Below are 56,592 nucleotides of genomic sequence, written 5' to 3' on the forward strand. Positions count from 1 at the left end.
CCGCGATGGCCGAGCCGATCGCGAACCCGGCGATCGTGCCGAGCATCGAGGAGGCGAGGACGCCGCCGAAGCCCATGCCTCCGCCGCCGGAGAAGCGCCGCTCCATGAATCCGGGCTGGCGCAGCTCGCTCCTCGTGGCGGACTGGGCGAGCGTGCGGGGATCGTCGTCCTTCGGCGCGTCGCCGACAGGGGCCCCCTCGCTGAGCTCTCGGAAGACCTGCTGGCGCTGCTCCGGGGTCAGCTGCTCGAAGGCCTCGCGGTGCACCTGCTCGATCGCCTCGGGCGGCGCGGTGCGGAGGAGGTAGCGGTAGCGCTCGATGGCACGCTCATCGTCGGTGCGCGGAGACGTCGCCGGAGGGGAGCCGTACTCGGGCCTGCGGTCCGCGGCCTGCGGCGGCGCGTACGTCGAGCGGCGTGCGCTCTCGGGCTGCTCGTCGCGGCCCAGCAGTCGGTCCAGGAATCCCATGATCTCCTCCTCGGCGCCCGACGGACGCACACCGCCACCGTAGGCCCCTCGTCGCTCCGAGTGCTGAGCGTTCTCTCAGAGGCTGCTCGGAGCGGGGGCCTCGGTCACTTCTGCTTCGGGATGACCACCCACATCACGAGGTAGGCGATGATCTGCGGCCCCGGGAGGAGGCACGAGAGCACGAACAGGAGACGCACCACGAAGGGGCTCCAGCCGAATCGGCGGGCGAGACCGGCACAGACGCCGGCGATGATCCTGCCCCGACGGGGGCGCACGAGAGTAGCCATGACTCCACTCTGGCGCAGGGCGCCTGAGCGGGGCATCCGGGAAACCCCCTAGTCCTGCACGGGAGTCCCGTCGAGCTCCTCGGGCCGGAACGCTCCGACCGAGCGGGCGAAGGCGGCCGCGCGCTCGGCGTCGGCCTCCGGCCAGACCACGTGGAAGCGCTCGAAGACCACGTCGCCGAGGCCGCCCGGTGAGACGCGGGCGAAGTAGCGGCGGTGGCCGTCGAGCCAGGAGGCGCGCGTGCGGTCCCCCTCGCCCTCGGCCCAGGCGAACGCGTCGTCGACGGAGTCGAGCGGACCGGTCCGCACCTCGTCCGTCACGAGGACGACACGCGCCGCTCCCGCGCCGTCGCAGACGATCCAGTGGTCGCCCGCGACGGGCGCCCCCTCCTCGGCGAGGGACGCCGTGGCCGTCTTCACTCCGCGCCGCACGAGGCCCAGCAGCTCGTCCGCCATCGCCGTGCTGTCGCCGAACGACTCGACCGGCGGGAGCGCTTCGTCGACTCCCGGATGCGTGGAGCGGTACTCCGCCCAGAGGAGCGCCGCCGAGGCGGCGTCGGCGTCGGGGAGGGCCGTGCGCTCCGGCGCGACGGGCACGAGCGCCACGATGTTCGCCCCGGCCAGGGAGGCGGGATCGTCGGGGTGGTTGTCGGGCGTGGTGATTGTGTCGAAGGGCCAGTGCTGCTGGAGCCAGCGGCGCGCGTAGGCGTCGAGCTCCTCCTCGAGCCGCGAGCCCCGGACGGCGGGGACGACCCACCAGGAGGCCTCGGCGGAGTCGCCGCCGCCGGGCCGGACGCTCAGAGCGCCCAGCGCCTCGGTGCGGTCCGGGCCGACGAGCAGGAACGCGTGCGCTCTGCCCGCATGCGACTCCTCCTCGAGGCGCAGGAGACCGCGCACGTCGTCGCCGAGGGACGCCGACGGCAGGGCGGCCGGATCGTCCCCGCGGAGGAGAGCCGCGAGCCACGGTCGCTGCTCGCCGATCACCGCGTGCAGGAGGTCCGCGTCGCTCGAGACGAGAGGACGCAGGAGGGCGCCCGCCGGCAGCTCGAGCCGCGCGGGAAGGGGCGCGTCGCCGGTTCCACCGCTCATGACCGCACCTCCCCGCGCACCGGCTCAGCCGGCCGCGCGGTCCAGGACGAGCTCGCGGACGCGGGCGGCGTCGGCCTGCCCCTTCATGGCCTTCATCACGGCACCGATCACGGCACCGGCGGCCTGCACCTTGCCGTCGCGGATCTTCGCGAGCACGTCGGGCTGCGAGGCCAGTGCCGCGTCGATCGCCTCGATGAGCGCTCCGTCGTCCGAGACGACCGCGAGTCCACGGGCGTCGACGACCTCCTGCGGGGTGCCCTCTCCGGCGATGACGCCCTGGAGGACCTCGCGGGCGAGGCGGTCGGTCAGCGTGCCGCTCTCGATCAGACCGGCGAGCTCGGCGACCTGGGCCGGGGTGACCAGGGAGGCCGGATCCTCGCCCGCCGCGTTCGCGAGGCGCGCGATCTCCCCGGTCCACCACTTGCGGGCCGCCTGCGGAGCGGCTCCCTCGGAGACGGTCTCGGTGATCTCGACCAGCAGGCCGCTGTTGGCGACGTCCTGGAACTCGAGGTCGGTGAAGCCCCACTCCTGCTTGAGGCGGCGACGGCGGTCGGCGGGCTTCTCGGGGAGCGCGGCGCGCAGCTCCTCGATCAGCTCGGGGCTCGGCACGACCGGGAGCAGGTCGGGCTCCGGGAAGTAGCGGTAGTCGTCGGCGTCGCTCTTGGGCCGGCCCGCGGAGGTGCGGCCGGTGTCCTCGTGCCAGTGGCGCGTCTCCTGCGTGATCGTGCCGCCCGCGGCGAGGATCGCCGCCTGGCGCTGGATCTCGTAGCGGACGGCGCGCTCGACCGAGCGGAGCGAGTTGACGTTCTTGGTCTCGGTGCGGGTTCCGAGCTTCTCCTGGCCGATCGGGCGGAGCGAGACGTTCGCGTCGCAGCGCAGGTTGCCGCGCTCCATCTTGGCGTCCGAGATGCCGAGCGCCAGCACGATGTCGCGGATCGTCGCGACGTAGGCCTTCGCGTACTCGGGCGCGCTCTTCCCCGCGCCGTAGATGGGCTTCGTGACGATCTCCACGAGCGGGACCCCCGCGCGGTTGTAGTCCACGAGCGAGTACTCGGCGCCCTGGATGCGGCCGGTGGCGCCGCCGACGTGCGTGAGCTTGCCGGCGTCCTCCTCCATGTGCGCGCGCTCGATCGGGATCTGCACGAGCGAGCCGTCGGCCAGCTCGATCTCGACCGAGCCCTCGAAGGCGATCGGCTCGTCGAACTGCGAGATCTGGTAGTTCTTCGCCAGGTCCGGATAGAAGTAGTTCTTGCGCGCGAAGCGGCTGGACGGGGCGATCGAGCAGCCCAGGGCGAGGCCGAGGCTGATCGAGTAGCGGACGGCCTGCTCGTTCACGACCGGCAGCGAGCCCGGGAGGCCGAGGTCGACCGGGGTCACGTTCGTGTTGGGCTCGGACCCGAACTCGTTCGGCGCGTCCGAGAACATCTTGGTCTTCGTGTTGAGCTCGACGTGCACCTCGAAGCCGAGCACCGGCTCGAAGGTCTCGAAGACCTCGTCGTAGTCCATCAGCTCGGGAGCGGACGTGTGCGCGGAGGCCATCAGACGGCACCTTCCTCGGTCGCGGAGAGCACGGAGTGGGTCAGGTCGGGGGCCTGCGCGAGGAGCGGGCGGCCCCACTTCTCCTCGAGCAGAGCCTCGAGCGCGGCGCCCACGGTGTAGAGGCGCACGTCCTCCCGGGCGGGAGCGAGGAACTGGATGCCGACGGGCAGCCCGTCCTCGTCGGCGAGGCCGGCGGGGACGGAGATGCCGGGGATGCCGGCCAGGTTCGCCGGGATGGTCGCGACGTCGCCGCGGTACATCGCCAGCGGGTCGTCGAGCTTCTCGCCGAGGCGGTAGGCGGTCGTCGGTGCCGTCGGCGAGGCGATCACGTCGACGTCCGCGAAGGCCGCGTCGAAGTCCCGCTGCACCAGGGTCCGGACCTTCTGCGCGCTGCCGTAGTAGGCGTCGTAGTAGCCGGCCGAGAGGGCGTAGGTGCCGAGGATGATCCGGCGCTTGACCTCGGGGCCGAAGCCCTGCTCGCGGGTCGCGGACATGACCTGCTCGACCGTGCCGCCGCCCTCCGGCGTGACCCGGAGGCCGAACCGGACCGAGTCGAACTTGGCGAGGTTGCTGGAGGCCTCCGCGGGGAGGATCAGGTAGTAGGCGGCGACCGCGTGCTCGACGCTCGGGAGGCTCACCTCGACGACCTCGGCTCCGGCGCCCTGAAGGATCTCGAGCGCCTCGTGGAAGCGCGCCAGCACGCCGGGCTGGAAGCCCTCGCCGCCGTCGAGCTCCTTGACCACGCCGATCCGGAGGCCCGTCACGTCGGCGCGGCGCACCGCGTCGGCGAAGGAGGGCCAGGAGTCGCGCAGCGACGTCGAGTCGCGCGGGTCGTGGCCCGCGATGACGTCGTGCAGCAGCGCGGAGTCGAGGACCGTCCGGGAGACGGGGCCGATCTGGTCGAGGCTCGAGGCGAGCGCGATCGCTCCGTAGCGGGACACGCCGCCGTAGGTCGGCTTCACGCCGACGGTGCCGGTCACGTGCGCGGGCTGGCGGATCGATCCCCCGGTGTCCGAGCCGAGGGCCAGGGGCACCTCGTAGCTCGCGACGGCCGCGGCGGATCCGCCGCCGGAGCCGCCGGGGATGCGGTCGAGGTCCCACGGGTTGTGGGTGGGGCCGTAGGCGCTGCGCTCGGTGGTCGAGCCCATCGCGAACTCGTCCATGTTGGTCTTGCCGATCGGGACCAGCCCGGCCTCGCGCACCTTGCGCATGACGGTCGCGTCGTAGGGCGGGCGCCATCCCTCGAGGATGCGGGAGCCGCTCGTGGTCGGCATGTCGTTCGTGACGATGACGTCCTTGACCGCGAGAGGCACTCCGGCGAGGGGGTGCAGCGACTCGCCGTCGGCCCGCCGGCGGTCGATCGCCTCGGCGGACGCGACCGCGCCCTCGCGCGCGACGTGGAGGAAGGCGTGGACCGCTCCGTCGACCGCGTCGATGCGCTCGAGGTGGGCGCGGGTGGCCTCGACCGAGGAGACCGAGCCGTCGGCCAGCTTCCCGGAGAGGGCGGACGCGCTGAGGCGGACGAGCTCGTCGCCGTGCGCGCTCACTGCTCCTCCCCCAGGATCGCGGAGACCTGGAAGCGGCTGCCGTCGTGCTCGGGCGCGCCGGAGAGCGCCTGCTCGAGCGTGAGGGTCTCGCCGACCACGTCGGGCCGGAAGACGTTCTCGAGCGGGATCGGGTGGCTGGTCGCCGGCACCTCGGGCGTGGCGACGGCCTGGACCGCGCGCACGGAGTCGACGATCTGGCCGAGCTCCCTGGTGAGGCTCCCGATCTCGTCGGAAGTGAGGTCGATCCTGGCCAGCTGGGCCAGATGGGCGACCGTGTCGGCCGTGATCTCGGACATGCGTCTCCGTCTGGTGGTTCGGGGGGATTTCCGGCCGTCAGTCTACTCGGCGCGCCCGCACCGCCTCCGCCCGCGCCGCCCGCCCGTCAGGAGCCGCTGAAGAGGCTGGAGCCGTGCTTCAGGAGTGCGTTGTACGCCCCCTCGTAGGTGGTCGGCAGGTCCTCGCCGGGCTCGCCGTACCGGGCCAGCAGCAGGCCCATCAGGCCGACGGCGGGCGGGCTCAGCGGCTTGTCGCGGTTCACGTGCGCCGGATGCGCGGGCGCCGCCTCGGGGTTCGGCGGCAGGTACTGCGGCACCGTGGTCGGCCAGTCGCCGATCTGCCGCGGCTCGTCGAGGGTCAGCACCCCGAAGAGGTCGGGGGCGGAGGCGTCGCGAGCGGTCAGCGGCTCGAGGCCGTGCAGGGCGCTGAGGGTCCGGATCACGGCGCCGTGGTGCAGCTCGTCGTGCACGATCGTGCCGGCCCTCGTGTACGCCGAGACCGCGATCGCCGGCACGCGGCAGCCGAGCCGGTCGAAGGCGAAGCCCATCTCGCCCTCGCGGCCGTCGCCCGGCGGAGTCGCCGACGGCGGGGGGACGTGGTCGTAGAGGCCGCCGTGCTCGTCGAAGGTCGCCAGCAGCAGCGTGTTCACCGCGTTCGAGCCGGTCGTGCTCGCGCTCTCCCGGATCGCCGAGTACACCTGGTGCAGCAGCAGCTCGCCGGCGCGGACGTCGGACAGCGCGCTGTCGTAGACGGGCGTGCCGTCGACCTCGTCCTCGTGCAGGACCCCGGTCGGCGGGTGCATGTCGTTGTGGTCGAAGACGAGCCGCGGCTCGAGGAAGGCGTAGTCGGGCAGCTCGCCGTTCTCCACGTCGGCGTAGAAGCGGTCCATCGTCGAGAAGTGGGTCTTCCAGTACTTCTCGAGCACCGGCGCGTGCAGGAAGCCGGTGTAGGAGACCACCTGCAGCGCGTCGAAGTAGACGCGCCAGGTCCTCCCCGCCTCCTCGAGGCGGTTGAACACCGTCGGCGCGTCGGCCAGGTCGTCCGCGAGCCACTTCTCGTAGCCGCCGCCCTGCTTGTTGGTGACGAAGCCGTGCGAGGTCGACGCGTGCAGGAAGGACCTGTTGCAGAAGGTCTGGGAGGGGACGGCGCAGAACCACTGGTCGAAGACGGCGAACTCGCGGGCGAGGGTGGAGAAGACGGGCAGCATCTCCGGCGAGAAGCCGCCCATGATCGTCCGCACCTCCTCCGCCGTGGGCTCCTGCCCCTTCTTCATCACCCTCAGGTGCTGGACGTAGTCCTCGAGGAAGCCGCTCATCGTCGGGGCGGAGGCGTCGGCGGGCGCGTTGAAGGGCGCGGTCATGGCGCCGACGGTGCGGCCGGCGTTCTCGGGCGGATCCACCGTGCCGAAGAGCTGAGTGTTGACGTGCGGGTACTCCTCGCCCGGGTCCGGGTCGGGCTGGCGCATCACGGAGTCGGTGGCGCCCTCGTAGACGTGGGTGCCGACGGTCAGTCCCCCGGCGCTGGTGTTCGTCCGCTCGTCGGGGAGGAGGCCCTCGAAGCTCTCGCCCGCGGGCAGGTCGTCCGGTTCGTAGAGGCGGCCGAGGACGTTGTCGAAGGAGCGGTTCTCGAACATGATCACGACGACGTGGTCGAATCCCGGCTCCGTGCGGGCGGGCAGTCGCGGCTCCTCCTCGCGGCGGGGGCCGGAGGCGACGGCCGCGCCGATCGCGCCGCCGGCGAGGGCTCCGGCTCCGACTCCGGCGGCGGCGGTGCCGGCCAGGAAGCGGCGGCGCGAGCGGGAGCGGGGAGCTCCGTCGTCGTGCTCCGAGGGAGTCCGCTCGCTGGTCATCTCCGCCGCCTCTCCTGCGCCGCCTGCGCCTGCTCGGAGTGTAGCGACGCGCCCGGGACGGCGGCTCGAACGCGGGCGAGCAGTCCGGCCTCCGGCTCGGGGTCGACGTGCGCGCGGCGGGCCGCGTCGCGGAGGCGCCGCCCGACCGGCGCGGGCGGCGCGAAAGCCGGCGCCGTGCGGGGCCAGCGCGCGAGGGGGCGGTCGGGACCGCTGAGGAGTGCGGCCAGGTCTCGGACCTGCGGATCGACGAGCGCTCGGCGCACGCCCGCCCGGGCGCGGACGAGCTGCGCGGGAGTCTCCGGACCGAGCGGCACGCCGATCCGTGCACCCGAGGGGACGGCCGAGGCGAGCACGAGCGCCGGCACCGTGCCGGGCCGCCCTGTGCTCCCCCGCGCGGTGGCGAGGAGCAGCATCCGCCGCCCCGCCCGCTCCCCGTCGCGGACGGCGTCGAACACGACGTGCAGCAGCTGCTCCGCGAGGCGCGCATCAGCGGATCGATCGGTGCCGGCGGCTGCGGCGTCGGCGAAGTCGGCCGGATCGACGAGGGACCGCGGCTCGACCAGGACGAGCGGAGGCAGGGTGCCGGCTGCGGCCTCGGCGGCCAGCGCGTCGATGGGAAGGAGGCGCCCGCCGCGGGAGCCGGCGGCGCCCGGGTCGCGGTGGGGCCACTCCGGATCGGCGAGGAGCGTGGTCGAGACGCCCTGCCGCTCGTCGACCGCGAGAGCCCAGCCTGTGCCGGTCTCCCGGGCCGCGCGCAGGGCCGCCGGCAGCGGATCGCGGCCGTCGGCGCGCCAGTGGTCGACCCGCGCGAAGGCCGTGGCGAGGAGCGCGTGCACCGGCAGCATCTCGGGGGCGAAGCGCGCGCCCGGAGGATCGTCCGGGCCGGGCGCGGTCATCACGGCGTCCGTATCACCGGTGAACACCGGGCCGTCCGGATCGTCGAGCGCGCCGAGGACCTGGTCGCGGCTGCGGCCGGCGAAGGAGAGCACGACCAGGTGGTCGATCCGGCCCAGCGCCTCGGCGGTCCGGCGCTCGGCGGCGGTGGGCCGAGCCGCTGCGTCGAGCGCGAGCGACGCTGCGTCGGCGAGGGACCGGCGCAGGAACGCACGCCGCTCCCCGCCGCCCGCGTCAGGCATCGGGCCCGGTCGGCTCCTCCGTACTCGGGGCGGCCGCGTCCGGGACGGCGTCGGTCTCCGGCACGGCGTCGTCCTCCGGCGAGGCGTCGGAGCGCGATGCGTCGGCGACGTCCCCGTCCGGGCCGGCGGCGGCCTCCTCCGGAGCGTCGGCGGACGCCTCCTCCGGCAGCGCGATCGCGTCCGGTCCCTCCGTCACCAGGAGGTGGAACTCGGCCGCGGTGATGATCCGGAGCCCCAGGGCCTCGGCCTTGCCGAGCTTGCTGCCGGCGCCGGGACCGGCGGCGACGTAGTCGGTCTTCTTGGAGACGCTCGAGCCGGCCTTGCCGCCGGCCGCGAGGATGGCCTCCTGCGCCCCCTCGCGGGAGTACCCCTCCAGGCTGCCGGTCGCCACGACCGTGAGACCCGCGAGCACCCCGCCGGCGGAATCCGCGGCACCGGGCCCGGGGTGGCCGGGCGTGGCGAAGCGCACTCCGGCCGCGGCCCAGCGGTCGACGATCTCGACGTGCCAGTCGACCTCGAACCAGGCGATCAGGGCGTCGGCGATGATCCCGCCCACCCCGTCGACCGCGGCGAGCTCGTCGCGGCTCGCCCCGCGGATCGCGTCGAGCGAGCCGAAGTAGCCCGCCAGCGCGCGCGCGGCGACCGGGCCGACGTGCCGGATGCTGAGCGAGACCAGCAGGCGCCACAGCTCCTTGGTCTTCGCCCGCTCGATGTTCTCGATCAGCCGGAGGGCGTTGGTGGAGGGCACGGAGGCGGCGTCCCCCGCGAAGGCTCCCGCCTCCGGGTCGAAGGCGCCGTCCTTGGCGAGCTGCCGCTTGCGCTTGAAGGGCGTGACGACCTTCGGATCGCCCTTCGCGTCGAGCTTCTGCAGACCCGTCTCGGAGTCGCGGACGACGACCTCGATCGGGAAGAGATCGGCCACCGTGAGCTCGAACAGGCCGGCCTCGGTCCGCAGCGGCGGCTCGGCGGGCACCAGGGGCTGGGTCAGGGCGGCGGCGCTGACCTCGCCGAGCGCCTCGATGTCGAGCGCGCCGCGGCTGCCGATGTGCTCGACGCGCCCGCGGACCTGCGCGGGGCAGGACTCCGCGTTGGGGCAGCGCAGGTCGACGTCGCCCTCCTTGGCCGGAGCGAGCGTGGTGCCGCACTCGGGGCACTGCGTCGGCATCACGAACTCGCGCTCGGAGCCGTCGCGGAGCTCCACCACCGGGCCGAGCACCTCGGGGATGACGTCCCCGGCCTTCCGCAGCACGACCGTGTCGCCGATGAGCACGCCCTTGGCCTTGACCACGTCGGCGTTGTGCAGCGTGGCCTGGCGCACCTCGGACCCCGCGACCTTCACCTTGGTCATCTGGGCGAACGGCGTCGCGCGGCCGGTGCGCCCGACGCTCACGACGATGTCGAGGAGCTTCGTGTGGACCTCCTCGGGCGGGTACTTGTAGGCGATCGCCCAGCGCGGCGCCCGGCTGGTGGCGCCGAGCTCGTCGTGCAGCTCGAGCTCGTCCACCTTCACGACCACGCCGTCGATCTCGTGCTCGACCGAGTGCCGCTCGCGGCCGTAGCGGTCGACGAAGGCGAGCACCTCCTCCACCGAGGCCGAGACGCGGTTGTGGCCGCTGACCGGCAGTCCCCAGGAGGAGAGGAGCCCGTAGACCTCGGACTGGGTCGCGACCGGCGGGTCCGGCCAGGCGCCGATGCCGTGCACGTAGAGCGCGAGGGAGCCGACGCGCGCCTCGCCGGCGCGCAGGTCGAGACCCGACTTCTTGTCGAGCTGCTGGCGGAGGCCGCCGCTCGCCGCGTTCCGCGGGTTGGCGAAGGTCGGGAAGCGCCGCAGCGCGCTCGTGCGCGCCTTCTCCTCCTCGAAGACGCCGCGGGTGGCGGCCGGGCGGGTCGACCAGCGGGTCCGCGCCTCCTCGACCGCCTCGTCGCGCAGCGTCTCCTGGAGGGCGTTCAGCTCGGCGAAGGCGGCCACGGGGATGAAGACCTCGCCGCGGACCTCGACGAGTGCCGGGTGGCCCTCGCCGGAGAGGCGCTCGGGGATGCCCGAGACGCGGAGGGCGTTGACGGTGACGTCCTCGCCGGTGCGGCCGTCGCCGCGGGTCGCCGCCGTGACGAGGCGGCCGTTCTCGTAGTGGAGGGAGATCGCGAGCCCGTCGATCTTGAGCTCCGTGAGCCAGGCGACGGGGCGGTCGGCCGAGGCCACCGTCTTCTCGCACCACTCGCGCAGCTCCTCGGCCGAGAACACGTTGTCGAGGGAGAGCATCCGCTCGGCGTGGTCGATCGGGGCGAGGCCCGCTCCGACGACCCCGCCGACGGTCCGCGTCGGCGAGTCCTCGGCGGCGAGCTCGGGGTGCTCGGCCTCGAGCGCGGCGAGCTCGCGCACCAGGGCGTCGTACTCGGCGTCGGACAGCGGCGAGGAGTCGGCCGCGTAGTAGTCGTCGCTCGCCGACCGGATCCGCGCCCGCAGCTCCTCGACGCGGCCGGCGGGCTCGACGGCGCTCATCGGAGCACCGCGGCGTCGGCAGCGACCGTGCGGTCGATCGTGCACTGGCCCAGCACGCGGGTGCCGAGGTAGACGACGGCCGTCTGGCCGGGGGCGACGCCGTCGAGCGGCGAGTCCGGAGTGATCACGAGCTCCACCCTGCCATCGACGTGCGACACCACCGCGGAGGCGGGGACCGGGTCGGCGTGCGCGCGGATCTGGACGTCGCAGCGGAAGGGCGCGTCCGCGTCCTCGGGAGCGGCGCCCGCCCAGGTGAACCGCTCGCCGGCGATCTCGCCGATGCGCAGAGCCTCGCGCGGACCGACGACGACCTCGTTGCTCACCGGCCGCACCTCCAGGACGAAGCGGGGCCGTCCGTCGGGCGCGGGGACGCCGAGGTGCAGGCCCCGGCGCTGGCCCACCGTGTACCCGTGGGCGCCCTCGTGGGAGCCGACCACCGCGCCGTCCCGATCGACGACCGCTCCGGTCTCGGGGGCGACGCGCTCGGCGAGCCAGCCGCGGGTGTCGCCGTCGGGGATGAAGCAGATGTCGTAGCTGTCGGGCTTGCTCGCGACGCTGAGGCCCCGCTCGGCCGCCTCCGCGCGCACGATCGCCTTGGACGGCGTGGAGCCGAGCGGGAACATCGAGTGCCGCAGCTGCTGCTCCGTCAGCACGCCGAGGACGTAGGACTGGTCCTTCGCCTCGTCGCTCGCGCGGTGGAGCTCCGGGGAGCCGTCGGCGGCGGTGCGGAGGGAGGCGTAGTGGCCGGTGCAGACCGCGTCGAAGCCGAGGTCGAGAGCCTTCTCGAGCAGGGCGGCGAACTTGATCCGCTCGTTGCAGCGCATGCAGGGGTTCGGGGTGCGGCCCGCCGAGTACTCGGCGACGAAGTCGTCGACGACGTCCAGCTTGAACCGCTCGGAGAAGTCCCACACGTAGTACGGGATGCCGAGGACGTTCGCGGCGCGCTGCGCGTCCATCGAGTCCTCGATCGTGCAGCACCCCCGGCTGCCGGTGCGCAGCGTGCCGGGCATCCTGCTCAGGGCGAGGTGCACGCCCACCACGTCGTGCCCCGCCTCCACCGCGCGGGCCGCGGCCACCGCCGAGTCCACTCCACCGCTCATCGCCGCCAGAACCTTCACCGTGCGAGTCTACGTTTCCCGCGGGCGCGGCCGGCAGGGGTTCAGGCGGGCAGCACCGCGCGGCTCGAGAGTCCGGCTCGGGCGGCGCGGGCGTAGGCGGCGGGCAGCGCGGCCAGGAGGGCGTCGACGTCCGCGTCGGTCGAGGTGTGGCCGAGCGTCATCCGGAGCACCCCGCGGGCCTCCTCCTCGCTCCGGCCGAGCGCGAGGACCACGTGCGAGGGCTCCGGGATCCCCGCCGTGCAGGCGGACCCGGTCGAGACGGAGACGCCCGCGGTGTCGAGGAGGAAGAGGAGGGAGTCGCCCTGCGCACCGGGGAAGGCGAGGTGCGCGTTGTTGGCGACCCGGCGTCCGGAGTCGAGGGCGGGCCCGGTCAGGGTCGCCCCCGGCACGGCGGCGAGGACGCCCGCGACGAGCCGGTCGCGCAGGGCGGCAAGGCGCTGCGCCTCCGCCGACAGCTCGGCGTCCGCCTCGACCGCGGCGGCGGCGAAGGCCGCGGCGCCGGGCACGTCCTGGGTGCCGGAGCGGACGCCCCGCTGCTGTCCGCCTCCGTGCAGCACCGGGACCACGCGGGCGTCGCGGGCGAGCACGAGCGCACCGGTCGCGATCGGGCCGCCGACCTTGTGACCCGAGACGCTGACGGCGGCCAGTCCCGCGCCGCGCCCGGAGCCGGAGGCGCGGCGGATCTCGGCGATCCGCAGCGGCATGTGCCCGAGGGCGGCGACCGCGTCGACGTGGAGGGGGACGCCGGCGCGGGCGCACGCCGCCGCCAGCTCGGCGATCGGATTGATCGTCCCGATCTCGTTGTTGACCCAGAGCACCGTGACCAGGGCGACCGAGCCGGGGTCCTCCTCCAGCGCCGCGGCGAGCGCCTCCGGCCGCAGGGTGCCCTCGTCGTCGAGAGGCAGCCACTCGAGGACGGCGCCCTCGTGCTCGGCGAGCCAGGCGGCCGAGTCGAGCGTCGCGTGGTGCTCCCCCTCGGCGACCAGGACCCGGACGCGAGCCGGGTCCTCGCTCCGGCGCTGCCAGTAGAGGCCCTTGATCCCGAGGTTGACCGCCTCGGTGCCGCCGGCGGTGAGGATCACCTCGATCGGCTCGCAGCCGAGCACCCCGGCGAGCGCCGACCGGGCGTCCTCCAGCCGGCGGCGCGCCTCCTGGCCGGAGCCGTGGACGGAGGAGGGATTGCCGCCGTGGGCGGACGCCTCCGCGAACGCGGCGAGCGCCGAGGCGCGCAGCGGGGTGGTCGCGGCGTGGTCGAGGTAGATCACAGCAGCCCTTCGTCCCGCGTCGGGGGCACGGAGGGAGCCGGTGCCCGTCACTACTGTAAGTCGCATGACCTCTCACGATCCCCTGGCCCGGCTCGGCGTGACCGTGGACGATCAGGGCGGTGAGCTGCGGGTCTGGTCCGAGAGCGCGAGCGCCGTCGATCTGCTGCTGTACGACGAGAAGGACCCGACCTGGGTGACCCGCACGGTCCCGCTGGCGCGCGACGACGCCGCGGTCTGGTCCGCGCGCTCCGATCTGCTGGCCCCCGGCCGCCGCTACGCCCTGCGCGTCGACGGGCCGACGGGCCTCCGACACCGGTTCGACCCCCGCCGGGCCCTGCTGGAGCCGTACTCCCGCGGCCTGCACCGGGTGGCGGAGAACGAGTGGCGCTCCGTCGTCGTGGACGACGCGTTCGACTGGGGCTCCTCCTCCCGGCCCGGCACCCCGATGGACCGCACCGTGATCTACGAGGCGCACGTGAAGGGGCTGACCCGGCTGAACCCGGCGCTCCCCGTGGAGCTGCGCGGCACCTACGCCGGCCTGGCGCACGAGTCGACGGTCTCGGCGCTGCTCGAGCTGGGCGTGACGGCGGTCGAGCTGCTGCCCGTGCACGCGTTCGTGTCGGAGCAGCGCCTGCTGCGGCAGGGGCTGACCAACTACTGGGGCTACAACACTCTGAACTTCTTCGCCCCGCACGCCGCGTACGCCTCCTCCACCGCGCAGCGCGGCGGACCGACCGCGGTGCTCCGCGAGTTCAAGGGGATGGTGAAGCTCCTGCACGAGGCCGGCCTCGAGGTGATCCTGGACGTGGTCTACAACCACACCGCCGAGGAGGGGCCGGGCGGGCCGATGTCGAGCCTGCGCGGGATCGACGACGCAGGCTGGTACCGCCAGACGCCCGAGGGCCACTACGTGGATGTCACCGGCTGCGGGAACACGATCGACTTCGGCCGGCCCGCGGCGCAGCGCCTCGCGCTGGACTCGATGCGCTACTGGTCGGGCGAGGTCGGGATCGACGGCTTCCGGCTCGACCTGGCCGCGACCCTCGGCCGGGACGAGATCGCGCACTTCCGGAGCGACCACCCGCTGCTGCGGGCCGCGGTCGAGGATCCGGCGCTGGCCGGCGTGAAGATGATCGCCGAGCCCTGGGACGTGGGAATGGGCGGCTGGCAGACGGGGAACTTTCCGGCCGGGTGGTCGGAGTGGAACGACCGCTACCGCGACCGCGCCCGCAACTTCTGGCTCTCGGACATCGACTACGCCCGCCGCGCCGGCACGGCCCCCGTCGGCATCGGCGGCTTCGCGACCCGGCTCTCGGGCTCCTCCAACACCTTCTCGGCGGAGCGGGGCCCCCTCGCGTCGGTCAACTTCGTCACCGCGCACGACGGCTTCACGCTGGCGGACCTGGTCTCGTACAACGTCAAGCACAACATCGGCAACGGCGAGTCGAACCGCGACGGAGCCGACACCAACCGCTCCTTCAACCACGGCTTCGAGGGCCCCACCACCGACGAGCGGATCACGCTGGCGCGGCGCAAGGCGATGCGGAACCTCCTCGGCACCCTGCTGCTGTCGGCCGGCGTGCCGATGATCACGGCGGGCGACGAGACCGGGCGCAGCCAGCGCGGCAACAACAACGCCTACTGCCAGGACTCGGACCTGACCTGGGTGCGCTGGGAGGGCCTGGCCGACTGGCAGCTCGCGCTCCGCGCGCACACGCGCACCCTGCTGCGCCTGCGGCGTGAGCACCCGGCGCTGCGTCCCTCCCGCTACGGCAGCGGCGACGCGAGCGAGCCGGGCGCCACGACCATGACGTGGTTCGACGCCCACGGGCGCGGGATGAGCGAGCACGACTGGACCTCCGCCGCCAACCGGACGCTGCAGTACCTCGCCGCCTCGACGCCGGTCGAGGGCGAGCCGGACCGCGTCCTGCTGGTGGTGCACGGCGTCGAGCAGGACACCACGGTCGTGCTCGCCGACGGCGAGGGGGTCACCGGCTACACGCGCCTGTGGAACAGCGAGGAGCCGGAGCCGCTGGAGCACGGCGAGTCGTTCGAGCCGGGGCAGGTCATCCGCGTGGCCGGCACCTCGATGCAGCTCTTCGCCGCGCACGGGCCGGCGGCCGAGCAGGACGCCTGATGGCGCGGAGCGGGCCGGGGACCCCGGCGACCGTCGCGCTGACGGCGGCGGGCGTCCCCTTCACTCCCCGCCAGTACCGGCACGACCCGGCCACGACGCGCTACGGGCTCGAGGCGGCCGAGGCGCTCGGCGTCGAGCCGGAGCGCGTGTTCAAGACCCTGATGGTCGACGTGGACGGCGAGCTCGTGGTGGGCGTCGTGCCCGTCACCGGCTCCCTCGGGCTGAAGGAGCTCGCGGCCGCGGTCGGAGGCAGGCGGGCGGCGATGGCCGACCCCGTGCTGGCCCAGCGCCGGACCGGCTACGTGCTCGGCGGCATCTCGCCGCTCGGGCAGAGGACGCGGCATCGCACCGTGATCGACGAGACCGTCGAGCTCCACGACACGGTGCTCGTGTCGGGCGGGCGCCGGGGCTTCGACATCGAGCTCACCCCCGCCGACCTCGTCGCCGCGACGGCCGCCCTCCTCGCCGACATCGCGCGCTGACCCCGATCCCTCGCCGTCCTCCTCCGGGCGCCGTTTCGCTCGATGCACCGTCCTCCTCCCGCGAGACCCCGCCCCGGTCCGCGAGACGCCGAGGAAGGCGCACCGGAGCGGCATCTCGCGGAGAGGGACCGGGCGGGGTCAGCCGGCGGCGGCGGCCAGGCCCAGCTCGGCGGAGCGGGCCAGGAGGGGGTGCCGCGGCACGACGCGGACGGTGTAGCCGAAGGAGCCGCTGCGGTCGAGGGTGACCACTCCGGCGTAGGGCACGCGCCCGACCGCGTCGGCCGGCACCACGGCACCCGACTCCTCGACCACCTCGAGCTCGTGGTGGCGGACCTCGGTGAGCGAGCCGTCAGCGGACGTCGTCCCGTAGACGACCTCGACCGAGACGTCCGCCGGCGAGAGCTCGCCCAGGCGCACGCCCGCCCGCACGGCGAGCCGGTCCCCGCGCTGGGGCACCGCGTCGATCCCGCCGGACTCGACGGACGCGACCGCGACCCCGGGCCAGCCGGCGCGGACCCGCCGCTTCCAGGTCGCCAGCTCCTTGGCCGGCTCGAAGTGGTCGGCGGCGACGGCGCGCCCGGCCTCGGCGGCCGGCGAGTAGAGCGCCTCGACGTACTGGCGCACCATCCGCTCGGCGGAGAGCTCGGGCGAGAGGGTCGCGAGGGTGTGCCGGATCGACCGCACCCACCGCCGGGGCACGCCGTCGTGATCGCGCTCGTAGTAGCGCGGCACGACCTCGGTCTCGAGCAGCTCGTAGAGCGCCTCGGCCTCGAGCGTGTCGCGGGCCTCCGGGTCGAGCGCGCGGTCGGAGGAGGGGATCGCCCAGCCGTTCTCGCCGTCGAAGTACTCGTTCCACCAGCCGTCGAGGATCGAGAGGTTGAGCGAGCCGTTGAGCGCCGCCTTCATCCCCGAGGTGCCGCACGCCTCGAGCGGGCGCAGCGGGTTGTTGAGCCAGACGTCGGTGCCCGGGTAGAGCAGCTGCGCCATCGCGATGTCGTAGTCCGGCAGGAAGACGATCCTGCGGCGCACGTCCGGCTCCTGCGCGAAGCGGACGAGCCGCTGGATCAGGCGCTTCCCCTCCTCGTCGGCCGGGTGGGACTTGCCCGCGATGACGATCTGGATCGGGTGCTGCGGGTGGGTGAGCAGCGCGCGCAGACGCTCGGGGTCGTGGAGCATCAGGGTCAGCCGCTTGTAGGTCGGCACCCGCCGCGCGAAGCCGATGGTGAGCACGTCCGGGTCCAGCAGCTCGTCGAGCCAGGCCGGCGGGAGGCCGCCCGGGTTCTGCTCGCGCCAGGAGCGGGCGGCCCGGCGGCGGGCGTCCCGCACCAGCTGCTCCCGCATCGCCCGGCGCGCGGCCCACAGCTCGGTGTCGCCGAGCGCACCCGAGGCCCAGTCGGCCCGCGTCGTGTCGTCGGTGCCGAGCCGCTCCTCCGCGAGCCGCCGGAGGATCGGATCGGTCCAGGTGGCCGCGTGGACGCCGTTCGTCACCGAGCCGATCGGCACCTCCGCCGTCTCGAAGCCGGGCCAGAGGCTCGAGAACATCGATCGGCTGACCTCGCCGTGCAGCGTCGAGACGCCGTTGGAGCGCTGCGCGAGCCGCAGGCCCATGTACGCCATGTTGAACGCCGTCCCGGAGTCCCCCGGCTCGGCGCCCAGCGCGAGCACGTCCTCGACCTGCACGCCCGGGAGCAGCTCCGTGGAGAAGTACTCCTCGATCATCCCGCGGTCGAAGCGGTCGATGCCCGCCGGCACCGGAGTGTGCGTGGTGAAGACCGTGCTCGCCCGCACCACCTGGAGAGCCTGGTCGAAGTCCAGGCCCGCGCCGATCAGGCCGGAGATGCGCTCGAGCCCCTGGAAGCCGGCGTGCCCCTCGTTCGTGTGGAACACCTCCGGGAGGACGCCGCCCGAGACCTCGGCCCAGAGCTCGAGCGCGCGGACCCCGCCGATGCCCAGCAGCAGCTCCTGCAGCAGGCGGTGCTCGCCCCCGCCGCCGTAGAGGCGGTCGGTGACGGAGCGGAGCGAGTCCTCGTTCTCGGGGATGTCGGTGTCGAGCAGGAGGAGGGTCACCCGGCCGACCTCCGCGCGCCAGACCCGGGCGTAGAGCGCGCGTCCCTCGGGGAGCGCCAGCACGATGCGGGCGGGCGAGCCGTCGGCGAGACGGACGACGCGCAGCGGCAGCCCGTCGGGATCGAGCGAGGGGTAGGACTCGAGCTGCCAGCCGTCGGCGGAGAGCTTCTGCGAGAAGTAGCCCGACCGGTAGAAGAGGCCCACGCCGGTGAGCGGCACGCCCAGGTCCGAGGAGGCCTTCAGGTGGTCGCCGGCGAGGATGCCGAGTCCGCCGGAGTACTGGGGCAGCGCCGCCGCGATCCCGAACTCCGGCGAGAAGTAGGCGATCGAGCGCGGGGCGGACTCCGGCAGCGACTGGTACCACCGCGGCTCGGTGCGGTAGCGCTCCAGCTCGTCGCGGAGGCGCCACGCCTCGTCGACGAAGCCCTGGTCCCCCGCCAGCTCGGTGAGGCGCTCGGGGCTCACTGCTCCGAGCAGAGCGGTGGGGTCCGCTCCCCCGCGCCGCCACAGCTCCGGATCGACCCGCTCGAACAAGCGCCGGGCGGGCTCGTGCCAGGCCCAGCGGAGATTGCCCGCCAGATCGCCCAGAGCCGAGAGCTCGGGCGGGAGGACGGAGCGGACGATGAAGCGGCGGATCGCCTTCACGGCACCCCTCGACTCTCTGCGGACCCCGGAGCGCCCGGTCGCGGAGCACCGGGGCGGTCGCGCTCGGTCACCCTAGCGGACCCCGACCACCGCGGATCGGCGGGACGCGGACCCGCCGCCACCCTCCGGCACGCGCTCCCCGGGTCCGTTTGCACAGGCCCGAGCGCGGGCGCAACCGTCGTGTGCGAGCCGCCGCCGGTCGCTACTGTCGTGACGTGGCTCAGATACCTTTCGGCAAGGCTCAGAACGGCAAGGACGCACGGCGAGCGGGTCGCGGACGCGCACCCCAGGAGGCGTCGGCGCCTCCCGAGACGGCCGCTCCGGCGCCCGCCGCCGCCCCCGAGGCGACTCCTGCTCCCCCCGCGGCCGACAGTGCACCGGCCGCCCCGGTGACCGCGGACGCACCCCACGCGTCGCCGGCGACCGCGACGACCGGGAGCGGCTACCGCGTCCGGGCCGAGCGCCTGCCGATCATCGACCCGCAGCCGCGGCTCGAGGACGACCGCTGGCCCGCGAAGGCGTTCGTCGGCGAGGTCGTCCCCTTCGCTGCCACGGCCTTCCGCGAGGGGCACGACCTCATCGGCGTCGACCTCCTGCTGCGCTCGCCGTCCGGGGCCGAGTCGGAGCACCGCATGTCGCTCCTCGCGACCGGCACCGACCGCTACGGGCGCCTCGTGGCCCTCGACGAGGAGGGCGATTGGAGCTACCGCATCCGCGCCTACGCCGACGACTGGGCGACCTGGCTCCACACGGCCGAGGTCAAGATCCCGGCCGGCCTGGACATCGACGTCACCTTCGCCATCGGCGAGGGCCTGCTGCGCAGCGGCGCCGACGACTCCTCGCGGCCCGAGGGCGAGCGCAGCCTGCTCTCCGACACCGCCGCCCGCGTCGGCGACACCACGCTGAGCGCCGAGGAGCGCCTCGCCGCGGCGACCGATCCCGCCGTCCACGGCGCGCTCGACGCCCGCCCGGTGATGAGCCTCACCAGCGTCTCGGAGCCGCGCACCATCCACGTCGAGCGCACCCGCGCCGGCGTCGGCGCCTGGTACGAGTTCTTCCCCCGCTCCGAGGGCGCCGTGCGCCACGAGGACGGGACCGTGACCAGCGGATCCTTCCGCACCGCGATCGACCGCCTCCCCGCTGTGGCCGCGATGGGCTTCGACGTGCTCTACCTGCCGCCGATCCACCCCATCGGCCGCTCCTTCCGCAAGGGCCCGAACAACACGCTCGACGCCGGCGAGAACGACCCCGGCTCGCCGTGGGCGATCGGCTCGGCCGAGGGCGGCCACGACGCGATCCACCCGGACCTCGGCACCGAGGACGACTTCCGCGCCTTCCACGCCGCGGTCGAGGCCGCGGGCCTCGAGCTCGCCCTCGACTTCGCCCTGCAGGCCTCGCCCGACCATCCCTGGGTCACCAGCCACCCCGAGTGGTTCACGACGCTCCCCGACGGCTCGATCGCCTACGCCGAGAACCCGCCGAAGAAGTACCAGGACATCTACCCGATCAACTTCGACAACGACCCCGAGGGCATCCGTCAGGAGTCGCTGCGGGTCCTGCGGCACTGGATCGACCTGGGCGTGCGGATCTTCCGCGTCGACAACCCCCACACGAAGCCGCTCGACTTCTGGGAGTGGATCATCCACGAGGTCAACGCCGAGCACCCCGAGGTCGTCTTCCTCGCGGAGGCGTTCACCCGCCCCGCGATCATGCGCGCGCTCGGCAAGGTCGGCTTCCAGCAGTCGTACTCGTACTTCACCTGGCGCAACACCAAGGAGGAGCTCGGCGAGTTCTTCACGAGCATCTCCCACGAGACGGCCGACTACATGCGGCCGAACCTCTTCGTGAACACTCCGGACATCCTCACCGAGTACCTCCAGTACGGCGGCCGCTCGGCGTACAAGGTGCGGGCGGCCCTGGCCGCGACCGCGTCGCCGCTGTGGGGGGTCTACGCCGGCTACGAACTGGTCGAGAACGTCGCTCGCCCCGGCGCCGAGGAGAACATCGACAACGAGAAGTACGAGTACAAGACGCGCGACTGGGCCGGCGCCGAGGAGTCGGGCCGCTCGCTGGCGCCGTACATCACGCGTCTCAACGAGATCCGGCGCTCGCACCCCGCGCTCGGGCAGCTGCGGAACCTGCACGTGCACGGCAGCGACGACGACGCGATCCTCGTCTACTCCAAGCACCTGCAGGCCGCGTTCACGGGCACCGGGACCGACGACACGATCATCGTCGTCGTCAACACCGACCCGCACTCGGCCCGCGAGACCACGGTCCACCTCGACCTGCCCGCGATCGGGCTCGACTGGAGCGCGACCTTCGAGGTCGAGGACCTGATCACCGGCGCCGTCTGGACCTGGGGCAGCGACGACTACGTGCGGCTCGACTCGTTCGTCGAGCCCGTGCACATCCTGAGCGTGAAGGCGGACGAGCGATGAGCGGAACCACCCCCGAGGGCACGAGCCCGGCCGAGGAGGCGGGCCTCGGCGCGCACGCCGAGACGGTCCCCACGACGGGCACCAGCTCGGCGACCACCTCCGGCCACGGCGCGCACGTCGCCGACGCGGCGCCCGACGCTCGACAGCACCCCGGAGCGGACGGCGAGAACGCGCGCAGCTACGCGGTCGAGACGGTCCCGGAGGCGCCTCAGCCGGTCGCGGCCGACGACGCCGTGACCGTCGAGCCCGACGCCGACGACGCGGAGTCCGCTCCGGTCGGCAGCGGGGCCGAGGGCGACCTGCCCGACGACACGGACGCCGCCGATTCCGTCGCAGCCGACAGCGCCGCGCCCTTCGAGACGACCGCCGGCCCTGCCGAGACGACCGCGGACCCCGCCGAGACGACCGCGGACCCCGCGACCGCTTCGGGCCCCGTCGACGGCACCGCGGCGATCGCGCTGCCCGACATCCCGGAGTGGGTGCTGCAGCAGCTCGCCACCGGCAGCAACGCGCTCCCCCACGACGTCCTGGGCCAGCACCTCGTCGCGGCCCCCGGCGTCTCCGACCCGGTGACGGTCGTCCGCGTGCGCCGCCCGCTCGCCGAGAAGGTCGCCGTGGTGCTCGCCACCGGCGCCCGCGTCGAGCTGAGCCACCTCAGCGACGGGATCTGGCAGGGCTTCCACGTCCTCGGTCCGCAGGCGTACACGGTCGAGGCCCGCTACGGCGGCGGCGGCGAGTGGACCGCGGAGGACCCCTACCGGTTCTCGAAGACGGTCGGCGACTTCGACCTCTACCTCATCGGCGAGGGCCGCCACGAGCGTCTCTGGGAGGCGCTCGGTGCCCGCCACCGCGAGCACGAGGGGGTCTGGGGCACGAGCTTCGCCGTCTGGGCCCCGCACGCCCAGGCCGCTCGGGTCGTCGGCGACTTCAACGACTGGAACGGCGAGGGCCACTCCCTCCGCAACCTCGGGACGACCGGGGTCTGGGAGATCTTCGTCCCGGGCGTCGAGCCCGGAGCCTCCTACAAGTTCGACCTGCTCTCGCGCGACGGCCACTGGGTCCGCAAGGCCGACCCGATGGCCCGCGCCACGGAGGTGCCGCCTGCGACCGCCTCGAAGGTCCCCGTCTCGCACCACCAGTGGGGCGACTCCGGCTGGATGGAGAAGCGAGCCTCGGTCGATCCGCACACGCAGCCGCTCAGCGTCTACGAGATGCACCTCGGCTCCTGGCGTCCGGGACTGGGCTACCGCGACCTCGCGGACCCGCTGATCGAGTACGTCACCGAGCTCGGCTTCACGCACGTGGAGTTCATGCCGCTCGCCGAGCACCCGTTCGGCGGCTCCTGGGGCTACCAGGTCACCGGCTACTACGCCGCCTCGAGCCGCTTCGGCACGGCCGACGACCTCAAGTACCTGATCGACCGTCTGCACCAGGCCGGCATCGGCGTCATCGTCGACTGGGTGCCCGGGCACTTCCCCAAGGACGACTTCGCCCTCGCCCGCTTCGACGGCGAGCCGCTCTACGAGCACCCGGACTGGCGCCGCGGTGAGCAGATGGACTGGGGCACCTACGTCTTCGACTTCGGGCACACCCAGGTGCGCAACTTCCTCGTCGCGAACGCCCTGTTCTGGCTCGAGGAGTTCCACGTCGACGCCCTGCGAGTGGACGCCGTCGCCTCGATGCTCTACCTCGACTACTCCCGCAAGGAGGGCGAGTGGCTGCCGAACCAGTACGGCGGACGCGAGCACCTCGAGGCGATCACCTTCCTCCAGGAGGTCAACGCCACGGCCTACAAGCTGCACCCCGGCATCATGATGATCGCCGAGGAGTCGACGAGCTGGCCCGGCGTCACCCAGCCCACCAGCTCCGGCGGCCTCGGCTTCGGGCTCAAGTGGAACATGGGCTGGATGCACGACTCGCTCGACTACATGGCGAACGACCCGCTCTGGCGCCAGTACCACCTGGGCGAGATCACCTTCTCGTTCGTCTACGCCTTCAGCGAGAAGTTCGTCCTGCCGATCAGCCACGACGAGGTCGTGCACGGCAAGGGCTCGCTGATCCAGAAGATGCCGGGCGACCACTGGCAGCAGCTCGCGAACGTGCGCGCCTACCTCGCCTTCATGTGGGCCCACCCCGGTAAGCAGCTGCTCTTCATGGGCCAGGAGTTCGGCCAGTACTCCGAGTGGAGCGAGGAGCGGGGCCTGGACTGGTGGATCCTCGATCAGCCGAGCCACCGCGGTCTCTGGAGCCTCGTCGGTCAGCTGAACCGCGTGTACCGCGACTCGCCGTCGCTCTGGGAGCTCGACCACGAGCAGTCGGGCTTCGAGTGGATCGACGGCGGCGCGGCGGCGGCCAACGTCGTCTCGTTCCTGCGCAAGGACAGCGAGGGTCGCCCGATCGCCGTCATCGCCAACTTCTCGGGCTCGCCCGTGCACGGCTACCGCGTGAGCCTGCCCACGGCCGGCCGCTGGGAGGAGCTCGTCAACACGGACGCCGAGATCTACGGCGGCAGCGGAGTCGGGAACTTCGGAGCGGTCGAGGCTCGCGAGGAGCCGTGGGCCGGCCGCCCGGCTTCCGCCGAGCTGGTCCTGCCCCCGCTGGCCGTGCTCTACCTGCGACCCGCCGACTGATCGGTCCCCGCACGGAAGAGGCCGCCCGCCGCGACGATCGTCGCGAGCGGGCGGCCTCTCGGCGTTCCGGCCGGCGTCAGTAGAGCAGGCCGGTGAGCCGGGCCCGAGCCTTGTTGACGCGCGGGTCGGTCTGACCGACGATCTCGAAAAGCTCCAGGAGGCGCGCGCGGACGGCGGCCTTCCCGTCGGCGTCGAGGCGCGGGAACATCGAGAGCAGCCGGTCGAAGGCGTCCTCGACGTGGCCACCCGAGACGTCGAGGTCGGCGACGGCGAGCTGCGCGTCGAGGTTCGACGGCTCCGCCGCGGCGGTCGAGCGGATGTCGTCGAGCGTGCGGCCCTGGAGGCGGGCCAGCAGCCGCACCTGAGCGAGACCGGCGACCGCGAGGTCGTCGCGCGGGTTCTGCGCGATGGCGGTCTCGTACTCGGTGATCGCCGCGGCGTAGTCGCCCCGGTCGATCGCGTCGTAGGCCTCCTGGTGGTGCGGCGGCAGCGGCTCCGTCTCGGGCTCCGCGCCCTCGGCGGGAGCGGCTCCCTCCACCGGCACCGTGCCCGTCACACCGTTCTGAGCGGCGAGCTGGAGGACCTGCTCGAGCAGGTCGCGCAGCTGCTCCTCGGCGACGAGGCCGCTGAACAGGGGCACCGGGCGGCCGCCGATGATCGCGGCGACCGTCGGCACGGACTGCACCTGGAACGCCTGCGCCAGCTGCGGGCTCGACTCCACATCGACCCCGACGAGCACGAACGCGCCGGCGTACGAGACGACGACCTTCTCGAGCAGCGCGGTCATGCTCTGGCTCTGGTCCGACCAGGAGCCGCGCAGGTCGACGATCACCGGCACGCGCGACGAGAGCTGGACCACCTGGTCGAACTCGGCGTCGCCGGCGGTCAGCAGCAGCGGATTCGCGCCGGGCGCGCCTCCGGGAGCGGCGGGCGCGGCCGGGGCGCCGGCGGAGGCGGCGGGCGGGGTGCGGCGGTTCACCAGCGACGAGAGGTCGACGGCGCCGCGGAGGTTTCCGGGCAGGGGCGGGACGGTGCTCACGGCAGCTGCACCACCGAGACGAGTCCCTGGCTCCATCCGAGCATCACGATCTTCTCCTCCGATCCGACGGGCGGTACGTAGAACAGCAGTTGGTATCCGTAGGTGGTCTCGATGCCGGTCGTCGACTTGTCCGTGCCCAGCAGGGTCTGCGAGGCGCCGGAGGTCGAGACGGTCGAGCCCTCGGCAGTGGGGCGGACGGTCGACGTCTCGGCGATGCTCGCCGCGACGAGGGCCCCCGAGTCGTTCGTCGCGAGCGCGATCGTCGGCGACGTGCCGGCGGCGTTCGAGAACTCGATCGAAGCGGTGTCCGGCAGCGCCTCGCGGTCGGCGTTCTTCTTGTCGACGCCGACCTGCCCCCGGAGGGTGTCGCCGTCGGCCGCGAAGAGCTCGGCGTACTGGCTCGAGTCGCCGTTGGCGAGCACGTCCGCGTACGCGGAGCCGACGGTCTGCGGGGCGAGCTTCATCAGGCGCGAGTCGGGCGCCACGATCGACGTGCCGACGGTGACGGGCGCGACGTCGGGGATGCGCGCGTTGGCCTCGAGCGAGATGGCGTAGTCGACCTTGTAGTCGACGCGCGGGCTCGCCTGGCTCATCATCAGCGCGATCGGGGCCTGGGTGGAGTCCGTCGAGTTCTGCACGACGGCGGTCACCAGGCGCGGCCACGACTCCGTGTCCTGCGGGAGCACCAGGCTCACCGGGGAGGCCGGGATCGTCTGCGGCGGGTCGATCGTCCCGCCCTTGGCGACGACGTCGTAGTTGGTGGTGCGCTCGGTGAGCGCCTCGCCCTGGAAGCGCTCGGCGAGGATCCCGGCGTCCCGGGCGGCGTCGGCGCGCGACGCGACATCGGCGACCTCGGCGACGACGGCCTCCGCCTGCTGCGTGGTGACCACGGGGGTCGGCTCGGCCGAGACCGGCTCTGCCCCCGCGGTCGCCGTGGCGGACGCGGTCGGCGCCTCGCTCGCGCCCGCGGCGAGATCCGGCCAGTAGTCGGAGCTGCAGCCGGAGAGGAGGACCGTCGTCCCGAGGACGACGGGCAGCACCAGGGCGGCCCGGCGGCGCGAGGGCGCCGGCGACGCCGTGGAGGCCTGGATCCCGGCACGCGGCCGGGGGCGGCGGGCACCGCGGGGGATCCGACCCTGCGGTCCCTTCCGGCGCGGGCCGTGCTGGCGGCGCAGGTGGACGAAGGCCCAGATGTAGAGGACGAGGCCGAGGAGGAGGAACACGGCTCCTCCGAGCAGCAGCGGACCGGCGAGGGGCGTCGCGGTGTCCACGGGCCAGCTGACGCGCACGGAGTCGGCTGCCGGCGCGGTGCCGTCGCTCGCGATGAGGATGGAGACGTCCTCCGGCACGTCGAGCGCGAGGGTCACGCTGCCGCTCCCCTCGAACTCCTCGAGCCAGAGGTCGGAGCCGCGCGGATCGACGACCGCCGCGTCGGCGGTCTCGACGTCGGAGGAGAGCTGGACGCGCTCGCCCGTCTCCTCCGCGGAGGTGAGGGTGTCGTCGGCGCGCTCGTAGCCGATGGCGTCGTAGCTCGAGCCGCCCACCCAGCCCAGCACGTCGGAGGTCCGGGCGTAGGCGACGACGAGGTCGCCGCTGCCCTCGACCGTGATCGTCTGGCGTCCCGGGTTGGCGCCCAGGGTGCTGCCGTCGATCACCGCGTAGGGAGCGGAGGAGTCGAGCGCGGTCTCGGCGGTGAGGGACTCCGGAGGAGCCCAGACCGTCCGCTGACCGATGCCGAGCACGATCATCGCGGCAGCGATGACGGTGGCGATGATGGCGAAGACGAACCGCACGAAAGAACTCCTCCTGCGTTGCCGGATCGGGGTGACGGCCGGGGCCGGCTCGGGGTACGCAGCCGGACCGGGGCGCGACGGCAACAGACAAAGACAGTCCACGATAGCCGATGCCCTCGCTCCGATGCCCGGGAGAAGCCGAGAGTGCGGCCCGAGCGGCGCGCGGTGCGGGTGTCGCCCCGGCCGCGGCCTCCCTGCTGAATACACTTTCCCAGTGCCGCGAGCCCCACCGCGGTCCTGCTCTGAAGGAGACGACGTGGCGAACGACGAGGCCGAATTCACCCAGGTGTTCCGTGGCTACGACCGGGACGAGGTCGACAAGGCCGTCCAGGGCCTGCGCCGCGAGCTCATCCACTCGAACACCCAGGCGGCCGAGAGCGGCCGCGAGGTGAAGCGCCTCTCCTCCCGGATCGAGGGCCTCGAGAAGGAGCTGCAGCAGGTCGGCACTCCCACCTACGCCGGCCTGGGCGCCAAGCTCGAGCACACCCTGCGCGTGGCCGAGGAGCAGTCCGAGCGGATCATCGCCCAGGCCGAGAACGACGCCTCCGCCCTCCGCCGCTCCACCCGCGACGACGGCGACCGCATCCTCCAGGAGGCGCGCGACGAGGCCGAGCGCCTGGTGACCGAGGCGCGCCGCCGTGCGGACCGGACCCGCGACGAGTCCGAGGCGCAGGCCGCGGCGACGCTCGGCAAGGCCGCCGACGACCGCGACGTGATGACGCAGGACGCCGTCCGCGAGGCCGCCGCGATCCGCGGCACCGTGGCGACCGAGGCCGCCGAGACCCGCGCCACCGCGAAGCGCGAGGCCGCCGCGATCCGCTCCGAGGCCGAGCGCGAGGCCGCGGAGATGCGCGCCGTCGCCGCCCGCGAGATCGAGGTCGCCCGCGCCGAGGCCGCCCGCCTCGCCCAGGCCAACGAGCTCCTGCGGGCCGAGGTCGCCTCCGAGGTGGACCGGCTCCGGGCGGCCGTCGAGGCCGAGGTCGCCCAGGCGCGCGCGGCGGTCGAGGCCGAGGTGCTCTCGACCCGCGCCGCGCTCGACGCCGAGGTCGCCGCAGTCCGCGCCGAGGGCGCGCGCGAGATCGCCGACCAGCGCACCCGGCTCACCCAGGAGCGCGCCGAGGCCGTCGCCGTGCTCGACGCCGAGCTGGCGGGCCTGCGCGCCGCGTCCGCCGACGAGGCCGCTGCGCTCTCGCGCGAGGTCGAGCAGGCCCGGATCGACCTGGTGGTCGAGCTCGCCGCGCGCCGCGAGGAGGCCGACCGCGACGACCTGCTCCGCCACCAGGAGGCCGTCGCGCAGACCCAGCGCTACCTCGACGAGTCGAACCTGCAGCTCGCCGACGCCATCCGACGCGCGAACGACAAGCGCCTCGAGGCGGACGCCCTCCGCAGCGACGCCCTCGACGACACGACGCGACTGCGCCGGAAGGCCCAGGACGACTCCGACGCCCTCCTCGACGACGCGCGCGACCAGGCGCAGAAGCTCGTCGCGGACGCGGAGCGCCGCAGCCGCGAGCTGATGGACACCGCCGAGCGGCGCCTCGACGAGATCCGCACCGAGCGCGACGCGATCGCCGGCTACGTGTCGGGACTGCGCGGGCTCATCGGCCACGTCGACGGACTCGCGGACGACAGCGACGGCGACGGCTCCGACGGCAGCGGCCCTGACGGCAGCGGCTCCGACGGCGGCTCGTCCGGCCGCTAGGCGGTCGCTGGGCGGGCGGGCTCAGCCGAGCTCGCCCGCCCACTCCGTCGGCAGCGGGGACGAGGCGGGCGCGACCACGCGCACGATCTCGTCGAGGACGCGCCGGGTCTGCGCCTCGCCGACCCAGAGGTGCTTCCCGCCCTCCACAGCGACGAGGTCCAGCTGCGGCACGCTCGCGAAGCGCTCGGCGGCCGCCTCCGGCCGCAGGTAGTCGTCGAACTCCGGGACGAGCGCCACGAGCGGGCGGCCGTCCTCGCCCCAGGCGGCGACCTCCTCCGCGCTCGTGCGGTGCAGCGGCGGCGAGAGCAGGATCGCTCCCTCGACGGGGTGCTCCCTCCCCCACTTCAGCGCGAGCTCGGTGCCGAAGGACCAGCCGACCAGCCAGGGGTGCGGCAGTCCGCGGTCCGCGACGAGGGCCAGGGCTGCGGCGACGTCGGCGCGCTCCTCGATGCCGTGTCCGAACGCGCCCTCGCTCGTGCCGCGCGGCGACGCGGTGCCGCGGGTGTTGAAGCGGAGGACCGCCAGGTCGGCGAGCGCGGGCAGCCGGGCGGCGGCCTTCCGCAGGATGTGCGAGTCCATGAAGCCGCCGTGGGTGGGCAGCGGATGCAGGGTGACCAGGGTCGCGACCGGCTCGTGCTCCAGGGGCAGCGCGAGCTCCCCCACCAGGGTCAGGCCGTCGGAGGTGTGCAGCTCGACGTCCTCGCGGCGGGCGGGGAGGACGACGCCTCCGCGGATCTCGTGGGTCATCGTGCTCCTCGGATTCTCCAGCAGTGCGTGTGCCAGTGGCGGCGGCCGGCCAGGTCGGCCGCGTCGCCGAGCGCGCCGTCGGCCCGCCAGGTGACCAGATGCGGCTGGCCGATGTCGATGGTGAGCCCGCAGCCCGGGCAGAGGTAGTTCTTCACGGCCCGCGCTGCGGAGACGGGCTGGACGTTCCACTCCCGGCCGGCGTGCGACTCGGTGCGCCGGAAGCCGGCGAGCATCTGCGAGAGGTCGCGCTGCTCGTCGTCGTCGTCACGGCGGCCGCCCCGGGGTCTGTTGCTGCGCGGCATCTCCCCAGTCTAGGAGGCCGCCGCCGGGCCCCTCCCGTCAGTGGGAGCTGTCGTCCATCTCGAGCCGGGTCTCCTCGGCGTCGAGCATCAGCTGCGCCCGCCGCAGCGTCCGCGAGGAGTAGACCCCGCGCCCCCGGGCGTCCAGCAGTGCCTCCCGCTCGGCGAGCAGGACCGCTCGGCGCAGCCGCAGGTACTGCGCGTGCGGGCCGAGGGGCGCATCCTCCGCGCGGCCGACCTGTTCCCACGCCACCTGCGAGCGGGTCAGAGTGTCGCGGCGCACGCGCTCGAGGACGCGCTCGCCCGCCTCGCCGTCGGGCAGCTCCGCCACCGCCTCGGGGAGGGCCTGGATGCCCGTGGCCGCGACCTCGTCGAGCAGCGTCGCGAGCTCGCGGCGGTCGGTTTCTCCGTCGGTGCCCTGGATGCCGGTGAGCCGGATCAGCGCGGGGAGCGTCGCACCCTGCAGGAGCAGCGTCACGACGGCGACGGTGAAGGCGATCAGGATCAGCTGGGAGCGGTAGGGAGTCTCGTCCGGCAGCGACTGGGCCGCGGCGAGCGTGACCACGCCGCGCATCCCGGACCAGGACAGGACGACTCCGCCGCGCCAGCCGAACGCCTCGCTCGCGGTCGCGGCCAGGTCGGTCTCGCGCCGGAGGTAGAGCCGCTCCGCTCTCACCTGCCGCCGCCGGAAGCGCTCATCGCTGGTGGCGCTGTTGCGCAGTCGCATGAGGCCCACCGCCAGCCGCCGGTTGATCCGCTCCGCCCGCCGACCGGAGCTGCGCAGCCACAGGAGCAGCGGCCACACGAAGAGGGCCCGCAGCACGATCAGGATGACCACGGTGGCCAGACCCAGCAGCACCGCGGTGCCCACTCCGAACTCGCCCGGGTCCACGACCCCGGAGACGATCGCCTTGATCTCGGCGCCCATGAGCAGGAAGACGCCGTTCTCGAGCAGGAACTGCGCCGTCCGCCAGTTCACCCGCTCGCTGATCCGCGACTGCGGCGAGAGGAAGCGCGCGCTGTTGTGCCCCGTGTAGATCCCGGTGACCACGACGGCGAGCACCCCGGACGCGCCCAGCTCCTCGGCCGGGATGTAGGCCAGGAACGGCACGGCGAAGGACACGGCGGTGTCGAGCACCGGGTCCCGCAGCTTCGAGCGCACGAAGACGGTGAGCACGCCCATCACCAGTCCGAGGACGATCGCCATCAGGACGGAGTAGACGAAGAGGACCCCCACCTCGCCCACGTCGATCGCGTCGGTCGTGACGGAGGCGCCGACCACGGCCGCCGCAGCCGTCGCGGCGCGCAGCAGCACCAGCGCCGACGCGTCGTTCACGAGGCTCTCGCCCTCGAGCACCGTCACCAGGCGGGGCGGGAGTCCGAGCTTCTTGCCGATCGAGGTCGCGGCCACCGCGTCGGTCGGGCTCACGACGGCGCCCAGAGCGATCGCTGCGGGCAGGCTCAGATCGGGGAACACGAGGTAGAGGAAGCCGCCCACCACGAGGGCGGTCACGACGACCAGCAGCACCGAGAGCCCGAAGATCGAGCGCAGGTTCCGCCGGAAGTCGGTGAGGGGCACCTGGATCGCGGCCGAGTACAGCAGCGGCGGCAGCACGCCCGCGAGGATCAGCTCAGGCTCGACCTCGATGTCCGGGACCCCGGGGAGGTAGGACGCGCCGATACCGATGACGACCAGGAGCAGCGGTGCGGCGATCCCGAGGCGGCTCGAGAACCGCGCGACGGTGACGACCGTGATGATCCCGACGACCCCGAGCAGCGCGTAATCCACGGCACCAGGGTAGCGAGAGCCTCAGCCCGCCGGACGCGGTGCCGAGCGGAGGGGAACGATCAGTACCAGCCGACCGATTCGGAGTGGGCCCAGGCACCGCAGGGCGAGCCGTAGCGGCCGGAGATGTAGCCGAGGCCCCAGGTGATCTGGGTGCTCGCGTTGGTCGCCCAGTCGGAGCCGGCCGACGCCATCTTGCTGCCGGGGAGTGCCTGCGGGATGCCGTAGGCACCGCTGGACTTGTTCTCGGCGTAGACGTTCCAGCCGGACTCGCGGTTCCAGAGGAGGACGAGGCAGTCGTACTCGCTGTCGGCCCAGCCGCGCTGCACGATCATGTCGTACGCGATCGCCTTCGCGGATCCGGGATCCGGAGCGGCGGCGCGCTGGACGGGAGCGGCGGTCTCGGCCTCGGCGGAGCCCGACTCCTCCTCGTCGACGGTCGCGGAAGCGGTCTGAGTCTCGGTCGGAGTGGGCGTCGGGGTCGGAGTGGGCGTCGGCTTCGCCTCGGCGCCGAACGAGTCGCGCTGGACGGTCCGCTCGACGGCGTCCGCGACGACGAGCCGCTGCGCGGAGTCGCCGTTGAAGCGCGCCGGGGCCTGGTAGTAGGGGGAGGCGACCGCGCCGCTGGACGGATCGACGACGTTCACCATGGCGAACGCGATCGACGCCGTGAAGGCCAGCACCGTCACCGGGATCCGAGCCCAGGAGCGCCGCACCGGGGTCTGGTGCGGGACCGCCGGGCGACCGCTGGTGCGGTTCGCGGGCGTGTGGGCGACGGAGGTCTGAGGATGCTGAGCCACGATTACGAAAGCATAACGGACGATGACCTGATCGGCCAGCAGATCCGGCTCCGGTCAGCGGACCGCCAGCATCACATCGACGACCGTGTCGAGCAGCAGGTCGACCTGCGCCTCGGCGTACCCGCCGCGCTGCGGGGCGAAGGAGACGGTCCGCACGTCGTCCACGGTCAGCACCGATCCGTCGCGGAAGTACCCGGAGATCCGGTCGGCGAAGGCGTCGACCTGGCGGATGTTGTAGCCCGTCGTGAGAGCGCCGGCCCGGGTGAACCGCTCGCGGGGAGCGCGGGCCAGCCGGTTCACGATCTCCTGGGCGGTCGACCGCGCGTCCGCGAGCCACGCCTCCTCGCCCCGGGCCGCGATCGCGTACTGGCGCTCCCGCAGGGCGAAGGCGTCCTCGAGGCGCTCGAGCGCCGCATCGACGTGGGGCGCGGAGTAGCCGCCCTTGCGCAGGGTGAACGCGGTGTGGCGCAGGTCGGCGGCGCGGAGGTCCGCCGGTCCCCCGGAGAGCTGCGAGTAGGCCTCGCGCGCCGACGCGAGGAAGGAGTCGACCTCGGCCGTGTCGTAGCCGGGACGGGACTCGCGGGCTCGGGGGAAGGGAGCGGTCATCCCGACATCATGCCAAGCCGCGCGCCGGGAGCGGAATCGGCACGCCCCGGTGAGGCGTGCGCTCAGTGGGCGAAGAGGAAGTACAGCACGTAGGCTGCTGCGGCCGACGGCAGGATCGAGTCCAGCCGGTCGAGGACTCCTCCGTGGCCGGGCAGCCAGGAGCTCATGTCCTTGATGCCGATGTCGCGCTTGATCAGCGACTCGGCGAGGTCGCCGAGCGTCGCGGTGAGCAGCACCACGGCCCCGAACACCGCACCGACCCACCAGGGCTGGCCGAGCATCAGCAGGGCGAGCAGGACGCCGACGACGATCCCCGCGACGGCCGCACCGGCGAACCCCTCCCAGGTCTTCTTCGGGCTGATCCGCGGTGCCATCGGGTGCTTGCCCCAGGTGAGTCCGCTCACGTAGGCGCCGGTGTCGACGACGATCACGAGCACCAGGAACGCGAACGCCCAGAGCTGGCCGCCGGGCTCGGCGACGAGACGGATCGCGAAGGCGCCGAGGAAGGTCGTGTAGCCCTGGACGAACGCGCCGAGGCCGATGTCGAGGGCGAGGTCCCTCCGGCTGGAGGCGGTGCGCCGGAAGAGCTGCTCCCCCAGCCGCCAGAGGCCGACGAGGACGGATCCGCCGAGGACCGTGGCCCACGCGGCGCCGAGGCCGCCGTAGTAGGCGGCCGGCACGGCGACGACCGCCACGATCCCGGTCGGGATGCGCGGGATGTCGCGACCGGCGTGGCGCAGGGCGTTCGAGAGCTCCAGCGCCGCGAGCAGCACCACCACCCCCGCGAGCACCATGAAGAGCTCCTTGACCAGGAGGAGGCTGACGACCATCGCGCCGCCGCCGAGGAGTCCGATCGCGGTCGCCGACACGAGGTTCCGGCCCGAGCGCGCGGTGAGACGGTCGTTCGTCGCCTCGAGCTGGGCGCGGGTCGCCTCGAGCTGGCGCTCGACGTCGGCCCGGCCCTGCTGGGCGCGCGCACGCAGTGCGTCGCGGGTGACCATCCGGGATCCCCGGGCACCAGGGACGTGCGGAGACGGTCTCTTCTCGCCGCCCTCGGGTCCTTCGGGGATCTCGGGCACCGCTACACCTCGAGCAGTTCGGATTCCTTGCGCTTGAGCGCCTCGTCGATCGCGTCGACGTGCTGCTTCGTGAGCGCCTCGAGCTCCTTCTCGCCGCGGGAGAGCTCGTCGTCGCCGATGTCGCCCTTCAGCGCGTCGAGGTCGTCCTTGCCCTTGCGGCGGATGTTGCGCACCGCGATCTTGGCGTCCTCGGCCTTGGTGCGGACGATCTTGACGAACTCCTTGCGGCGCTCGGCGGTGAGCTCCGGCAGGGTCACCCGGATGATCGTGCCGTCGTTGGTCGGGTTCGCGCCGAGGTTCGGCATGTCCCGGATGGCCTGCTCGATGTCGCGGAGCGAGCCCTTGTCGTAGGGCGTCAGGACGAGCGTGCGGGCCTCCTGGTTCTGCATCGAGGCGAGCTGCGACAGCGGCGTCGGGGTGCCGTAGTAGCTCACCAGCACCTTCTGGAACATGCCGGGGTTCGCGCGTCCGGTGCGGACCGTGGAGAAGTCCTCCTTGGCGACCTCGACGGCCTTGCCCATCTTGGTCTTCGCGTCGGCCAGTACATCCGAGATCACAGGGAGCTCCTTAAGAGAGGGAAGTGGTCAGTCTAGTTCGAGACGAGCGTGCCGAGCTCGGCGCCGCGGATGGCCTTCGCGACGTTGCCCGAGGGCTCCATGCCGAAGACCTGCATCGGCATGCCGTTGTCCATGCAGAGGCTGAACGCGGTGGAGTCGACCACCTTGAGGCCCCGCTGGAGCGCCTCCTGGTAGGTCAGTGCGTCGAGCTTCTTCGCGTCGGGGTTCGTCCGCGGGTCGGCGTCGTACACGCCGTCCACGCCGTTCTTGGCGACGAGGACCACGTCGGCGTGCGTTTCGAGCGCGCGCTGCGCGGCGACCGTGTCGGTCGAGAAGTACGGGAGTCCGGCGCCGGCGCCGAAGATGACGACGCGGCCCTTCTCCATGTGCCGGATCGCCCGGCGGGGGATGTAGGGCTCCGCGACCTGCGTCATCGCGATCGCGGACTGCACGCGCGTCTCGGCGCCCGCCTGCTCGAGGAAGTCCTGAAGGGCGAGGGCGTTCATCACCGTGCCCAGCATCCCCATGTAGTCGGCCCGGCCGCGGTCCATGCCGCGCTGCGAGAGCTCGGCTCCGCGGAAGAAGTTGCCGCCGCCGACGACCACCGAGATCTCCACCTCGGTCGCGGCATCGGCGATCTCGCGCGCCAGGGCGCTGATCACGTCCGGGTTCACGCCGAGCGTGCCGGCTCCGAACGCCTCCCCCGACAGCTTCAGAAGCACCCTGCGGCGCTTGCCCGTCGTCATCGCATCCGTCTCCGTCATGGACGTTTCCTCCCGTAGACCCGTACAAACCTATCCCGCGCGGAGCGGGCCCCGCGACCACGCCCGGGACCGCCCCGGGCAGAGCGAAGGGAGCCCGGGTCGACTGAACGACCCGGACTCCCTCCTGCAGTGCTGTTAGGCGCCGACCTTGAAACGGGCGAAGCCCGACACGGTCAGGCCCGCGTCGCTCAGGACCTTGCTGACGGACAGCTTGTTGTCCTTCGCGTAGTCCTGGTCGAGCAGGGCGACCTGCTTGAAGTACGCGTTCACGCGTCCCTCGATGATCTTCGGCAGGGCGGCCTCGGGCTTGCCCTCGCCGCGCGAGATCTCCTCGACGATGCGGCGCTCGTTGTCGACCTCGGACTGCGGCACGTCCTCGCGCGAGAGGTAGGACGGGTTCGCGAACGAGATGTGCTGGGCGACGGAGCGCGCGGTCTCGGCGTCCTCACCCGCGTAGCCGACGACCACGCCGACCTGCGGGGGCAGGTCCTTGTTCGTCTTGTGGAGGTAGATCGCGAAGTGCTCGCCCGAGACCGAGGCCACGCGGCGCAGCTCCACCTTCTCGCCGAGGATCGCGGCCTCGTCGTTGATGAGGTCGGCGACGGTCTTGCCGTCGGCGGGGGCCGCGAGGGCCTCCTCGACCGTGGTGGAGCCGGCGGCGACGACCGCGGCGAGCACGGCGTCGGCGAGGGCGATGAACTTCGTGCCCTTGGCGACGAAGTCGGTCTCGCACGCGAGCTCGATCATCGTGGCGACGCCGTCCTTCTCGGCGGCGGCGACGAGGCCCTCGCTCGTGGAGCGGTCGGCGCGCTTCGCGTTGCCCTTGGCGCCCTTGAGGCGGAGGATCTCGACCGCCTTGTCCAGGTCGCCGTCGGCCTCGACGAGCGCGTTCTTCGTGTCGACCATGCCGGTACCGAGCTGCTCGCGCAGCGTCTTGACGTCAGCGAGGCTGAAATTTGCCATGTTCTCGGAACTCCTCTTGGTTCGGAAACCCTGTGGCGCCGTCACTCGCGGCGGCGGGCTCACGGGAGGAGCCCAGCACGCCGAGGTGACGGCGGTTCTTACTCGTGGTGAACGTGCACCGACCGAGCGGGGGCCGGACGACCGCGGGTGCGGCGTCCGACCCCCGTCACGGAACGGGGTGTCAGGCGGTGGCGGTCTCGTCGGTCGAGGTCTCGTCGGTCGAGGTCGCGGCGGCGTCGGCCTCGGGGGCCTCCTCCGCGGCGGGGGTCTCGGCCTCGACGACGGCCTCATCGGCGGTCTCGGCCTCGGCGTCGGCGACCTTCTCGGTCTCCGCGCCGGCCTGCTCGTTCGGCTCCTGCACGTCGGCGGCGGGCGCACCGGTGGAGAGCAGCTCCTGCTCCCACTCGGCCAGCGGCTCGACGGCGGAGACGTTGCCCTCGGCCTCGGGCTTCTGGTGGCGCTGGATGAGGCCCTCGGCCGCGGCATCGGCGACGATGCGGGTGAGCAGGCTCACCGAGCGGATTGCGTCGTCGTTGCCCGGGATCGGGTACTGGACCTCGTCCGGGTCGCAGTTCGTGTCGAGGATGCCGATGACCGGGATGCCCAGCTTCTTGGCCTCGTCGATCGCGAGGTGCTCCTTCTTGGTGTCGACGACCCAGAGGGCCGACGGCGTCTTCGAGAGGTTGCGGATGCCGCCGAGCGACTTGTGCAGCTTGTCGAGCTCGCGCTTCTTGATGAGGAGCTCCTTCTTGGTGAAGCCGCTCTTCGACGTGTCGTCGAAGTCGAGCTCCTCCAGCTCCTTCATGCGGGCGAGGCGCTTCGAGACCGTCTGGAAGTTGGTCAGGAGGCCGCCGAGCCAGCGCTGGTTCACGTAGGGCTGGCCGACGCGGGTCGCCTGCTCCGAGATCGCGTTCTGCGCCTGCTTCTTGGTGCCGACGAAGAGGATGGTGCCGCCGTGGGCGACCGTCTCCTTGACGAAGTCGTAGGTCTTGTCGATGTAGGCCAGCGACTGCTGGAGGTCGATGATGTAGCTGCCCGAGCGCTCGGTCAGGATGAAGCGCTTCATCTTGGGGTTCCAGCGACGGGTCTGGTGCCCGAAGTGGACGCCGCTGTCGAGCAGCTGGCGCATGGTGACGACTGCCATGAGTCGTTCTCCTTGTCTCGGGGCCCGGGCGCACGACGGCGCCGAACTCCCGTTCGGTTGTCTGCGACGGCCGGTCGGCACGTCGCCCTGGCGCCCGGCGCACTCCCGCCCCGGCCGCGTGAGCGGAGAGGGACCGTGGGGAGCGGAGGCCGAATGGGCGCGCGTAGTCACCCCGACGAGCGAGGTGCTCCGTGGAGTGTAGCACCAGGACGGCCGCCTCCCCCGCTGCTGCGGGAGGGCGGCCGTCGGGGCTCAAAAAGACCGGTGCTACTTGCGCGCCGACTTCATCACGGTGCGGATGTGCAGGGTGTCCATCTCCTCCAGCGAGCGGCCCTTGGTCTCGGGCACGAACATGAAGACGAACACGAACGAGATCGCCGCGAAGGCGGCGTAGAGGCCGTAGGCCAGGGTGAGCGAGACGTCCTGCGAGAGGATCGGGAACGTCACCGTGATGGCGAAGTTCGCGATCCACTGGGCCGAGGCCGCCAGGCCGAGCGCGGCCGCTCGGATCCGGTTCGGGAAGATCTCGCCGAGGAGGACCCACACCAGCGGGCCCCAGGTCGCGCCGAAGAAGACGACGAACGCGTTCGCCGAGACGAGGGCGATCGGCCCCCACTCGCCGGGCAGCGAGACGTCCTCTCCGCTGATCGTCGACTGGCTGAAGGCGATGGCCATCAGTGCGAGCGAGACGGCCATGCCGGCCGATCCGACCAGCAGCAGCGGCTTCCGGCCGACCTTGTCGACCAGGAAGATCGCCACGAAGGTGACGACGACGTTCACGACCGAGGTGAAGACCGAGATCGCGAAGGAGTTGGACTCGTCGAATCCGACCGCGCTCCAGAGCGAGGTGGAGTAGTAGAAGATCACGTTGATGCCCACGAACTGCTGGAACACCGACAGCAGGATGCCGACCCAGACCACGGGGAGCAGGCCGAGGGCGGGACCGCGGAGGCTGGAGCGCTTCGCGTTCTCGGAGTCCTCGTCGATCTTCTTCTGGATGTCCGCGAGCGCCTCGTCGACCTCGTCGCGCGGCGTGACCGTCGCGAGCACCGCGCGGGCGTCCTCGGAGCGGCCGCGGGTCGCGAGGTAGCGGGGCGATTCCGGCAGGGTCAGGGCCAGGAGGCCGTAGATGACCGCAGGCACGGCACAGGCGATGAACATCCAGCGCCAGGCGGCGACGCCGAACCAGAAGGGCTCGGAGGCGCCGTCCGCGCCGTTCGCGATGAGGGTGTCCGAGAGCAGGGCGGCGAAGATGCCGAGCGTGATCGCCAGCTGCTGCAGCGACGCGAGAGCTCCGCGGATGGCCTTGGGCGCGATCTCCGAGATGTAGGTCGGAGCGATCACGGAGGCGATGCCGATGCCGAGGCCTCCGACCACGCGCCAGAGCACGAGGTCCCAGACCGCGAACGCCGCGCCGGCGCCGATGGAGGAGATGAAGAAGAGCCCGGCGCCGAGCAGCATGACCTTGATGCGGCCCCAGCGGTCGGCCAGGCGCCCAGCGAGGTACGCGCCGAGCGCACAGCCGAGCAGCGCGGAGGCGACGGCGAAGCCGATCAGGGCGGCCGAGAGCTGGAACTCGCCCTGCACCGCCTCCACGGCACCGTTCACCACCGACGAGTCGAAGCCGAAGAGGAAGCCGCCGACCGCCGCCGCGATCGCGAGGCCGATCACCTTCCTCTTCAGCTTCGCCGCCGAGGGGTTCGGGATGTCCGCTCTCCCGCTGGTCGTGTCAGATCGTCCGCTGGTCATGGTCGTCTCCGATTCTCGCCGCCGGTGGGGGCGGGGTGCCGCTCCCGAGCCGGATCACCGGCACGTTACTCCTCGCCGCGGCACCGCCGGGACGGGTTGCGCTCTCCCCCGGCCGATGTCCTCCCTCCACAGCCGGGCCCGTCGCGCTCTCCTCCCCTGATCCGCTCGGCCGACCACCGGTCTCGGACCGGCTCCAGGAGGGTGGCCGCATGCTCCGATCCCGACTCCTGCGCCCGGGCGTGTTCGCCCTCGCCGCTCTGCTCGTCGGGGCGCCTCTCGGCGCCTCGCCCTCCGGCACCTCGTCCCCCGGCCGGTCCGACCCGCGGTGGACCTCCCCCGTCGCGGGCTTCTCCGTCGTGGAGCCGTGGGGCGCGCCAGCGCACCGCTACGCCCCCGGGCACCGCGGGATCGACCTCGCCGCAGCGGCCGGGCAGCCCGTGGTCGCCGTCGCTGCGGGTACCGTGTCGTTCTCGGGCAGGGTGGTCGACCGGTCCGTGGTGAGCATCGTGCACGCGGACGGTCTGGTCTCGACGGTCGAGCCGGTCGACGGATCGGTGACGGCCGGGCAGGTCCTCACCGCGGGCCAGCCCGTCGGAGCAGTGGGTGCGGGCGGCCACTGCGACGGGAGGTGCGTGCACCTCGGCGTCCGCGAGGGTGGCGACTACGTTTCGCCGATGCGGTTCTTCGGCGGGATCCCCCGGGCGGTGCTCCTGCCGATGGACGACATGGCGCAGGGTGTTCAGCGAGTGGCGCGGAAGGGTGCGTCCAGCGACTCGCGCGTCCGGTCAGGCGCGGGGGTGGGCGAGGCGGTAGGCGTCGCGGATCCGCTCGGTCGAGACGTGGGTGTAGATCTGCGTGGTGCCCAGGCTCGCGTGGCCGAGCAGCTCCTGGACGGCGCGGAGGTCGGCTCCGCCGTCGAGCAGATGGGTCGCCGCGGTGTGGCGGAGGGTGTGCGGACCGGACGGTCCGGAGCCCTGCCCGCCGTCGAGGAGCCTCGCCACCACGCCGTAGACCGTGCGCGGCGTGAGGCGCGCGCCCCGCCGTCCCAGCAGCAGGGCCCCGCTCCCGTCGCCGGTGGCGAGAGAGGGTCGGGCGCGCTCCAGGTAGTCGACGAGCGCCTCCTTCGCGGGGACGCCGAACGGGACGACCCGCTGCTTGGCGCCCTTGCCGGTGACGAGCACGGTGAGCCGGCCGAGATCGACGTCGCCCAGGTCGACGGCGACCAGCTCGGAGACGCGGATGCCGGAGGCATAGAGCAGCTCGACGATCGCGAGGTCCCGCAGCGCCACCGGGTCATCGGTCGCGCCTCGCGCCGCGACCGTGTCGAGCACCTGTTCCGCCTGCGGGAGCGTGAGGACCCGCGGCAGTGTCCGTCCCGACTTGGGCGTCTTGAGGCGTGCGGCGACGTCGACGGGGAGCCGCTCGGTCCGATGCGCCCAGGAGGAGAAGGAGCGGACGGCCGCGGTGCGCCGGGCGAGGGTCGCGCGGGCGATCCCCGACTCCGACTCTCGCCAGAGCCAGTCGCGCAGCAGCTCGAGGTCGAGCTCGGCGGTGAGGAGCCGCCCCTTCTCCTCCGTGTGGGCGATCAGGCGCGCCAGGTCGGAGCGGTAGCCCTTCGCGGTGGCGGGCGAGAGGGACCGCTCATCGAGGACGTACCGGAGGAAGTGCTCGACCGAGTCGGCGAGCGTCTCGCCGGTCATGATCCGTCCGGAATCCGCGACCAGAGGTCGATGCGCCCCTGCTCGTCGAGCCCCTCGAGCCGCTCGATCAGGTCGGTGCCGAACCGCGTCGCGATCGGGGCCGGTGCCGTCGGCACGAACGAGGCGGCCACCGTCTCCGGGTGGACGTGGACGAGCGAGAGGCTCTGCGCTCCGTCGACGCCGGCGAGCTCCCGCTCGGGCGCTCCGAGGTCCATCGTGTAGCTGGTGGCGCCGGCGACGAGCACGGGCACGCCCGCGAAGGTCGCAGCCGTGGGGTAGTGCAGGTGGCCGCCGAGGATCGCGCGGACGTCGGTTCCGCGCACCACCTCCTCGAGGCGGTCGATCCCCCGCAGCTCGAGCACGGTCATCGCGCCGAGCGGCGTGGGCAGCGGAGGGTGGTGCAGGGCGAGGATCGTCCCCAGCGGGGCCGGTGCGGCGAGCTCGTCCTTCAGCCAGGCCAGCTGGGCGTCGGTGAGGTCGCCGTGGTGGAAGCCGGGCACCGCGCTGTCGAGCGCGATGAGCCGGAGCCCGCCGAGGTCGACGACCTGGTCCACGGGTCCCGCGCCCGCCGGGTCCTGCCCGAGCAGCACCCGCCGGAACGCTCCGCGCTCGTCGTGGTTGCCCATCACCCAGACGATCGGGCAGCCGAACCGCTCGCCCACGGGGTCGAGCTGCTCGCGCACGCGCCGGTAGGCGTCCTCCTCGCCGCGGTCCGCGACGTCCCCGGTCACCACGATCGCGTCCAGGCGTCCGCCGCGCTCGGCCAGCCGGTCGACCGCCTGCGCGAGGCGGGCGACCGTGTCGACCTTCCCGTAGAGCGGAGCGCCGTCGGCCAGCAGGTGCGTGTCGCTCAGATGCGCGATGACCCTGTCGGGGGCGCGGAAGTGCCCGAGCTGCGGGCGCTCTCCGCCGTGTCCTGCTGCCGTGGCGTCCATGCCGCTCCCCTCGCCGATGCCCCTTCAGCGTAGGGCGGACCGCCGACAGCGCCGCGGCGGCGGGGCCGCCCCGTGCACGGATTACCCGTGCAGCAGTTCGTGGACCGGCGGCTGCGCCTCGTAAAGACGAAGCAACGTCGGCATCCGCATCCGCATCGGCGTCAGCGTCAGCGTCAGCGTCAGCGTCAGCGTCAGCGTCAGCGTCAGCGATGCACGGTACAAGTTCGCTGTGTCTTGCGTGACATCGTGAAGGAAGAAGAATCGGAAAATCTCAGAGGTGCCATTTATACAGATTGCATAATCGTTGGTCGCCGCACCCCTAAGCACGGAGGAGCCTTCACCGTCTCCGAACCACTCCTGACCAAATACCGGTGTCAGCCTGCCGTTGAACATGTACGTGGACTTCGGGAAGTAGAGGACGCCGTTGCGACTAGCAGAGATAATTGCGTTACGTATCGAAGCCAGATCGTTTGTGCCGTAGGACGCTCGTCCGCCGGTCACTGAGTTGACTGCAGGCGTGGCCAGTGTCACTTGCGTCGCTGACGTGACTGACAGGATCGTGGTGGACAGCGTGGTCTTCGAGGTGGAGGCGTTAAGCAGCCCCGCGTCGTCAACGAAGATGATCTTGCCAACGTCTCCAGCACTGAATGATGCCGATGCTGATGTCAGGACTGCGCTGGACGCTGTCATCACAGCGTCAGTGAGTTGAAGCCCGTCCCCGACCGCTCCGAAGTCCGTGACGTTGTTGAGCGGCCGACTGTTTGGGAGGCTCGTGCGCCAGGAGAACGTTCCACCCGCGTCGCTAGCAATGACGCTGTTCAATGCGGCACCGGTGGTCATCTTGAAGAGGTCGCTGCTCGTTGTCCCCGCGACGTCGAGCGCGCTTGAGGGCGTTTTACCGATGCCGAGTCGAGAGTTGGATGTGTCGAACTGTCCCACGACGGACTGAGCTGACCTTTGGATGACGACGCCATCGACGCGGTTCTTCGCAGTCCGCAGCACCACCTTTCCTCCAGGGACACCGGTGCCGGTGCCGCCGCCTGCTCCATTCGCGATCAGGACTACGTCGCCGCTAACACCGTTCGTGCTGCCAGCGGGTGCGGCGCCTCCGTTGCCAGAACGAAGGGTTAGGTTTGCACCCCTACCCGCGACGTTGCTGCTCGTCCCAGTTGTGGCCCCTCCGCTCGGACCCGACATCATCGCGTTGGCTCCTGCGGTTCCGTCTGACGCAGCGGTTGATGGCGAGGTTGGCGCGACCAGGACAGGTCCGGTGAAAGTTGCGCCCGAGACGTTGGCCTTGAGAGCTAGTGCGGCAGCTTGAGCAGCAGAGACGGGTTTGTCTGCGTCGCTCGTGTTGTCGACGCTCCCCAGGCCTACGTGCACCTTTGTGATACCCGTAGGTGTCCCCGTGAACGCTGGTGAGGCCAAAGGCGCCTTGAGCGCCAACGCGCTACTCGTCGCGCTCGACACCGGCTGCTCGCATCGCTCGTGTTGTCCACATTGGCGAGCCCCACGTCACCCTTCCCGAGGGTGACGGCGCCCTGCTTGCCTGCGACCGTCTGAACGGGCGCGGATGCAGCTGCTTGGAACGCGTCAACGAAGCCAGCCGGGTTGCTGGCGTTGTACTTCGCGTTCAGAGCCGTCTGTACGGCCGTGGAGACGGGCTTCGCTGCGTCAGACGTGTTGTCGACCAGGTTAAGGCCGATGTCGGCCTTGGAGAGGACGACGTTGCCAGTGCGGCCGGCGACGGTGCGAACGTCGCCACGTAGGTCCAGCCCATCAACGAGCTCGTCAACGTAGGTCTGGTCGGCCTTCGTCAGTACGGCGTCCTCGATCGCCTCGAGCGTGCCCGCTGTCACGGTGCCAGCGATGACCCATCCGACCTGGACGATCTTGCGGATCGATCCCTCGGTAGCACGTTCGAGTACGAGGCTGTCGCCGCTGACTGAAGTGATCCGTGCGATCTCAGCGTTGTCGTAGCTCGGGTCCTTGCCGTACGGCGCTAGGGTCACAGGCATGTCAGGAGCAAAGAGGGAGCCGTCGCCGGGAGCGACCTTGAAGGTAGTGCCCGTCGTGCGATCGGTTGGCACAGCGGCCAGGAGAGACTGAGCTAGGTTGCGGTGAGAATGAAATTGCATCTACCTCCTAATAAAACGCATTGACCCGACATTGAACACACAAAGGGGACTCACGATCGACGCTTTCTGGGACAGCTCATTCTGGGAGTTCCTCACCGCAATAACGCAGGTGGCAGGTGGTGCACTAATCGGTCTAGGGACGGCTCTGTTCCTCAGTTGGCGCAACAACCGCCGAGCCGACGTTGTCTATGAGCGCGACCGTAGAAGTGCGAAAGAGGATGCGAAGGTCGAGCACGACAGAGCAGATGAGCTTCGATGGATCGCCGACATCCGTCAGATGGGCATCGAGACGCTCGCCGCTTCGAACGAAGCGCTTTCTGCTGGGCGGTGGATCGCCCAATCCCGCTTGAAGGTCGTCGACGGACCGATTCCCGACGAACATGACAGTCTTGTGAGGTTGGTCGGTCAGCTTGAACGGCTTAGTAACACGCGGGCAGCTATGATGATCTACGCCCCAGATACGCTATACGTTTCAGCGGAAAGACTTGGCGACGCCGCACACGCTTTACTGGATGCGAAGCCGGAAACAGTCGACGAGCTGAGCGACGCGGTTGGGTCAGCTCAGGGGAAATTCATCTCCACGATCCGTGAGATTCTACACATCGACAAAGCTGGAACGTCGATGTGGGAGGCGAGTTCGCGATGATTGATTTCACCACCTCGACCGCCCCCTGGGTCTTTGTGGCAGCGTCGGCTCTGCTTGGAACCTTGCTAGGCGGTTTCCTGAGTTGGCTCGGTGCACGACTAAACGATCGGGCCCGCGCCAAACGCGAGGCGAAGGCGCGGTGGGATGGCGATATCCGCACATATGCCGCGTCGCTTCTTCAGAAATCCCACGAGCAAACTAGAGCCGTCAGGACGATTCGCCACCTGTATCGAAACCCTGCTCTTCTCGCTTCCGGAGGGGGTCACCTTGAGCTTCAGCGCCAGGCGATAGCAACAATTACGCCTACCCTATATGCGGACGTGAACGGCCTCTACCTGATCGCCCCAAAGGCCATTTCTCAAGCCGCTCATCGGGTCGCTAATGCAACTATGGACGCGGCTATGAACCTGAACGACAGCGGTCAAAGCCTGCTGGAAGTCAACCACGCTAAGGAGCACTTCGTCGACAAGATACATCAATACCTCGACATCGAAAAGAGTAAAGGCAATCTGCAGCTCTTTCCTAAGGAGGAGGAGCAGTGACCGGGGCGCCGTGGTGGGGTGTTCCAGTCGTAGCTGGCTCATTTCTCATTCTTGGTGCGATCCTGGGATTTGTCTTCAACAGAATCAACGAAGGGGCAAAAGCGCTCCGGGAGGACTCGGTCCGGTGGAGCAACAACATTCTGCTAACGGCTACCGACTTCAGGCGAGCGATCGTGGCAGCTACCGATGGCCTGCTTTCAGTCGACTCGATGCGGGAAGATTGGCTGAACATGGGCGCAGACGAATATACGGCAAATCAGCCAAAAAAGCAGATTGAAATCCACCAGAATTTGCACACAGCGCGCGCTTCCGCGGACGACCTCGCTCTCATTGCCCCTTCATCTGTTCACGCTCAGGCAATGCAGTTGCTTGCCTTTGCCGACGGCGTTAGAGGCAAGAACGAAGCACTGCCTCTCAATTTTGACGACCGCCGAGCGGCTCTTCTCGCTTCCTTCCGAGCCGAAGTCCGAACGGCATTGAAAGTAGAACCCACCAAGAAAGGCTACTGATGCTCGACTTCAACACTTCAACCGCTCCTTGGTTTTACGTTGCGGCATTAGCCGGTGCCTTCACTGTCATTGGCGCACTCGTGAGTGCACTCGGAACCTGGGTGAATGAACTGATAAAATCGAAGCGAGCGACGAAGGCTGCAATCGTTGCCGATCTTGCAGGTCTTAGCGACAGCCTCCTGAAAGCGACTGACTCAGTTCGCGACGTCGCCCTCTACCGACTGCCCCGATCAGACCTGGACTATCGGCCGCACTGGGAATCTAAGATGCCCAAAGCAGTTACGGAGCTGGCCGAGGCAACTCGCCAGTTTCGTTTCAATGGACCGAAAAAGCTCGTGCAGGGTGCGATTGCGCGCGACTTGATTGAAGCCACCGGGCGGCTGGCGAGCCCCGTATTTACCAGTGAAGAGATCACCTTAGAGCTATCATCTCAACGACTGGCGGCCAGGAAATTTCTCAACGAGTCCCGGCGACTGCGGGGCCTCAAGCCGCTCACCATTCCGAAGGCTACTGATCATGGACACAAAGCGATCGAAAATCATGTGACTGACATGATGAAAGTAGTTGCCGACGCGTACGCTCGCCCAGAAGCACCTACTGAATTGCAGAAGCTAGCGAAAGAATCCTCCGAGCCGACCAGTCATCCTCTCGCAGAGAAGAAGAGCACCCCCGATGAGAGTGCTCCTGCTTCTGATCCGGACAAGTCCTAGTCTCGCGTTGCTGCTTCGATCGCCGCAACGATCTCGTCGCGCTTGTTATCGATCGTGACGTCCAGTGTCAGCCCATCGGCCTCCGCCTGCGCGAGCAGCTCAGCCTTCGTGAGCGGCTTCGTGACCTGCTTGTCCTGCGTCGCTGCCTCGATCAGCTCGACGTTGAACTGACCGTCCTCGGTGATCTCGGTGACCTGCTCGTCGGTGAGCGGGCCTTCGTAGCCGTACGCCTTCGTCACCGTGACGCCAGCGCGGATGCGCTGGGCGTACGGGAAGTCCCATGGGAGCGTGACCTTGCCGGCCAGCAGGGGCATCGGCTGGTCCTTCGTGGTGTGGTCGATCTCCTGGCGATCCTTCCAACCCCAGTTGTTCTTGAGACTGAACGCAGCGCCGGTGGCTGCACGACCGTAGAGCTGAGACTCCGCGTACTCGTGGCAACGGTCGTACGCAGCTTGTACCGATCCGAAAAACTCGTCTCGATTCCGGTAGTTGACCAAGGTATCGCGGTCTACCTGAAGCGCTCTGGCAAGTCCTGAAACCGTGTAGGGCTGCTGCTCTGTCAGAACCCCACGGCGGAGCCAGGTCGTCTCGCCTTTCTGGTTCACTCCCCCATCGACAAGGCGCTGCTCAACATGCGGGTCGCAACTGTCGAAATAAGCTTGGACCACCTGGTCAAGTTCCGCAACGTTTGCGATCTTGAGCGGCCGTCCGCCTGCGTGTTTATCGGGTTGTGTTGAAGCGACTGTCATATGGCTCTATTTAGACACACAAGGCAATAAAAAGGAACTACCTGTAGTTGACCAAGCAAGTGGAGCTTCCTTGATTTATACCGTTCCCCGAGACGACTAAGCAAGATCCGGCTTTGTTCTGCACGTAAAGCGCCATCTTGAGATCATTGAGATCATAGTCGCCAGTGCCTTCAGGATTATTCGGCGTCACCTCGGTTGGGTAAATCATGTAGTAGTCGATTGGGGTCGCCGCGGTATCGGTGGTGATCAAGAAGCTTCCAATGCCCTGCGTGGGTGTCGACTCACTAAGACGACAGAGATCGCCGATCGGCACCGTATTACGCAAGTGCCTCATCTCCCCGACCACTTTCTCGGTGGCTGGCCAGGCGAACCCATTGTTGTCGACAGACGAAAGACTTGCCTTGAAGCGGACCGTTTCAAACGAGTAGACGCTGAGGTCAGTACTGCCATACAAGCTTGCGAGATAGTATTTGCACTTTTCAGGGAATTGCGCGCCGCCAACCGTTACAGGCTCATACCACTCCAGAGTCAGTTAAGACCGGTAGCCGTCAGTTGTTTCGAAATCGAAAACAGAACTGGACGCAACAGCAGACTCGGGGAATGGGCCAGCGGGTGCGGGAGGAGCCACAGCGACTGGTGGCTGCGAAGTCGCAGGGGCGACCGGAGAAGGAGTCTCTGACGGAGATTCAATTGCTGTCGTCTCCACCTTCGATCCGGTACACGCAGCGAGCAGAATGATCATGATTCCAGCCGCAAAAGCGGCTCCGTACGTGCGTCGCATCGCGGCGTCCTCTCGGGTGTGGTCGGAAGCTGGCGGACGGCTTGCAACGACCTAACAGGCCGCCGGATTCGTTGCCGCAAGTACCGAGTAGGAGAAAAGCATAGTTACCTTGCCCTGTTCTAGCTCTGGCGTCTGGCAAATAGCCGGTGCTGTCGATACGCTACTTTCTGCCATCACCACGAACGAAACAGGAGCATTCAAAGCGGCGACCAGAGCCGGCTCTTGGTCCTCGGGAATATCGGGGATCGTCGTCGATCTCTGTCCATCTTGAACTGGAACAGAGAGAACGTCACCAGGTCCCATGTCTGCTGGGGGCAACACTCCCAAGAAGAGGTAGCAGAACGACGATGACTTTTTCAAGACAACTCGAGAGTCACGAAGAGTGTTGCTGTCAAGAGCACAGACCGGTGAAGCTATGTCGTAGACGGTGGCCACGTCCACAACTGCTCCGACGTAAGCCGCTCGGCCCTCTGTCGTATTCTCCCAAGTCGCCGGCAACAGCCCCAGCATCACGAGATCCGTGAATCCAGGCGCCGCATTGGTGATGCTGCTGTCGTAAAGATCCTCGACTACCGGGACAGTCATTCTGCCGGTGTAGCCATCCGCCGTGGTGTAGTTCACGACCAAATCGTCCGGAACGACGCTTGTCGGCATGGGGGTCGGCGCGACACTTGGCTCCTCCTCCGCGACCGGTGCGTAAGTGATGCACTCTCGCTCCAACTCAATGGAGGTCTTGTCGGTGTATACGTTTCGAGGCATTTCCGAGTATGTCGCGCACGGAGTGTCGACAGCATCCTCTGCGACATCACCGCCATCTGACGAGCAAGCGGTGAGCAGAACAAGGCTGAGTCCAGCCGCAACAGCGGCTCCGTACGTGCGTCGCATGGGCGCATCCTTTCGGGAGGTGGTCGGACCGTAGCGGAGAACTGTGCGTTTTCACAACCGACGGGACATGACGTCTTCAGCTCTCCACCACGTAGTCCACCAGCACCTTCGCCTTGCAGCGCCTGCACCCGCGCACGACTAACCACGCCGTGCCCGTGAAGCCGACGTTCTCGGCCGTGACGGTCTGCTTGAACGTCTCCCACGTGTGAGCGCAGGTCATCGGCTTGGTGCGGGCGGAGCGTCGGGCCTCAGCCGCGAGCTTGATGCGCGCGTGGAGGGCGGAGCGGAGGGTGTCGAGGTGGTCGGTCACACGATTGGTTCCGGACTCTTCAACGCCGATTTGTGTCCATCTCCGCACGTCCAGGTCTGCACGTAAACGACTCGCCCCTCCTCGTCATGCGGAATGATTCCTTCGAGGTACCTGATCCTAGGTGAGATAGATGGCACCGTTGTGGCTGCCATTACAGCGCCGCATTGCTCGCAGATCAACGTCCCGATCATCCGAGGAGGTCCGGGTTCTCGTGGATGTTGCCGATGATCATGTTGGTATGAACGTTGCCGAGCGCCCCAAACAAAAACTCGCGGTGTCCGTCAGGTTTCTCGATATACCAACCAGCAAACTTCTCGCTGAACACCACGCAGAAAGCTCCTAGCTCAGTGCCCACGATGTCGCCCTCGTAGATCTCGACGCCGTTCTTGTCGCGGAGGCCGGTGAACTGCTCCAGCACGTAGTTGCTGCTGTCGTACAACCCGAACTCGGCCGGATCGTTGGCGTAGATGAGCACCCCATCCTCTGGCTGAATCGCCAGCCCGCGCGGGTCGATCAGCGAGTTGGTGTCAGTGTTCCAGCATCGGAACTTGATTTTACGCCTCATCGCTGACCTGAGCGGGTGATGGCGACCAATTTAGTTCGACCGCGATGCGATACAAAACGTATCCTGCCCTATAAGCTGAACTGCGCTGACGCAGTACCACATCGAGTGCAGCAACGGCATCTTTGATTGGCTTGAGCAGAGCGTCGGCGGATGCAGCCACGAGAGCAAAATCATCCACGATGTCGCTCATCGCTGACCTCGCCCATAGTCGCTATACGTTCGCGCTAGCTCGGTGTCGTACTGCACCAGAGTGCGGTGTGTGCGAAGCAGGTTGAGGATGAGTTGCTTGATCTTCTTCATTGAAGTGGTTCCTGTTTAATTGGGATTTCATAATGCGCCTATCGCTCCAAATAGTCAATACTATTCTTGCGTTATAGGTACTGCTCATACTTTCCGCTGGTATAGACCGACCATGGCGTGAACGATCCGCGTGCCTCGTAGATGCGCCACGCGTTCGCCACGTTGGTCGTCGGGTTCAGCAGCTCGTCGCAGCTTGGTCGCCCGGCCAGCACGCGAACCTTGATGAGCCCGCAGCTCATCCCTTCGCGCCGGCCGCTCCCCTGGTACGTGTGAGACTCAGGTCGCCGATCGCGCTCGGGTTGCAGCCGCTCTCGGCTCGCATGACCGCCAGCGCCACATCGACGTCCCACGTGTACTGCGCGACGAGCGAACGGTACTGCTCACAGCCACTCGGTGCTGCTGGGCCCTCTACGACCTGCGGAGGCGTCGCCAGTGGCTTGATGAGCTCTACAGGCGGTTCGAGTGCCGTCTCGGTGTCTGGCGCGGTAGAGACGGCTTCTACTGGCGTTGCTCTAAAGACGCGGACGCCACGGGCTGGTTGACCTGCGCCATGTTCTCACTGCGGAGGAACCAGCCAGTGATGATGCCAGCGACGCCGGTCGCAAAGATCGTGACGAGGAACCATGGGAGGACGCGTGAGGCGAGGATTCGCTGGAACGCATTCCGTTGCTTTGATGGGATGAACTTGTCTTCGTGTTGTGTGTTGCTCATATTCAGTTGTCCTTGTTTAATTATGCTTACTTGACTGTGACGAACGTGATCCTGGCGGGCGTTCGGTAGTCTGTTATTGCTATTAGGTCAGTCATGTATGTGTTCCTGTTTATTCGACTGGCTTTAGTTAAGCACGAACGTAATGAATAGTCAATACTATTCTTGCAGAGTCCAGATGCCACAGCCCTGCGAACTAAACGAGAAGTCGCTCGCGTTTACGTAAGCCTCGATGCGTAGTCCAGAGGTCACGAAGTTATTGGCAATGATATTTCCGGCTGCGTCCAATGTTTCCCAATAGCAATTTGTCACTTCGCCTTCAAAGACGTAGGTCCCAGGTACAATGTCGGCGCCAACACGGAAGGTGCCGTTCCCTACTCGCTTCTTCTCTGCTCTGAGACGAGCATCTTCGGAATTCGTAGCCACCTTGTCGGCGATGATTGCTTGCACCTGCCCCGCCGCCGGGTTGGTCGGACAGACCATCAGGGCCGCCTGGATCTCCTTGACCTGACCCTCGGAGTAGGGAGTTGTAGGGCTAGTCGCGTAGCCCATGGTCGGAAGCGCGCACGTCTCGTACAGGTAGACGATCGCCTGGATGTCCGTGTAGCCGGAGACCGCGAAGATCTCCTTCTGCTCAGCCGAGTAGGTGTTCCCAGTCGGGAAGGCGTCGCATGACTTGAACTCCATGCCTGACGCCCAGACCGCCTCCATAGTTGCGAACTCAAATTTCTTGTAGTCCGCATCGTTGCAGGTAAACTGGTAGGTCTTTCCGTCCGGAGTCGGAGTCGGAGTCGGAGTCGGAGTCGCCGTGGGGGTAGGACTCGCAGTCCGAGTGGGCGTCGGTGTCGCGGACGTAGTCTCCGCCACAGGATCCCCGGAGCTGGCACAGCCAGAAAGAAGCAAGACCGCTGCCACTCCCATCGCTGAGATGTGAACCCGGAACTGACGCACTGCTTCCATGGGTCGGAGCCTAGCCGTGGAGGGTCAGACCCGTCGTACCGCGTTCGCCCACACCCACGCGTCGAGTTTCGTGCCGTCCGACATGCTCCACTCCACGTGGACCGCTCGGTCGTTCCACTCAACCGCGAACGCGTCAGTGATGACGGGCTGCTCTTGGAAGCGCACCCACGCGCGTACTGGGACGGCCGGCCCACGTCGGACCGGGCAGTTCGCCTCGTCGAGCTCCTCGGCACTGAGCGACACCGGCCTCGGGCGCACTGCTGCCTCCGTCACGAGCTGCTGCGTCAGGCGGTCGTAGTGATCCTCGTAGCGTCGGTTCGAACCCATGACGTCCGACCGTAGTCGAACGTCTGTTCGAACGCGAGGGGGCACAGCGTGTCCTACGGTGGTGCCATGTCCTATAACGCAATCGTCGTTCAAGTGATGGTCTCCGGACCAAGTGACCTACCGCGTGAGCACGTGAGCGCCATCCATACGGCGATGCGCAAGTGGAATGTCGAACTCGGTCGAATCTTCGCCGTGCATTTCAGTCCGACCGACTGGCTCGAGGGTGCGAGCCCCGCCTTCGGTCCACATGCTCAAGCGGTGCTGAACGCTCAGATTGTGCGGGAATCCGACATGGCAATAGTCGTATTCACGGACCGTATGGGGACTCCAACACCCGACTATCCCTCTGGTACGGCCGAGGAGATCGCGCTTTTCCTCGAAGACGGGAAGGAAATTGCAGTCTTCGAAAACCAAACACCGAGACCACCGATCTCCGCCTGTAACACGAGCGCTCAAGAACAGCAGGCGACGCTAAGAGCATATATTGCCGAGATCTACGCTTCAGCCTTCGTAGCATCGTATAACTCCGAAGCCGACTTGCTGGAGAAGACGCGGACGCTTCTCACCCGGCTTGCAACAAAGGTCAAGACCGAAGCGGAAGCTGCTACCGCTACGGAAAGTGGAAACACCAAAGACGGAAGCCAGGCAACCCCAATCTCGACGAACTCGACCGACGAGCCGATTCCGACGGGCGGGGTGTGGCCGAGAGTCGAGCTCGAATCTTATCAAGAACACGTCAACGGGAAGATCCGACAGCGGAGACGATGGTTTCTAGTGCTGGAGAGCAATCTACCGTACCCCGTGACCAATGTCTATTTCAACTATCAGGACAATGACGGATCAGATATTGATGATTTCGACCTCGGGCCACGCCTCGGTTACGATCACCCTGCCGTACAGATCCTTGCGCCACAAGGAAGTCAACGTTTTAGCATCAGCCAGTCAATTGCTTCGCCTGGTTCTGCGCTTTGCGTAGTTTATTGGACCGCACCTGACGGAGAGGAGCACCACACTTCCGCCTCTGTGCGGACGGTCGGTTGACATAGACCCCTTCTCCCCTACTACTGAGGAGGCCACCCGATGGACCGATCACAACCTACTCGTACGTCACGGCCAATGCTCACGAGGCTTCCCTCGGCTTGACAGTTGGGTTCTGTTCAACCGCGACTTCTTGGTAGTTCGAGTACTCTGTAAGAGAAGCGATTTGACGTTTAGTCACGGCTCACTACACCTGAGGGTGCTCGCTCTTGCTGCCTTGGCTTGTTCTTGCACTCCACGGAGGGACAGGGGTTACGGCTAGCGGTGCAGTTTTGATTGAAGATATGTGGTCAGAAGTGAAGCACGTTACCGCTTCGTCTAGGGTGCGACCCCACCGAGAGAATCTCCTCGCAAATTCCGACCAGCTATCCTCAACAGTTATGTGCGTGCAGGGAGCGTCATCTTGATTAGAGATGGGCTCGAGCACGTCGCCCGCATCCAGGAGCATCACGCTGAACTCGTAGAGCGCGTGGGCTGGGTGAACCTCCTGCGTGAGGACCGGAGCATCGGTCTAGACGAAGCTGAGGCCAGTCCAGATTTCTGGGCCTGGGCTGAGGAGAACGAAGACACGACCGACCAGGCGCTCGACGAGCTAATTCGGTCGCTCGATCTTCAGACGCACGCTGCACTCGCTCAGCTCTCGCTCGCTGGTCTGACAGAGCGCACGCTGCTCCTGCGCAGTCGGAAGCAGGGTGACGGAGCGCTCCATGCGTGAGTCATCCGGACCAGTAGCGAAGAAGTGCAAGGGCTGCCGTACGGCGATCACCGTCTACAACACGATCCAGAATCGCTGTCGAAGCTGCACGATCGCACGAGCGAAACCCATACCCCAGCAGGGTAAGCAGGCTCGGCTCTGGTCGACGTTCCGCGATGAAGTAGCGCGGCCGTACCTCGACAAGAACTTCGGACGCGTCTGCAGCAGGGAAGGCTGCACCGTCATGACCAACCTCGACGTGGATCACATCCAGAAGCGCGGCTCCCACCCGGAGCTGAAGTTCGTGGTGAGCAACCTCCGCTACCTGTGCCGGACCCACCACATCGAGGAGACGGATCAACTGAGGTGGTCGAAGACCGCCTGATCGCTGGTGCGACTGCGCGACGACCCGTCGCGCTGAACATCCACGATCAGGGAGGCGTCATGACGACCGCACTCGTACTACCGGCAACCGAAGACCCGTACCTATGCGACCTCACCAGCGCAGAGCAGATCCACTCACTCGTCGACGGCTGGTTCGAGATCCTCGACCTCATCGAGCCCGAAGCGACGCTCTGGATCAACGACGAGGCCGCGCTCAACAACAAGCCCTTCAACCAGCACGCGATGTGGCTGCTCCTGGCCCACTCACCCAACGTGAGCACCAGCCCGTTCCTCCGCGGCTCGATCGTCCTCACTGGACCAAAGCGCAACAACGAGGACGGCCTGAGCGACGTGGACGAGTACTTCGTCGACCTCGTCATCCGAGGCTCGCGGTTCACCGCCGAGGTGTGGCTGAAGGACGCGACCGACTGGAAGGACATGAATATGCCGTTCGACACCTGGAAGTCCGCGTATCAGTCCGTGCTGAGCCTGAAGGAGCGCTGGGCGGAGGTCGAGCGAACCCGAGTACGTCCGCTCCCCTGAACGTGAAGAGCCCCGCAGCCAGCGGGGCTTCTTCTTTGCGACACGCCCGGGATTTAGACACGCCAGAACAAGGTGTGAGGTCTTTCGGCGACGACCCCTGCACACCACAGAGCACCTAGGAGCCGCATAGGAACTACTAGCGGCGGACGGCGAAGTCAAGTTGATTCGTCATGGCCCGGGGTGCTACTTGAACGCTCGGTATTGTGATTGCAGGTAGAGGGCGGAAACGAGACGTCCACACAAGTGCGGCTCGATGGTCGCTGAGGGAAGGGAATCATGTCCACGAACGAGTTCGAGAAAGAGCGCAACAACGAGGCTTGGCGACGGGTGGGGGTGGTCGCGACTATCGGCGGTGCCGTTGTCAACTTGATCCACATCTTCGTCAGGAATTGAAAGGGCACGTACCCCCCGCGAGCAGTCGGGTCGCTCAAGCGGGAGATACGGGCGTCGGTGGACCGGTCAGGAGCTGGGCTTGTAGCCCTTGCGACGGCCCTTGAGGCCATCGGCGTTCTCCAGCACGGCATTGATGTTCGGCGCGAGCTTGTTGAACTCGGCCAGGGTGACGACCATCTCGGTCGTCTGCCCGTTGCGGATCTCCAGCGACACCAGGTTGGCGGCGGGCTTGAGATCCTTGACCTCGATCGGGAGAGCGTCGAACTGCTTCGGCTCATCGAGATCGGGGTGGCTGCGGACGACGATCGTGACGATCTCGTCCTCGGTTGCTACCGCACCAGTGAGGTCGCTGACGCGAATTTGGCGGAATCCCATTGGGATCACACTCCTTCTAGTTGGTGACCTGCACGGGATGTGTCGGCCTGCGCATTAGTAAGAAGCATGGGGAGTAGAACGTAAACCGCAGAAATTACAACAGACTTAACTACCCCCGTTTGAGATACTAGAAGTACATGCAAGACCAGTTTGACCTCAGCACCTTTATCGACGATTCCACCCGCGCAAGCGGAGTCCCGTTTAAGGTCGAGGATCAAGCAGTGATCACCTCTGCCGCGACCATGGTGGCGTCGCGGCGCACCGAAATCGTCTCTTAGCTGCCTGACGTCGCGGAACATCCGAGCGGCACCCACCCCACGACGACCCTTTTCGGGCGTCTCCGACCCACTCAGGGCGTGGTGTGCTTTGCTACTTCTTACGTCTTCGAGGAACAGCACTCCGCGGGTGGCGCGGGCGACCGCGCCGGGACGGATGCGGCCGCTGCCGCCGCCGACGATCGCCGCGGACGAAGCGGAGTGGTGCGGACTCTCGAACGGCGGCCGGCGCACCAGAGCGCCACCGGTCGGCGCTCCGACGAGCGAGCGCATGCAGGTCGCCTCCAGCGCCGCCTCGTCATCGAGGTCGGGGAGGATGCCCGGCAGGCGCGAGGCGAGCATCGTCTTCCCGGCACCGGGAGGCCCCAGCAGGAACACATGGTGCCCGCCCGCCGCCGCGACAGCTAACAGATCGGCGACGCCACTCCCCTTAAGTGGGCTCAAGTAGACGAGAGCTTCCATCCGCCGTCCTCGGTGCGATCGACGATGCCTTCAACGAGGAGGGAGCCCAGGATCGCAATGGTTTCTCCGATCGAGAGGCCAATCTCACGCGCGACGTCGATGGCTTGGTGAGCGCAGGGGCTCAGTAGGGCATCGAGAACCCTGCTCTGAGCGGCGGAGCGCTCCGAAGGTTCGACTTTCGGCTCGCCGACTCCGAGCAGTTCGAGCACGTCCGGCGGCGACGTGACACAGGTCGCCGCGTACTCGCGGAGGAGCCGGTGGCAGCCGGCGGAGGAGGCGCTGGTGACCGGGCCCGGGACCGCACCGAGGGGGCGCCCCAGGGCGGCGGCGTGGCCTGCGGTGTTGAGGGAGCCGGAGCGGGCGCCGGCCTCGACGACGACGGTGGCGGACGTCGAAGCGGCGATGAGGCGGTTGCGCTGCAGGAAGCGCCAGCGGGTGGGCGTGGTGCCGGGCGGGACCTCCGTCGCGACGGCGCAACCGGGGGTGGCGATGATGCGGTGGAGGAGGTCGGCGTGGGCCGTCGGGTAGAGGCGGTCCGCTCCCCCGGCGAGGAACGCGACCGTGCGACCTCCCGAGCCGAGGGCGGCGCGGTGGGCGACGGCGTCGATCCCGAAGGCGCCGCCCGAGACGACCGAGACGCCGCGGGTCGCGACGCCCGCGGCGAGTTCGGCGGCCACGTGCTCGCCGTAGCCGGTCGCAGCGCGTGCGCCGACGAGGGCTAGCCGGTGCGGCGGAGCGAAGGCGGCGGGATCGCCGCGCAGCCAGAGCAGGAGCGGCGCGTGCGGCCCGAGGTCGTCGAGCGACTCTGGCCACTCGGGAGCCCCGGGAAGCAGCAGCTGGGCGCCGAGGCGCTCAGCGATCTCAAGTCGGCGGAACAGGAGCCTGCGGTCCAGACGCGGACGCCAGCGGGCCAGCCCCGACTGCAGGGCAGCGACCTCGGACTCGAGTGGCGCGCTCGCCAGGTCACCCTCCTCGGAAAGAGCGCGACGCGGGGGTGCGAAGATCTCCTCCGCGGAGGACGAGGACACGACGTGCGCGAAGGCCTCCGCCGGCCCGACCCGCTCGATGAGGAGGGCTGCGACGGAGTCGCCGGGCTCGGTCAGCGAGTTCCAGGCGCATCGAGCGGCGGCGTCGACGAGCTCGCTCCGCGCGCCGTCCGACTCG

General features: G+C 69.6%; 51 protein-coding genes and 3 pseudogenes (1 of these 54 only partly in view). 13 read left to right on the forward strand and 41 right to left on the reverse strand.

From position 1 onward, the window contains the following. From C5C99_RS08765 to C5C99_RS08815, 11 genes and pseudogenes are all read right to left on the reverse strand, one after another. Positions 1-466 (reverse strand): annotated as a pseudogene (locus tag C5C99_RS08765) (hypothetical protein); the annotation flags it as partial. 104 nt (positions 467-570) lie between these two features. Further along, positions 571-753 (reverse strand): PspC domain-containing protein, encoded by a 183-nt coding sequence (locus C5C99_RS08770; protein ID WP_104223873.1) that lies wholly within the window; start codon positions 751-753, stop codon positions 571-573. A 48-nt stretch (positions 754-801) separates the two neighbouring features. Then, positions 802-1,839, reverse strand: coding sequence for an ASCH domain-containing protein (locus C5C99_RS08775; protein ID WP_104260602.1), 1,038 nt, complete (start codon positions 1,837-1,839; stop codon positions 802-804). 24 nt (positions 1,840-1,863) lie between these two features. After that, positions 1,864-3,378, reverse strand: coding sequence for an Asp-tRNA(Asn)/Glu-tRNA(Gln) amidotransferase subunit GatB (gatB, locus tag C5C99_RS08780; RefSeq protein WP_104339945.1), 1,515 nt, complete (start codon positions 3,376-3,378; stop codon positions 1,864-1,866). After that, complete coding sequence (gatA, locus tag C5C99_RS08785) at positions 3,378-4,925, reverse strand: Asp-tRNA(Asn)/Glu-tRNA(Gln) amidotransferase subunit GatA (RefSeq protein WP_104339946.1); 1,548 nt, start codon at positions 4,923-4,925, stop codon at positions 3,378-3,380. The genes gatB and gatA overlap by 1 nt, the downstream gene beginning before the upstream one ends. Continuing rightward, positions 4,922-5,221 carry an Asp-tRNA(Asn)/Glu-tRNA(Gln) amidotransferase subunit GatC gene (gene gatC, locus C5C99_RS08790; protein ID WP_104226848.1) on the reverse strand — a complete coding sequence of 100 codons (300 nt, stop codon included), beginning with the start codon at positions 5,219-5,221 and terminating at the stop codon, positions 4,922-4,924. The genes gatA and gatC overlap by 4 nt, the downstream gene beginning before the upstream one ends. 86 nt (positions 5,222-5,307) lie before the next feature. Continuing rightward, a complete protein-coding gene (locus C5C99_RS08795; protein WP_104226849.1) occupies positions 5,308-7,050 on the reverse strand; it encodes an alkaline phosphatase family protein in 1,743 nt (580 codons plus the stop codon). Then, positions 7,047-8,186, reverse strand: coding sequence for a hypothetical protein (locus tag C5C99_RS08800; protein WP_104339947.1), 1,140 nt, complete (start codon positions 8,184-8,186; stop codon positions 7,047-7,049). Before C5C99_RS08800 ends, C5C99_RS08795 begins: the two co-directional genes overlap by 4 nt. Then, positions 8,179-10,686 carry an NAD-dependent DNA ligase LigA gene (ligA, locus tag C5C99_RS08805; protein WP_104339948.1) on the reverse strand — a complete coding sequence of 836 codons (2,508 nt, stop codon included), beginning with the start codon at positions 10,684-10,686 and terminating at the stop codon, positions 8,179-8,181. Before ligA ends, C5C99_RS08800 begins: the two co-directional genes overlap by 8 nt. Next, a complete protein-coding gene (mnmA, locus tag C5C99_RS08810; RefSeq protein ID WP_181028759.1) occupies positions 10,683-11,804 on the reverse strand; it encodes a tRNA 2-thiouridine(34) synthase MnmA in 1,122 nt (373 codons plus the stop codon). The genes ligA and mnmA overlap by 4 nt, the downstream gene beginning before the upstream one ends. 41 nt (positions 11,805-11,845) lie before the next feature. Continuing rightward, complete coding sequence (locus tag C5C99_RS08815) at positions 11,846-13,135, reverse strand: cysteine desulfurase family protein (protein ID WP_104339949.1); 1,290 nt, start codon at positions 13,133-13,135, stop codon at positions 11,846-11,848. On the opposite strand from C5C99_RS08815, the gene glgX reads away from it, so the two are divergent. Both glgX and ybaK read left to right on the forward strand, forming a co-directional pair. Further along, positions 13,134-15,206 (forward strand): glycogen debranching protein GlgX, encoded by a 2,073-nt coding sequence (gene glgX, locus C5C99_RS08820; RefSeq protein WP_104339950.1) that lies wholly within the window; start codon positions 13,134-13,136, stop codon positions 15,204-15,206. The two genes, C5C99_RS08815 and glgX, sit on opposite strands and share 2 nt — an antisense overlap. Continuing rightward, on the forward strand, positions 15,206-15,688 hold the full coding sequence (gene ybaK, locus C5C99_RS08825) for a Cys-tRNA(Pro) deacylase (RefSeq protein ID WP_104247616.1): 483 nt from the start codon (positions 15,206-15,208) through the stop codon (positions 15,686-15,688). The genes glgX and ybaK overlap by 1 nt, the downstream gene beginning before the upstream one ends. A 138-nt stretch (positions 15,689-15,826) precedes the next feature. On the opposite strand, the gene glgP is transcribed toward ybaK, so the two are convergent. Then, the gene (glgP, locus tag C5C99_RS08830; protein ID WP_104339951.1) at positions 15,827-18,400 is read right to left on the reverse strand and encodes an alpha-glucan family phosphorylase; all 2,574 of its coding nucleotides are present in this window, start codon (positions 18,398-18,400) and stop codon (positions 15,827-15,829) included. 470 nt (positions 18,401-18,870) lie between these two features. On the opposite strand from glgP, the gene C5C99_RS08835 reads away from it, so the two are divergent. Together C5C99_RS08835 and glgB are read left to right on the forward strand one after the other, a co-directional pair. Then, the gene (locus C5C99_RS08835) at positions 18,871-20,841 is read left to right on the forward strand and encodes an alpha-1,4-glucan--maltose-1-phosphate maltosyltransferase (RefSeq protein WP_258063673.1); all 1,971 of its coding nucleotides are present in this window, start codon (positions 18,871-18,873) and stop codon (positions 20,839-20,841) included. After that, positions 20,838-23,471, forward strand: coding sequence for a 1,4-alpha-glucan branching protein GlgB (gene glgB, locus C5C99_RS08840; protein ID WP_104339952.1), 2,634 nt, complete (start codon positions 20,838-20,840; stop codon positions 23,469-23,471). Before C5C99_RS08835 ends, glgB begins: the two co-directional genes overlap by 4 nt. Before the next feature lie 76 nt (positions 23,472-23,547). Here glgB and C5C99_RS08845 read toward each other — a convergent pair whose 3' ends face one another. After that, positions 23,548-24,510: a tetratricopeptide repeat protein gene (locus C5C99_RS08845; RefSeq protein ID WP_104260593.1), complete on the reverse strand. Its 963-nt coding sequence runs from the start codon at positions 24,508-24,510 to the stop codon at positions 23,548-23,550. Further along, positions 24,507-26,303 carry a hypothetical protein gene (locus C5C99_RS08850; RefSeq protein WP_104338633.1) on the reverse strand — a complete coding sequence of 599 codons (1,797 nt, stop codon included), beginning with the start codon at positions 26,301-26,303 and terminating at the stop codon, positions 24,507-24,509. Before C5C99_RS08850 ends, C5C99_RS08845 begins: the two co-directional genes overlap by 4 nt. Before the next feature lie 256 nt (positions 26,304-26,559). Between C5C99_RS08850 and C5C99_RS08855 the strand changes: the two genes are divergently transcribed. Continuing rightward, positions 26,560-28,005, forward strand: a complete 1,446-nt coding sequence (locus tag C5C99_RS08855; protein WP_104339953.1) for a DivIVA domain-containing protein — start codon at positions 26,560-26,562, stop codon at positions 28,003-28,005. Positions 28,006-28,026: 21 nt separating this feature from the next. Here C5C99_RS08855 and C5C99_RS08860 read toward each other — a convergent pair whose 3' ends face one another. From C5C99_RS08860 to C5C99_RS08910, 11 genes are all read right to left on the reverse strand, one after another. Further along, entirely contained in the window at positions 28,027-28,752 is a 726-nt protein-coding gene (locus tag C5C99_RS08860; protein ID WP_104260591.1) for an alpha/beta hydrolase, read from the reverse strand. Beyond that, positions 28,749-29,054: a hypothetical protein gene (locus tag C5C99_RS08865; protein WP_181027199.1), complete on the reverse strand. Its 306-nt coding sequence runs from the start codon at positions 29,052-29,054 to the stop codon at positions 28,749-28,751. The genes C5C99_RS08860 and C5C99_RS08865 overlap by 4 nt, the downstream gene beginning before the upstream one ends. Positions 29,055-29,091: 37 nt before the next feature. Next, positions 29,092-30,840 (reverse strand): sodium:proton antiporter, encoded by a 1,749-nt coding sequence (locus tag C5C99_RS08870; RefSeq protein ID WP_104339954.1) that lies wholly within the window; start codon positions 30,838-30,840, stop codon positions 29,092-29,094. Between the two features lie 59 nt (positions 30,841-30,899). Next, positions 30,900-31,637 (reverse strand): lytic transglycosylase domain-containing protein, encoded by a 738-nt coding sequence (locus C5C99_RS08875; protein ID WP_244229431.1) that lies wholly within the window; start codon positions 31,635-31,637, stop codon positions 30,900-30,902. Positions 31,638-31,691: 54 nt separating this feature from the next. Continuing rightward, positions 31,692-32,243, reverse strand: coding sequence for a DivIVA domain-containing protein (locus C5C99_RS08880; RefSeq protein ID WP_104226865.1), 552 nt, complete (start codon positions 32,241-32,243; stop codon positions 31,692-31,694). A 62-nt stretch (positions 32,244-32,305) separates the two neighbouring features. Then, a complete protein-coding gene (locus C5C99_RS08885; protein WP_104232500.1) occupies positions 32,306-33,244 on the reverse strand; it encodes a phosphatidate cytidylyltransferase in 939 nt (312 codons plus the stop codon). An 80-nt stretch (positions 33,245-33,324) separates the two neighbouring features. Then, complete coding sequence (gene frr, locus C5C99_RS08890; RefSeq protein ID WP_104223893.1) at positions 33,325-33,879, reverse strand: ribosome recycling factor; 555 nt, start codon at positions 33,877-33,879, stop codon at positions 33,325-33,327. A gap of 32 nt (positions 33,880-33,911) precedes the next feature. Continuing rightward, positions 33,912-34,625, reverse strand: coding sequence for a UMP kinase (pyrH, locus tag C5C99_RS08895; protein ID WP_374952923.1), 714 nt, complete (start codon positions 34,623-34,625; stop codon positions 33,912-33,914). Between the two features lie 153 nt (positions 34,626-34,778). Continuing rightward, positions 34,779-35,606 carry a translation elongation factor Ts gene (gene tsf / locus C5C99_RS08900; RefSeq protein WP_104223895.1) on the reverse strand — a complete coding sequence of 276 codons (828 nt, stop codon included), beginning with the start codon at positions 35,604-35,606 and terminating at the stop codon, positions 34,779-34,781. Positions 35,607-35,787: 181 nt separating this feature from the next. Continuing rightward, positions 35,788-36,750, reverse strand: a complete 963-nt coding sequence (gene rpsB, locus C5C99_RS08905; protein WP_104232498.1) for a 30S ribosomal protein S2 — start codon at positions 36,748-36,750, stop codon at positions 35,788-35,790. Positions 36,751-37,017: 267 nt separating this feature from the next. Continuing rightward, a complete protein-coding gene (locus C5C99_RS08910) occupies positions 37,018-38,499 on the reverse strand; it encodes a sugar porter family MFS transporter (protein ID WP_104339955.1) in 1,482 nt (493 codons plus the stop codon). 209 nt (positions 38,500-38,708) lie between these two features. Here C5C99_RS08910 and C5C99_RS17680 point away from each other — a divergent pair. Beyond that, positions 38,709-39,161 (forward strand): annotated as a pseudogene (locus C5C99_RS17680) (murein hydrolase activator EnvC family protein); the annotation flags it as partial. A gap of 123 nt (positions 39,162-39,284) precedes the next feature. Here the strand turns inward: C5C99_RS17680 and C5C99_RS08920 are convergent. The 4 genes from C5C99_RS08920 to C5C99_RS08935 all read right to left on the reverse strand — a co-directional run bounded on the left by C5C99_RS08920 (position 39,285) and on the right by C5C99_RS08935 (position 43,224). Continuing rightward, positions 39,285-40,199, reverse strand: coding sequence for a tyrosine recombinase XerC (locus tag C5C99_RS08920; RefSeq protein WP_104288326.1), 915 nt, complete (start codon positions 40,197-40,199; stop codon positions 39,285-39,287). Beyond that, entirely contained in the window at positions 40,196-41,134 is a 939-nt protein-coding gene (locus C5C99_RS08925; RefSeq protein ID WP_104288325.1) for a phosphodiesterase, read from the reverse strand. Before C5C99_RS08925 ends, C5C99_RS08920 begins: the two co-directional genes overlap by 4 nt. A gap of 81 nt (positions 41,135-41,215) precedes the next feature. Beyond that, positions 41,216-42,139 (reverse strand): hypothetical protein, encoded by a 924-nt coding sequence (locus C5C99_RS17115; protein WP_181074571.1) that lies wholly within the window; start codon positions 42,137-42,139, stop codon positions 41,216-41,218. A 368-nt stretch (positions 42,140-42,507) separates the two neighbouring features. Continuing rightward, complete coding sequence (locus C5C99_RS08935) at positions 42,508-43,224, reverse strand: hypothetical protein (protein ID WP_146085486.1); 717 nt, start codon at positions 43,222-43,224, stop codon at positions 42,508-42,510. A gap of 79 nt (positions 43,225-43,303) precedes the next feature. On the opposite strand from C5C99_RS08935, the gene C5C99_RS16750 reads away from it, so the two are divergent. Genes C5C99_RS16750 through C5C99_RS16765 form a run of 4 tightly spaced genes read left to right on the forward strand, consistent with a single transcriptional unit; the run spans position 43,304 to position 45,679 of the window. Next, entirely contained in the window at positions 43,304-43,918 is a 615-nt protein-coding gene (locus tag C5C99_RS16750) for a hypothetical protein (protein WP_146085487.1), read from the forward strand. After that, complete coding sequence (locus C5C99_RS16755; RefSeq protein WP_146085488.1) at positions 43,915-44,460, forward strand: hypothetical protein; 546 nt, start codon at positions 43,915-43,917, stop codon at positions 44,458-44,460. Before C5C99_RS16750 ends, C5C99_RS16755 begins: the two co-directional genes overlap by 4 nt. Continuing rightward, positions 44,457-44,969, forward strand: a complete 513-nt coding sequence (locus C5C99_RS16760) for a hypothetical protein (protein WP_146085489.1) — start codon at positions 44,457-44,459, stop codon at positions 44,967-44,969. The genes C5C99_RS16755 and C5C99_RS16760 overlap by 4 nt, the downstream gene beginning before the upstream one ends. After that, on the forward strand, positions 44,969-45,679 hold the full coding sequence (locus tag C5C99_RS16765) for a hypothetical protein (RefSeq protein WP_146085490.1): 711 nt from the start codon (positions 44,969-44,971) through the stop codon (positions 45,677-45,679). The genes C5C99_RS16760 and C5C99_RS16765 overlap by 1 nt, the downstream gene beginning before the upstream one ends. Here C5C99_RS16765 and C5C99_RS08945 read toward each other — a convergent pair. From C5C99_RS08945 to C5C99_RS08970, 9 genes are all read right to left on the reverse strand, one after another. Next, entirely contained in the window at positions 45,676-46,428 is a 753-nt protein-coding gene (locus tag C5C99_RS08945) for a terminase small subunit (RefSeq protein WP_104339959.1), read from the reverse strand. The two genes, C5C99_RS16765 and C5C99_RS08945, sit on opposite strands and share 4 nt — an antisense overlap. A 37-nt stretch (positions 46,429-46,465) precedes the next feature. Further along, positions 46,466-46,882: a hypothetical protein gene (locus C5C99_RS16770; RefSeq protein ID WP_146085491.1), complete on the reverse strand. Its 417-nt coding sequence runs from the start codon at positions 46,880-46,882 to the stop codon at positions 46,466-46,468. 378 nt (positions 46,883-47,260) lie between these two features. Further along, complete coding sequence (locus tag C5C99_RS16775) at positions 47,261-48,094, reverse strand: hypothetical protein (RefSeq protein ID WP_146085492.1); 834 nt, start codon at positions 48,092-48,094, stop codon at positions 47,261-47,263. Positions 48,095-48,170: 76 nt separating this feature from the next. Next, entirely contained in the window at positions 48,171-48,404 is a 234-nt protein-coding gene (locus tag C5C99_RS08950) for a hypothetical protein (RefSeq protein ID WP_104339960.1), read from the reverse strand. A 187-nt stretch (positions 48,405-48,591) separates the two neighbouring features. Then, positions 48,592-48,969, reverse strand: coding sequence for a YopX family protein (locus tag C5C99_RS08955; protein ID WP_104339961.1), 378 nt, complete (start codon positions 48,967-48,969; stop codon positions 48,592-48,594). Then, the gene (locus C5C99_RS16780; protein ID WP_146085493.1) at positions 48,959-49,159 is read right to left on the reverse strand and encodes a hypothetical protein; all 201 of its coding nucleotides are present in this window, start codon (positions 49,157-49,159) and stop codon (positions 48,959-48,961) included. The genes C5C99_RS08955 and C5C99_RS16780 overlap by 11 nt, the downstream gene beginning before the upstream one ends. Positions 49,160-49,767: 608 nt before the next feature. Further along, positions 49,768-49,980 (reverse strand): hypothetical protein, encoded by a 213-nt coding sequence (locus C5C99_RS08960; protein ID WP_104339962.1) that lies wholly within the window; start codon positions 49,978-49,980, stop codon positions 49,768-49,770. Between the two features lie 156 nt (positions 49,981-50,136). Next, the gene (locus C5C99_RS08965) at positions 50,137-50,664 is read right to left on the reverse strand and encodes a hypothetical protein (RefSeq protein ID WP_146085494.1); all 528 of its coding nucleotides are present in this window, start codon (positions 50,662-50,664) and stop codon (positions 50,137-50,139) included. 297 nt (positions 50,665-50,961) lie between these two features. Further along, positions 50,962-51,264: a hypothetical protein gene (locus tag C5C99_RS08970; protein ID WP_104339964.1), complete on the reverse strand. Its 303-nt coding sequence runs from the start codon at positions 51,262-51,264 to the stop codon at positions 50,962-50,964. Positions 51,265-51,330: 66 nt separating this feature from the next. Here C5C99_RS08970 and C5C99_RS16785 point away from each other — a divergent pair, with 66 nt between their 5' ends. The 3 genes from C5C99_RS16785 to C5C99_RS08980 all read left to right on the forward strand — a co-directional run bounded on the left by C5C99_RS16785 (position 51,331) and on the right by C5C99_RS08980 (position 53,923). After that, complete coding sequence (locus tag C5C99_RS16785) at positions 51,331-52,305, forward strand: hypothetical protein (protein WP_146085495.1); 975 nt, start codon at positions 51,331-51,333, stop codon at positions 52,303-52,305. Between the two features lie 935 nt (positions 52,306-53,240). After that, positions 53,241-53,381, forward strand: coding sequence for a hypothetical protein (locus C5C99_RS17120; RefSeq protein WP_181074572.1), 141 nt, complete (start codon positions 53,241-53,243; stop codon positions 53,379-53,381). A 59-nt stretch (positions 53,382-53,440) separates the two neighbouring features. Continuing rightward, a complete protein-coding gene (locus tag C5C99_RS08980) occupies positions 53,441-53,923 on the forward strand; it encodes a DUF3846 domain-containing protein (protein WP_104339966.1) in 483 nt (160 codons plus the stop codon). Between the two features lie 459 nt (positions 53,924-54,382). On the opposite strand, the gene C5C99_RS08985 is transcribed toward C5C99_RS08980, so the two are convergent. The 3 genes and pseudogenes from C5C99_RS08985 to dprA all read right to left on the reverse strand — a co-directional run. Further along, positions 54,383-54,691, reverse strand: coding sequence for a hypothetical protein (locus C5C99_RS08985; protein ID WP_104339967.1), 309 nt, complete (start codon positions 54,689-54,691; stop codon positions 54,383-54,385). 380 nt (positions 54,692-55,071) lie between these two features. Continuing rightward, positions 55,072-55,380: pseudogene (locus C5C99_RS17505) on the reverse strand (ATP-binding protein); the annotation flags it as partial. Between the two features lie 26 nt (positions 55,381-55,406). Continuing rightward, positions 55,407-56,592, reverse strand: the 3' portion of a protein-coding gene (gene dprA / locus C5C99_RS08995) for a DNA-processing protein DprA (protein ID WP_258063672.1). It continues 104 nt past the right edge of the window; only the last 1,186 of its 1,290 coding nucleotides appear in the window; the start codon falls outside the window, past its right edge — the gene reads right to left on this strand; it ends in the stop codon at positions 55,407-55,409.

This window comes from Rathayibacter sp. AY1C4 (assembly GCF_002932195.1).
GTDB lineage: Bacteria > Actinomycetota > Actinomycetes > Actinomycetales > Microbacteriaceae > Rathayibacter.

What these genes read in the sequence shown, in the direction of transcription:
- C5C99_RS08770 (WP_104223873.1), bottom strand. Translation starts at nt 753, where the DNA reads ATGGCTACTCTCGTGCGCCCCCGTCGGGGCAGGATCATCGCCGGCGTC.
- C5C99_RS08775 (WP_104260602.1), bottom strand. Translation starts at nt 1,839, where the DNA reads ATGAGCGGTGGAACCGGCGACGCGCCCCTTCCCGCGCGGCTCGAGCTG.
- gatB (WP_104339945.1), bottom strand. Translation starts at nt 3,378, where the DNA reads ATGGCCTCCGCGCACACGTCCGCTCCCGAGCTGATGGACTACGACGAG.
- gatC (WP_104226848.1), bottom strand. Translation starts at nt 5,221, where the DNA reads ATGTCCGAGATCACGGCCGACACGGTCGCCCATCTGGCCCAGCTGGCC.
- C5C99_RS08795 (WP_104226849.1), bottom strand. Translation starts at nt 7,050, where the DNA reads ATGACCAGCGAGCGGACTCCCTCGGAGCACGACGACGGAGCTCCCCGC.
- C5C99_RS08800 (WP_104339947.1), bottom strand. Translation starts at nt 8,186, where the DNA reads ATGCCTGACGCGGGCGGCGGGGAGCGGCGTGCGTTCCTGCGCCGGTCC.
- ligA (WP_104339948.1), bottom strand. Translation starts at nt 10,686, where the DNA reads ATGAGCGCCGTCGAGCCCGCCGGCCGCGTCGAGGAGCTGCGGGCGCGG.
- glgX (WP_104339950.1), top strand. Translation starts at nt 13,134, where the DNA reads ATGACCTCTCACGATCCCCTGGCCCGGCTCGGCGTGACCGTGGACGAT.
- C5C99_RS08815 (WP_104339949.1), bottom strand. Translation starts at nt 13,135, where the DNA reads ATGCGACTTACAGTAGTGACGGGCACCGGCTCCCTCCGTGCCCCCGAC.
- ybaK (WP_104247616.1), top strand. Translation starts at nt 15,206, where the DNA reads ATGGCGCGGAGCGGGCCGGGGACCCCGGCGACCGTCGCGCTGACGGCG.
- glgB (WP_104339952.1), top strand. Translation starts at nt 20,838, where the DNA reads ATGAGCGGAACCACCCCCGAGGGCACGAGCCCGGCCGAGGAGGCGGGC.
- C5C99_RS08860 (WP_104260591.1), bottom strand. Translation starts at nt 28,752, where the DNA reads ATGACCCACGAGATCCGCGGAGGCGTCGTCCTCCCCGCCCGCCGCGAG.
- C5C99_RS08865 (WP_181027199.1), bottom strand. Translation starts at nt 29,054, where the DNA reads ATGCCGCGCAGCAACAGACCCCGGGGCGGCCGCCGTGACGACGACGAC.
- C5C99_RS08880 (WP_104226865.1), bottom strand. Translation starts at nt 32,243, where the DNA reads ATGACCGCTCCCTTCCCCCGAGCCCGCGAGTCCCGTCCCGGCTACGAC.
- C5C99_RS08885 (WP_104232500.1), bottom strand. Translation starts at nt 33,244, where the DNA reads ATGGTCACCCGCGACGCACTGCGTGCGCGCGCCCAGCAGGGCCGGGCC.
- pyrH (WP_374952923.1), bottom strand. Translation starts at nt 34,625, where the DNA reads ATGACGACGGGCAAGCGCCGCAGGGTGCTTCTGAAGCTGTCGGGGGAG.
- tsf (WP_104223895.1), bottom strand. Translation starts at nt 35,606, where the DNA reads ATGGCAAATTTCAGCCTCGCTGACGTCAAGACGCTGCGCGAGCAGCTC.
- rpsB (WP_104232498.1), bottom strand. Translation starts at nt 36,750, where the DNA reads ATGGCAGTCGTCACCATGCGCCAGCTGCTCGACAGCGGCGTCCACTTC.
- C5C99_RS08910 (WP_104339955.1), bottom strand. Translation starts at nt 38,499, where the DNA reads ATGACCAGCGGACGATCTGACACGACCAGCGGGAGAGCGGACATCCCG.
- C5C99_RS08920 (WP_104288326.1), bottom strand. Translation starts at nt 40,199, where the DNA reads ATGACCGGCGAGACGCTCGCCGACTCGGTCGAGCACTTCCTCCGGTAC.
- C5C99_RS08925 (WP_104288325.1), bottom strand. Translation starts at nt 41,134, where the DNA reads ATGGACGCCACGGCAGCAGGACACGGCGGAGAGCGCCCGCAGCTCGGG.
- C5C99_RS16755 (WP_146085488.1), top strand. Translation starts at nt 43,915, where the DNA reads ATGATTGATTTCACCACCTCGACCGCCCCCTGGGTCTTTGTGGCAGCG.
- C5C99_RS16765 (WP_146085490.1), top strand. Translation starts at nt 44,969, where the DNA reads ATGCTCGACTTCAACACTTCAACCGCTCCTTGGTTTTACGTTGCGGCA.
- C5C99_RS08945 (WP_104339959.1), bottom strand. Translation starts at nt 46,428, where the DNA reads ATGACAGTCGCTTCAACACAACCCGATAAACACGCAGGCGGACGGCCG.
- C5C99_RS16775 (WP_146085492.1), bottom strand. Translation starts at nt 48,094, where the DNA reads ATGCGACGCACGTACGGAGCCGCTGTTGCGGCTGGACTCAGCCTTGTT.
- C5C99_RS08955 (WP_104339961.1), bottom strand. Translation starts at nt 48,969, where the DNA reads ATGAGGCGTAAAATCAAGTTCCGATGCTGGAACACTGACACCAACTCG.
- C5C99_RS16780 (WP_146085493.1), bottom strand. Translation starts at nt 49,159, where the DNA reads ATGAGCGACATCGTGGATGATTTTGCTCTCGTGGCTGCATCCGCCGAC.
- C5C99_RS08960 (WP_104339962.1), bottom strand. Translation starts at nt 49,980, where the DNA reads ATGAGCAACACACAACACGAAGACAAGTTCATCCCATCAAAGCAACGG.
- C5C99_RS08965 (WP_146085494.1), bottom strand. Translation starts at nt 50,664, where the DNA reads ATGGAGTTCAAGTCATGCGACGCCTTCCCGACTGGGAACACCTACTCG.
- C5C99_RS08970 (WP_104339964.1), bottom strand. Translation starts at nt 51,264, where the DNA reads ATGGGTTCGAACCGACGCTACGAGGATCACTACGACCGCCTGACGCAG.
- C5C99_RS16785 (WP_146085495.1), top strand. Translation starts at nt 51,331, where the DNA reads ATGTCCTATAACGCAATCGTCGTTCAAGTGATGGTCTCCGGACCAAGT.
- C5C99_RS17120 (WP_181074572.1), top strand. Translation starts at nt 53,241, where the DNA reads ATGACCAACCTCGACGTGGATCACATCCAGAAGCGCGGCTCCCACCCG.
- C5C99_RS08980 (WP_104339966.1), top strand. Translation starts at nt 53,441, where the DNA reads ATGACGACCGCACTCGTACTACCGGCAACCGAAGACCCGTACCTATGC.
- C5C99_RS08985 (WP_104339967.1), bottom strand. Translation starts at nt 54,691, where the DNA reads ATGGGATTCCGCCAAATTCGCGTCAGCGACCTCACTGGTGCGGTAGCA.